Annotated in this window: 33 protein-coding genes and 6 pseudogenes (2 of these 39 cut by a window edge); 21 read left to right on the top strand and 18 right to left on the bottom strand. The window is 70.3% G+C overall.

All coding sequences use genetic code 11. From position 1 onward, the window contains the following. The 4 genes and pseudogenes from AC07FY_RS19420 to AC07FY_RS19435 form a co-directional block, all read left to right on the top strand. Positions 1-2,592, top strand: a pseudogene (locus AC07FY_RS19420) (amino acid adenylation domain-containing protein); its annotated part reaches 20,943 nt to the left of the window's first position; the annotation flags it as partial. A 299-nt stretch (positions 2,593-2,891) separates the two neighbouring features. Further along, positions 2,892-3,395: pseudogene (locus AC07FY_RS19425) on the top strand (immunity 21 family protein); the annotation flags it as partial. 637 nt (positions 3,396-4,032) lie between these two features. Then, the gene (locus tag AC07FY_RS19430) at positions 4,033-6,135 is read left to right on the top strand and encodes a hypothetical protein (protein WP_479007760.1); all 2,103 of its coding nucleotides are present in this window, start codon (positions 4,033-4,035) and stop codon (positions 6,133-6,135) included. Next, entirely contained in the window at positions 6,132-7,670 is a 1,539-nt protein-coding gene (locus tag AC07FY_RS19435) for an ABC transporter substrate-binding protein (protein WP_479007762.1), read from the top strand. Before AC07FY_RS19430 ends, AC07FY_RS19435 begins: the two co-directional genes overlap by 4 nt. 76 nt (positions 7,671-7,746) lie before the next feature. On the opposite strand, the gene AC07FY_RS19440 is transcribed toward AC07FY_RS19435, so the two are convergent. Next, positions 7,747-8,466: a TetR/AcrR family transcriptional regulator C-terminal domain-containing protein gene (locus AC07FY_RS19440; RefSeq protein WP_479007764.1), complete on the bottom strand. Its 720-nt coding sequence runs from the start codon at positions 8,464-8,466 to the stop codon at positions 7,747-7,749. A 173-nt stretch (positions 8,467-8,639) separates the two neighbouring features. Here AC07FY_RS19440 and AC07FY_RS19445 point away from each other — a divergent pair, with 173 nt between their 5' ends. Continuing rightward, complete coding sequence (locus tag AC07FY_RS19445; RefSeq protein WP_479007766.1) at positions 8,640-10,268, top strand: CocE/NonD family hydrolase; 1,629 nt, start codon at positions 8,640-8,642, stop codon at positions 10,266-10,268. Positions 10,269-10,343: 75 nt separating this feature from the next. Here AC07FY_RS19445 and AC07FY_RS19450 read toward each other — a convergent pair. Then, a pseudogene (locus AC07FY_RS19450) lies at positions 10,344-10,560 on the bottom strand (Tn3 family transposase); the annotation flags it as partial. A gap of 301 nt (positions 10,561-10,861) precedes the next feature. Continuing rightward, the gene (locus tag AC07FY_RS19455; protein ID WP_479007768.1) at positions 10,862-11,623 is read right to left on the bottom strand and encodes an ArsR/SmtB family transcription factor; all 762 of its coding nucleotides are present in this window, start codon (positions 11,621-11,623) and stop codon (positions 10,862-10,864) included. Between the two features lie 27 nt (positions 11,624-11,650). On the opposite strand from AC07FY_RS19455, the gene AC07FY_RS19460 reads away from it, so the two are divergent. After that, positions 11,651-12,034, top strand: a complete 384-nt coding sequence (locus AC07FY_RS19460; protein WP_479007770.1) for a hypothetical protein — start codon at positions 11,651-11,653, stop codon at positions 12,032-12,034. A 238-nt stretch (positions 12,035-12,272) separates the two neighbouring features. Here AC07FY_RS19460 and AC07FY_RS19465 read toward each other — a convergent pair. Beyond that, positions 12,273-12,702, bottom strand: a pseudogene (locus AC07FY_RS19465) (MBL fold metallo-hydrolase); the annotation flags it as partial. 22 nt (positions 12,703-12,724) lie between these two features. Here AC07FY_RS19465 and AC07FY_RS19470 point away from each other — a divergent pair. Next, positions 12,725-14,779 (top strand): pectinesterase family protein, encoded by a 2,055-nt coding sequence (locus AC07FY_RS19470; RefSeq protein WP_479007772.1) that lies wholly within the window; start codon positions 12,725-12,727, stop codon positions 14,777-14,779. Positions 14,780-15,683: 904 nt separating this feature from the next. After that, on the top strand, positions 15,684-16,250 hold the full coding sequence (locus tag AC07FY_RS19475) for a hypothetical protein (protein WP_479007774.1): 567 nt from the start codon (positions 15,684-15,686) through the stop codon (positions 16,248-16,250). A gap of 128 nt (positions 16,251-16,378) precedes the next feature. Here the strand turns inward: AC07FY_RS19475 and AC07FY_RS19480 are convergent, their stop codons facing one another. Together AC07FY_RS19480 and AC07FY_RS19485 are read right to left on the bottom strand one after the other, a co-directional pair. After that, positions 16,379-16,651 (bottom strand): hypothetical protein, encoded by a 273-nt coding sequence (locus AC07FY_RS19480; RefSeq protein WP_479007776.1) that lies wholly within the window; start codon positions 16,649-16,651, stop codon positions 16,379-16,381. Then, positions 16,642-23,625, bottom strand: a complete 6,984-nt coding sequence (locus AC07FY_RS19485) for a polymorphic toxin-type HINT domain-containing protein (RefSeq protein ID WP_479007778.1) — start codon at positions 23,623-23,625, stop codon at positions 16,642-16,644. The genes AC07FY_RS19480 and AC07FY_RS19485 overlap by 10 nt, the downstream gene beginning before the upstream one ends. A gap of 522 nt (positions 23,626-24,147) precedes the next feature. Between AC07FY_RS19485 and AC07FY_RS19490 the strand changes: the two genes are divergently transcribed. Continuing rightward, complete coding sequence (locus AC07FY_RS19490; protein WP_479007780.1) at positions 24,148-29,028, top strand: FG-GAP-like repeat-containing protein; 4,881 nt, start codon at positions 24,148-24,150, stop codon at positions 29,026-29,028. Between the two features lie 832 nt (positions 29,029-29,860). On the opposite strand, the gene AC07FY_RS19495 is transcribed toward AC07FY_RS19490, so the two are convergent. Continuing rightward, complete coding sequence (locus tag AC07FY_RS19495; RefSeq protein WP_479007782.1) at positions 29,861-30,391, bottom strand: MarR family winged helix-turn-helix transcriptional regulator; 531 nt, start codon at positions 30,389-30,391, stop codon at positions 29,861-29,863. Between the two features lie 96 nt (positions 30,392-30,487). Between AC07FY_RS19495 and AC07FY_RS19500 the strand changes: the two genes are divergently transcribed. After that, entirely contained in the window at positions 30,488-31,798 is a 1,311-nt protein-coding gene (locus AC07FY_RS19500; protein WP_479007784.1) for an SgcJ/EcaC family oxidoreductase, read from the top strand. Between the two features lie 56 nt (positions 31,799-31,854). Continuing rightward, the gene (locus AC07FY_RS19505; RefSeq protein WP_479007786.1) at positions 31,855-32,322 is read left to right on the top strand and encodes a MarR family transcriptional regulator; all 468 of its coding nucleotides are present in this window, start codon (positions 31,855-31,857) and stop codon (positions 32,320-32,322) included. Positions 32,323-32,720: 398 nt separating this feature from the next. On the opposite strand, the gene AC07FY_RS19510 is transcribed toward AC07FY_RS19505, so the two are convergent. Further along, positions 32,721-33,440, bottom strand: coding sequence for a hypothetical protein (locus tag AC07FY_RS19510; protein ID WP_479007788.1), 720 nt, complete (start codon positions 33,438-33,440; stop codon positions 32,721-32,723). A 312-nt stretch (positions 33,441-33,752) separates the two neighbouring features. Between AC07FY_RS19510 and AC07FY_RS19515 the strand changes: the two genes are divergently transcribed. Next, a complete protein-coding gene (locus AC07FY_RS19515) occupies positions 33,753-33,884 on the top strand; it encodes a hypothetical protein (RefSeq protein ID WP_479007790.1) in 132 nt (43 codons plus the stop codon). A 70-nt stretch (positions 33,885-33,954) separates the two neighbouring features. Then, positions 33,955-34,476 (top strand): P-loop nucleotide/nucleoside kinase family protein, encoded by a 522-nt coding sequence (locus AC07FY_RS19520; RefSeq protein ID WP_479007792.1) that lies wholly within the window; start codon positions 33,955-33,957, stop codon positions 34,474-34,476. Between the two features lie 261 nt (positions 34,477-34,737). Here the strand turns inward: AC07FY_RS19520 and AC07FY_RS19525 are convergent, their stop codons facing one another. Further along, positions 34,738-35,616 (bottom strand): alpha/beta hydrolase, encoded by an 879-nt coding sequence (locus tag AC07FY_RS19525; protein WP_479007794.1) that lies wholly within the window; start codon positions 35,614-35,616, stop codon positions 34,738-34,740. A 218-nt stretch (positions 35,617-35,834) separates the two neighbouring features. On the opposite strand from AC07FY_RS19525, the pseudogene AC07FY_RS19530 reads away from it, so the two are divergent. Together AC07FY_RS19530 and AC07FY_RS19535 are read left to right on the top strand one after the other, a co-directional pair. After that, positions 35,835-36,430 (top strand): annotated as a pseudogene (locus tag AC07FY_RS19530) (AfsR/SARP family transcriptional regulator); the annotation flags it as partial. Positions 36,431-36,439: 9 nt separating this feature from the next. Next, positions 36,440-37,738, top strand: coding sequence for a hypothetical protein (locus AC07FY_RS19535; protein ID WP_479008018.1), 1,299 nt, complete (start codon positions 36,440-36,442; stop codon positions 37,736-37,738). Between the two features lie 469 nt (positions 37,739-38,207). On the opposite strand, the gene AC07FY_RS19540 is transcribed toward AC07FY_RS19535, so the two are convergent. The 5 genes from AC07FY_RS19540 to AC07FY_RS19560 are packed head-to-tail and all read right to left on the bottom strand — an operon-like array spanning position 38,208 to position 45,260. Then, positions 38,208-39,527, bottom strand: a complete 1,320-nt coding sequence (locus AC07FY_RS19540; protein ID WP_479007796.1) for a lysine N(6)-hydroxylase/L-ornithine N(5)-oxygenase family protein — start codon at positions 39,525-39,527, stop codon at positions 38,208-38,210. After that, positions 39,524-40,111 (bottom strand): GNAT family N-acetyltransferase, encoded by a 588-nt coding sequence (locus AC07FY_RS19545; RefSeq protein WP_479007798.1) that lies wholly within the window; start codon positions 40,109-40,111, stop codon positions 39,524-39,526. The genes AC07FY_RS19540 and AC07FY_RS19545 overlap by 4 nt, the downstream gene beginning before the upstream one ends. Continuing rightward, entirely contained in the window at positions 40,108-41,901 is a 1,794-nt protein-coding gene (locus AC07FY_RS19550; RefSeq protein WP_479007800.1) for an IucA/IucC family protein, read from the bottom strand. The genes AC07FY_RS19545 and AC07FY_RS19550 overlap by 4 nt, the downstream gene beginning before the upstream one ends. Further along, complete coding sequence (locus AC07FY_RS19555; protein WP_479007802.1) at positions 41,898-43,436, bottom strand: pyridoxal phosphate-dependent decarboxylase family protein; 1,539 nt, start codon at positions 43,434-43,436, stop codon at positions 41,898-41,900. Before AC07FY_RS19555 ends, AC07FY_RS19550 begins: the two co-directional genes overlap by 4 nt. Positions 43,437-43,448: 12 nt before the next feature. Then, complete coding sequence (locus AC07FY_RS19560) at positions 43,449-45,260, bottom strand: IucA/IucC family protein (protein WP_479007804.1); 1,812 nt, start codon at positions 45,258-45,260, stop codon at positions 43,449-43,451. Between the two features lie 190 nt (positions 45,261-45,450). On the opposite strand from AC07FY_RS19560, the gene AC07FY_RS19565 reads away from it, so the two are divergent. Next, on the top strand, positions 45,451-46,968 hold the full coding sequence (locus AC07FY_RS19565) for an MFS transporter (protein ID WP_479007805.1): 1,518 nt from the start codon (positions 45,451-45,453) through the stop codon (positions 46,966-46,968). Between the two features lie 15 nt (positions 46,969-46,983). On the opposite strand, the gene AC07FY_RS19570 is transcribed toward AC07FY_RS19565, so the two are convergent. From AC07FY_RS19570 to AC07FY_RS19580, 3 genes are all read right to left on the bottom strand, one after another. Then, positions 46,984-48,996: an iron ABC transporter permease gene (locus tag AC07FY_RS19570; RefSeq protein WP_479007807.1), complete on the bottom strand. Its 2,013-nt coding sequence runs from the start codon at positions 48,994-48,996 to the stop codon at positions 46,984-46,986. Between the two features lie 65 nt (positions 48,997-49,061). Then, complete coding sequence (locus tag AC07FY_RS19575; protein WP_479007809.1) at positions 49,062-50,057, bottom strand: ABC transporter substrate-binding protein; 996 nt, start codon at positions 50,055-50,057, stop codon at positions 49,062-49,064. A gap of 60 nt (positions 50,058-50,117) precedes the next feature. After that, on the bottom strand, positions 50,118-50,921 hold the full coding sequence (locus AC07FY_RS19580; protein ID WP_479007811.1) for an ABC transporter ATP-binding protein: 804 nt from the start codon (positions 50,919-50,921) through the stop codon (positions 50,118-50,120). Between the two features lie 342 nt (positions 50,922-51,263). On the opposite strand from AC07FY_RS19580, the gene AC07FY_RS19585 reads away from it, so the two are divergent. Together AC07FY_RS19585 and AC07FY_RS19590 are read left to right on the top strand one after the other, a co-directional pair. After that, on the top strand, positions 51,264-51,995 hold the full coding sequence (locus tag AC07FY_RS19585) for a DUF2470 domain-containing protein (RefSeq protein WP_479007813.1): 732 nt from the start codon (positions 51,264-51,266) through the stop codon (positions 51,993-51,995). A gap of 304 nt (positions 51,996-52,299) precedes the next feature. Further along, complete coding sequence (locus AC07FY_RS19590; protein ID WP_479007815.1) at positions 52,300-52,761, top strand: hypothetical protein; 462 nt, start codon at positions 52,300-52,302, stop codon at positions 52,759-52,761. 140 nt (positions 52,762-52,901) lie between these two features. Here AC07FY_RS19590 and AC07FY_RS19595 read toward each other — a convergent pair. Next, positions 52,902-53,093 (bottom strand): annotated as a pseudogene (locus AC07FY_RS19595) (LysR family transcriptional regulator); the annotation flags it as partial. A gap of 578 nt (positions 53,094-53,671) precedes the next feature. Between AC07FY_RS19595 and AC07FY_RS19600 the strand changes: the two are divergent. From AC07FY_RS19600 to AC07FY_RS19610, 3 genes are all read left to right on the top strand, one after another. Next, positions 53,672-55,513 carry a glycoside hydrolase family 15 protein gene (locus AC07FY_RS19600; RefSeq protein ID WP_479007817.1) on the top strand — a complete coding sequence of 614 codons (1,842 nt, stop codon included), beginning with the start codon at positions 53,672-53,674 and terminating at the stop codon, positions 55,511-55,513. Next, positions 55,506-56,909 carry an MFS transporter gene (locus AC07FY_RS19605; RefSeq protein WP_479007819.1) on the top strand — a complete coding sequence of 468 codons (1,404 nt, stop codon included), beginning with the start codon at positions 55,506-55,508 and terminating at the stop codon, positions 56,907-56,909. The genes AC07FY_RS19600 and AC07FY_RS19605 overlap by 8 nt, the downstream gene beginning before the upstream one ends. A gap of 320 nt (positions 56,910-57,229) precedes the next feature. Next, positions 57,230-57,671 carry the beginning of a cation:proton antiporter gene (locus tag AC07FY_RS19610; RefSeq protein WP_479007821.1) on the top strand. It continues 842 nt past the right edge of the window, so 442 of the gene's 1,284 nt are visible here — the first part of the coding sequence; the start codon lies at positions 57,230-57,232; the stop codon falls past the right edge of the window.

Here is a 57,671-nt window from a genome sequence, read left to right on the forward strand (position 1 = left end):
CGGTTCTGGGATGCCGTGGGTGCGGGCGAGGTGGACCGGCTCGCCGAGCTGCTCGGCGCGTCCGAGCAGGACAAGGACAGCGTCGCGGGCCTGCTTCCGTTGCTTCGGCGCTGGCACGAGGGCCGCGACGACCACGCCGAGATCGCCGACTGGCTGTACGAGGAGGTCTGGCAGCTCGCCGAGCCCCACCCGGCACCGGCAGCCGGAGTCTGGGCCGTCCTCGGGGACGCGAACGCCTCGTCACCCGCCACGGAGCTGGTGACGGCCCTGCGCGAGGCAGGGGCCGGCAGGCACCGGGCCGGCATCGATCCGGGCGACCTGGCCTCCCTGCCGGCGGCGCTGCAGGGCGTGATCGTCCTGGCGCCCCTGGACGAGGACGGCACGCGGCAGGGCTTCCTCCGAACCGTACGACTGCTGCAGGGACTCGGAACAAGCCACCCGAGGACCCCGGTGTGGCTGGTCACCAGGGGCGCCGTCGGCGTTCACGAAGCCGATCCGGTCACCCGTCCCGAGCAGGCGCTGATCAGCGGACTGGGCCGGGTCGCGGCACTGGAACGCCCCGAAGGCTGGGGCGGTACCGCGGACCTGCCCGAACAGCCGCACCCGGACTGGGCCGGGCAGCTCGTCCGGGCCGTTCTCGCCGGTGACGACGAGGACCAGATCGCGCTCCGCGCCGCCGGCCGGTACGTGCGGAGGCTGCGTCGCACCGCGCCCGCACCGCGGTCGCCGTGGACGACCAGCGGCACCGCCCTGATCACCGGCGGCACGGGAGCCCTCGGCCGACGACTCGCCCGCTGGCTGGTGGAACGCGGGACGCGACGCGTCGTGCTCGCCTCCCGCTCCGGTGAGGTGCCCCCGCCGTACCGCGAGGAACTCGAGGCGACCGGGGCGGAGGTCGTGACCGCCGCCTGCGACGTCGGTGACAGGAGGCAGGTCGCCGAACTGATCGACCGGATCGACGCCGACGGTCCGCCGCTGACGGTCGTCGCGCATCTCGCGGGGGTCGCCGGGATGACGCTCCTGGCAGAGCTCGACGGGGCCCGGGCCGCCGCGGAACTCTCCGCGAAGGTGTCCGGCGCCTGGCACCTGGACGAACTGCTCGGCGACCGGCCCTTGGACGCGTTCCTCCTCTACGGCAGTGGTGCCGGTCTGTGGGGGGCGGGCGGCGGGACGACCTACGCGGCCGGCAACGCCGCGCTGGACGCCCTCGCCCGGCACCGGGTGGCGGGCGGCCGCACGGCCACCGTGGTGCACTGGGGTGGCTGGGCCGACGGAGGCATGGTGACGGAGGAGGTCGAGGAGCAGCTGCGGCTGCGGGGTCTGCGCATGATGGCCCCCGACCGTGCACTGAGCGCACTGGACCTGGTGCTCGGAACGGACCGGGTGGCGCTGGGAGTTGCCGACATCGACTGGTCCCGCTTCGCCCCCGCGTTCTGCGTGGCCCGGCGGCGTCCGCTGCTGCTGGGCGTCCCGGAGGCGCGCGCCGCGATGACCGGTGAGCGCCGGGAGAGCGGACTGGGGGAGTCGCTGGCGGGCATGGGCCGGGACGAACAGCTCCGTACGGTGCTCGAACTGGTCCGCGTCGAGGCCGCGGCTGCTCTCGGGGTGGCGCAGGTCCCCGCCGAACAGCCGCTCCAGCAGCTCGGGATGGACTCGCTGATGGCGGTGGGCCTGCGTGCCAGGCTCGCCAGGCGAAGCGCCCTGCCGCTCGGCACGGACGTGCTGTTCCGGCACGGCAGTTGTGCGGGCATCGCGGAACACCTGGTCGACGAACTCACCGGGCGCCGGCCCGTCACCGAGGCCGTGCAGGACCAGTGGGTACGGGTGCTCAAGCCGGCGCGACAGCCCAGGGCACGGATCCTGTGCATGGCGGGGATGGGGGGCACGACCACCGCCCACGTCCCGCTCATCGCGCACCTTCCCGAGGACGTGGAACTGCTCGCCATCCGGGTTCCCGGCCGTGAGGGACGCGGCGGGGAGGCACCGGTGGGCGATGTGAACGTCCTCGTCGACCGGGTCGTGGCGGAGATGTCGGACCGTCTCGACGTGCCGACCGTCCTGTACGGGCACAGCCAGGGCGCATGCGGAGCATGGGAGATCGCCCACCGGCTGGGCAGCAGGGCGGGGGGACCGGAACTGTCCCTCGTCGTCGCCTGTGCGCTGCCGCCGTTCAGCGAGGCGCCGGAAGCGCTCAAGCGGTTCCAGGAGGTGTCGACTCTGTGGGATACCGCGGCGCCGCACAGCCTGGTCGAGATGTTCCGGGGTGTGCTGCCCGACGAGATCCTCGCCCAGGACGAGGTCTTCGCCGACTACCTGGAGAACCTGCGGAACGATTCCGCGATGTGGACCCGGTACCAGCTGATGCTGGACGCCGACCGCAGGGCTCCGCTGGACATCCCGATCACGGCGGTGTCGGCCACGGCCGACCCGGTGCTGCCCGAGGGCACGATGGACGGCTGGTCCGCACTGACCAGGGGCACGTTCGTGACCCGGAGCATCGAGGGCGCGCACTCGGCGCCACTCGAAAACCCGCAGGCCATGGCCCAGCAGCTGACGGCGGCCATCCGCACCGAGCTCACGCTCGACGCCTGACCCACGTGGCGTCCGTCGCCCCATGTCCGGACCCGTCGGGCGACGGTCGGCCTGGGGCCGGCGGTGCGGCGAGCCGGGGATCGGTGAAGTCGCGATCCCAGGAACGGCGTAGGGCTCGGAAGCAGTTCGAGAGGCACTGCCGGTCTGGCTGTCCCTTGCTGGTCACGTTGGTCCGTTGCGGTGTCCTGACCTGGGAGTGACTGGGTTGGATGTCAAACGATCAGGCCCGTGCGTGTGCCGGGACACGCAGGTGTCGCCGGGCCATGACCGTTGTCACCGACGGCCTGTAGCTTCCTCGCATGGCGAGGTATGCAGATCCAGGTGCGGTCGAGTGGGTGGAGTCCGGTGGTGGGCCGTTGATCGTCGTGCCCGAAGTGGTCCTGTCTTCGTGGTCCGGCGCAGACAGCGACGAGTCTGAAACGGACTACGACAGAGCCTGCGGCGTCGGCGGGTATGCCGGCCTCTTGACGGTCGGGCAGTCGCAGGCCCTGATCCTCGGTGATGACCCCGCCTCGACGTCTTTCCTTCCGGAGCACGGCCTCTTCGTGCGGTGGTGCGCCGCCGAATCGGAGGAGGAACTTCTCGGCAGCGTTGCTGCCGCGCTCGCTGATGCCGCCTGGGAGCCTGAGCAACTTTGGGACGTGCCGGGGCCAGCGGTCTTGTTCGACTCGGCTTGGCCTGGTGCCGAGGTGGAGCCAGAGAACCATCTGCGGGTGGAACTGGAGCCAGGGCGGTATTCGGTTCGTGCCGCGTCCGTGGAGCCGAATCCGGAGACCTGGCTCAACCTGGTTCAGCTTCGGCGTCGGGCCCCCTGGGGGCCGGAGGGCAGCTCCGACCAGCTCCGATCAGGCGTTCATCCTCGATCCTTGCAACTTGCGGTCCCCTCCCAGCGACGCAACACCTAGGTCGGCGGCTACTACGGCCTGTGGCCCTACCAGTCGGGCCCGCTGACACTGCAGCGCACGACATGACACCGGTTCACTTCCGGAGCGGGGCAACGTGCTGGACCGGCGCGATGATTGCGGTGACCTCGGCTCGCACACTGTCGTGTGCGGCTCCGATGTCCAGGCCGTGCCACGTACCGAGGGCGCCTTGGTGGTGCCGGTGTGCTGTGCCTGCCTAGAGCTCGTCGAGATGCGCTTCGGCTTCGTCAATCCGACGCTGAAAGGCCCGGACCGCTGCGCTGCACCGCTGTCCCTGCGCCCGCCACACCTGTCGCCAGATGGCCCGTGCCTGGGTCTCCGGCTCTGTACGGGGGTCCCCCAGGGCTCGCAGAGGCGACACAAGGGACCAAAGGCGTGTTCCGCCGACTGGGGGTCACGAAACCGTAACCGAGAGGTGCGGCTTCGTGGAATGTCGGTGGCGACGTGTAGCCGTCCCCTTACGCTCCTTTCCATGTGGCGGCGGTGCACCATTGAGCCGCATGACTGGGGGGTCACGGTGACGCTGTACGGACGGGCGGCGGTGCTCGATGCCGTCGTGCCTTCATTGGTGGGGCTCGAGTCGCAGGGGGCCGCCCGGCTGCGCATACCGAGCGGGCGTCCACTGCTGATCGAGTGCGGCGGCGGGCGGCTCACCGGCAAGACGGCGCTGCTGAAGGAGCTCTCGAACCGGTACGCGCAGCGCATACCGCAGGCGTACGCCGACCTCGGGGCGGCTGACTTCGGCCAGCCGGGGCTCGCCTCCCTGGCCGACGAGACCACGGCGAACGCCTCGCGCACCTCGGATCTGCTCTTCTACCTGATGGACGGGTTGAGCCGGAAGCCGAACGGGTTCGCCGGGAAGTTGTCCTTCCCCCGGCTCACCCAGGGGCTGCTCGCGGTCACCAGCTGGCAGTCCGAGGACGTCCAGCCCGCCGAGTTGCAGGCCGCCCGTCGCCGCCTCGCGGGGCTGTTACGGGAGAGCCAGCCCGACCTCCAGGCGCGCAACCAGCGGGTGTCGGGTTGGATCCGCCAGGCCACCCAGGGCGTCACCGCCGCAGCGGGGCTCGGCCCCGGGGTGAGCGAACTCGTCGGGCCGCTCACCGACATCGTCACCACCGAACTGCTCGGCCCGCGCGCCAACAGGCAGGGCCTGGGCTGGTGGGCCGGCCGTCGGGTGGGCCCCCAGGGGGACGGACACGCCCAGTTGACCGATCTCGCCATGTGTTTCCGCGGTGACGGGGGTGACCGGCGGCGGGCGGAGCACCACTTGGTGGCCGCCCTCCTGGAGGACATGGCCGACCACTACACCTGGATGCGCCTGAAGAACCGGGTGCCGCGCCCGCTGCTGCTCCTGGACAACGTCCACACTCCGCTGGGCGTGACGGTCCTGGACGCCCTGACCCGCGCATGGCACGACGAGCCCACGCGGACGCACCCCGGCGTCGTCGCGGCGGCCCTCGCCCAGGAGCCCGCCGTGCTCGACCCCGAGGGCACCGCCCCGTCGACGAGGAGTGCCGGGGGACCGTACTGGCGGCAGGACCGGCCGCAGACGGCGGCCGGCTGGGTGCTGAAACTGCCGATGGCACAGCTCGACCTCGACGAGGTCAAGGAGATGTTCGGTGACGACCGGCCGGAGCCCGGCACCGCCCACGTGATCCACCGGCTCGGCGCCGGGCGCGCCGGGATAACCCACGCCCTGGTGCTGTCCGTCCGGCAGAAGCTCGGCCTCCATCAACCCTTCGACCACGACGCGCTGCTCGACCTGCCGCTCGAGCTCCCGCTCGACGACGGGCCGACGCTACCCGTCTACGAACGGCTGCTCCGGCTCCTGGTCCCCGACGGGGAGGCCAGAGCCCGCCTCGCCTCCTACACCCCGGCGCTCGACGACGCGGCTGCCCACGCGCTCGACGCCTACCACGTGCCGCACGACGCCGACGGACAGCCCGTGGGGGCGACCGCCAGAGTGCCGGTGGCGGAGACCAAGCGCCTGTTGCGGAGGGAGTGCTGGAGGCATCACCCCTGGCCGGGCACCGGTGGGCCCTTCGTCGGTGATCCCACCCTGCGGGCCTTGCTCGTGCACGACCTCCGCACCCGCACCGGCGCGGCGCCCGGGGGCGGGAACTGGCGGGACAGCCACCGGCGGCTGCGCCTCCTGTACGCGCCGGGCGCCGCCGACCCGCGCAATGCCTGCTACCTGCACCACTCGCTTGCGATCGGCGACACCGGTGTCGTCGTGCGCGCCCTGCACCACGGCCTGGCCGAGCAGGACGCGCCGGGGTGGCTCGCCACCCTCAACCTGGTCTGCGCCGCACCGCATCCGCCGCAGCACCCGGCCGTCCCGGCGGGGGACCGCAGGGAAGACCGGGTAACGGCCGACAACGACCCGGTGCGCCAGGCCGTACAGCTCCTCGTCCTCAACCTGTGGCGGCAGTCGCACCCCCTCGCGCAGCCCGACCCGAGGAAGGTCAACACGGTCCGGCTGCAGCTGCTCACCCTGGCCCAGAACAGCAACGTCGGCCCCCAGGAGGTCTTCTACCAGGCATACGAGGAGTGGCCCCACCTGCTGAACCGCTGGATCCAGGCACCCGATCTGCCGACCTACGGAGAACCCCGCCCATGACACTCTGGCCCGCCGGACCGCTGAACCGCGCCCTGCTGATCGCCGCCGTCGCCGTCGTCCTGGGAACCGGCGGCTACGTTTCCTACGACCGGTGGCTGGCCGAGGACCAGGCCTGCGCCCCCGGCGTGGCGAAGCGAGGCCCCCGGCACGAGTGCGTCGGCGTCACCGACGGCGGCTACGTGTTCACCCCGTCGCTGAAGCAGGTCACCGACCGCATCAAGGCGGAGAACGACAGCGTCGCCGGGAAGTCGCCCGCCACGATCGCCCTGATGATCCCCATGATCTCCGACAATCAAGCGGAGCAGCGGGAGTACGCCGAGCAGGTGCAGGGTGCCTATCTGGCGCAATACCGCGCCAACCACCAGGCCAACGGCAAGCAGCCGCCCATCCGGTTGGTGCTCGCCAACCCCGGCCGGAATTACAAGGAGTGGCGTACCGTCGCCGACCAGCTCGCGCGGGCCGCGGCCGACACGAAGCAGAACCTGCGCGCCGTCGCCGGCATCAACATCAGCATCACCGAGACCGAAGAGGCCGTCCGCTACCTCACGAAGGACAAGGGGATCCCGGTCGTCGCGGGCCCCATGACGGCGGACGACATCAAGAACACCGCAGCCGACCCGCACCGCTACCCGGGCCTGGCCCGGATAGCCCCCGGCAACACCGACCAGGCCGACGCCCTGGCCTCGTACGGGTCGGACACAAAGCCCTCAGAGGCGCTGGTGGTCGAGGACATCCGCCAGGGCGACAACTACCTGGCCAGCCTGCGCCGAACCTTCGAGGAACTGGCCAAGGGCGCGCCCAACGCCCCGGAGACCTTCCGCTCGCCACCCGACTTCAACGACGAGGGCAACCTCGCCAACGACTTCCACCAGATGGTTCCGGACATCTGCTCCTCCGACGCGAAGACCATCTACTTCGCCGGTCGTCCGGTGCAGCTGCGCCTTTTCCTTGTGGAGTTGAGCAAGCGCAACTGCAACAAGCCCTACACCGTCATCAGTGGCTCGCACGCCTCCACCCTGACGGTCGACGAGAAGTTCGCCGACCACTGGGGCGCCCTCACCAATGGCGCCGGCATCACCCTGCGCTACCCGGGTCTGGCCCATCCCGAAGCCTGGGGAGAACGAAGCACGACGCTGACCGGCGGCTCCAAGGCGGCCATGAAGGAGCTGACCGAACTGGTCCAGAAGCTCGGCACCAAGGAGCCCGACTCGATCGGCCCCGCCGACCTCTCCGACGGCCGCGTCATCATCACCTACGACGCGGTCTCCACCGCCATCGCGGGCATCCGCAACGACGCCGTGGGCGACGTGAAAATGCCGTCCCTCTCCGAGGTCGCCGACAGCTGGCTGCGGCTGCACGGCAACAACCGGGTCGAGGGCGCCAGCGGCTGGATCTGCCTCGACCAGTACGGCAACCCGTACAACAAGCCCGTCTCCATCGTCCACCTCGACGCGACGACCAAGTCCGCCGTCTTCGACGGCATCGCCTGGCCCGCGGGCCGCGCCCCCGACCCCAACTGCACCATCCCCAACTGAGGCCGACGACAAGCCCCCGCCCCCGCCCGGGCCCGCGGCTGCGCGTCCTGCCCGCAGGGGTGGATCCGGGCGAACCTCAGTGGTCGGTGTCGAGGCCGTCGATCAGGCGGTTGAGGAACCGGGTGAAGGTGGCTTCGGGTGTGAGGGGGCGCCCGGGGGCGGCGAGGGCTTCGGCGAGTTCCGGGTGGCGGCCGTCCGAGGCGAGAGTGGCGAGGTAACGGGCTTCGGCTGCGGCTCGGTCGGGGCACTGCGCGGCCGCGGCCTGCGTGATTTCGTGGGCGACGTGCCCGGCCACGAATGCTGTGAGTTGGGCGAAGATCTCCAGCTTCGCCGTACCGTCCAGTCCAGTAGGCCGCAGGGCGGCGAGCGCGTGTTCCAGGAAGGCCAGGGTGTTGGGTCCGGGGATGCGTCGAGCAGACAAGGCGGCGGGCAGCCAGGGGTGTCGCAGCATGTGCGTGCGCTGGAGGTGGGCGATGGCCTTCATGTCGGCGCGCCAGTCGCCGGTGGGAGTGTTCGTGGTCGGCAGTTCGCCGCTGACGTGGTCGACCATCAGGTTGAGCAGCGTCTCTTTGTCGGGGGCGTAGCTGTAGAGCGACATGACGCCGGCTCCGACCTGTGCGGCGACTCTCCGCATGGTGACCGCTTCGAGTCCCTCGGCGTCCGCCAGCGCGACGGCCGCCGCGGTGATCGCCTCCCGGCTGTAGGCAGGCTTGCGACCCCTCCGCGGCTGGTCAGTGGTCAGCCAGAGCCGTTGAGGGTCGACACCTGGGGCGCCGGCCTCTCTGTCACGCGGCATGGTCATGCTCCTTTCCTTGATCGGTTGCCCTTGCGGATCTCAGTCAAGCATCCTCTATTCTGGTACATCGTACGGAAATAGAGGAGGGGACGATGACGTCACGCACGCACGGTTCTGCATCGAGGCCGACCTGGGCACGGCCTTCCGGTAAACCGCCACTGGCCGCACGGCTCATGAGGGCGACCTGGCGCGGCCTCCCGGCCAAACAGCACGATGTCGGGTGGGAGCCGGGGCTGCCGGTGCCGGCCGGCGACGGCAGCCCGCTGATCACGGACCACTACTTTCCGCGCGCCGAGGGCGACTTCCCCACCCTCCTGGTGCGCTCGCCGTACGGAAGGGGCCTGCCGTGGTCCCCCATGTACGGCCTGCTCTTCGCCGAGCAGGGCTTTCACGTCGTCGTGCAGAGCTGCCGCGGCACCGGCGGTTCCGGGGGTGCGTTCGACCTGTGGCGCAACGAGGCCGCCGACGGCCAGGCCACGGTGTCCTGGCTGCGCGAGCAGCCCTGGTTCAACGGCACACTGGGCACCCTCGGCCCGAGCTATCTGGGGTACGTGCAATGGGCCCTCGCCGTGGACCCGCCGTCGGAACTGAAGGCAATGGTGGTGCAGGTGGGCCTGCACGATCCCCACGCCCTGTTCCACGCGCATGGTGCACTACACCTGGAGACCGCCCTCGCCGTCGGCGTAGGCATGACCCACCAGCACCAGGGCACGGCACCGTTCCTGAGGGCGACTCTGCGCCTGCGACGCCGCCTTCGTGATGTCACCACCGCGCAGCCGCTGCGCGGGGCGTACGCCTCGGCTCTCGGGGGCGAAGTCCCCTGGCTGGACGACGTGATGACACACCCGGATGCCACGGACGCGTACTGGCACGGCGCGTCCCTGGCGCGGGCGGCGGAGCGGCTCAGCGTGCCCACGAGCCTGATCACCGGATGGCACGACGTGCTGGCCGACCAGACCTTCGAGCAGTACGACCGGTTGCGTCAGGCCGGATGCGACACCGCCCTGCTCGTCGGCCCCTGGACCCACACATCCGCCCTGCAACAGGGATGGCCGGAGGTCTTTACCGAGAGCCTCGCCTGGCTGCGCGCCCACCTGTACGCCGACCGCTCCAGCATGCGTCCCACAAGGGTGCGCGTGCACATCGGCGGCGAAAACACCTGGCGGGACCTCGACGACTGGCCGCCGACCACTGCCGTCGGCCCCTGGTTCCCCACCAAGCAGGGGCATCTCACCCGGCAGGCTCCCACGGACTCCGCACCACTGGCGTCGTTCCGCTACGACCCGGGAGAGCCCACCCCGTCCCTCGGCGGTCCTCTGCTCTCCCGTACCGCCGGTCCTCGCGACAACAGCAGCCTGGAGGCCCGGGAAGACGTCCTGACGTTCACCGGCCCCCCGCTGACCGAGCCCGTGAACATCCTCGGGCCGGTCTCGGCACGGTTGAGTATCTCCACGGACACCGGTCATGCCGACGTCTTCACCCGCCTGTGCGACGTGGACCCACAAGGCCGCTCCGTCAACATCTGTGACGGGCTGGGCCGACTGCGGACGGACGGGCAGGAGCCGTCGCAGATCACCGTGCCGATGAGCTCGAGCGCCCACAGATTTGCCGTCGGCCACCGGATACGCTGGCAGATCAGCGGAGGCGCCCATCCGCGCTATGCCCGCAATCCCGGCAACGGGGAGTCGCCGGTGGACGCCACCACCTTCACACCGGTGCGCATCACGATCCACGCCGACTCGGCGCTGATGCTTCCGATGCACGCCCCCGGTTCCGGGCTCAGCCCTGCGGTGAACGGCTGACCAGCCGGCTCGACGGCCCGGCCCACTCCTCGGCGCCGTGTTCTTCGTCCACCCACCCCGACCGCTCCGGGTTGTGGCGTCGAGATAGCGGGTCGTCCAGAGCGCGGCGGCGTTGAGGACAGGCCGATGCGCCGAGCTGGTCCTCCTGCCCCGTCCGATACGCCCGCAGGATCCGCCCGCGCTCGCCGTATCAGGTTTCCAGGGCGAGCTTGTGGCGGGACTCCTGGACGGTGAGCTGCCGGTTCACCTTCCGCCGGTAGGTGGCGTCGACCGGGTCGACCACGCGCAGCAGGCATCCACCGCGAAACCGCATCGTCCTACGTGGTTGGCGCGCACTGCACGGAACGAACCTGCGGGGGCCCGGGTGGGGGCCAGGGAGGGGTGGGCGGGTCTGTTGCAGCCCGCGCCGATATGGCGTGCGCGGGTGAGGCCCGGTGCCGCAGTACCACCGGGCCGCCACGACATTCCGTGTCCCCGCGCCCAAGGGGCTGCCGGGGTCTCGATGCGGCGGTGGTGGTGTTCGCTGCCGAGCTATGGCAGCTCCAGGCGCTGCCGCGGCGGCGCCGGTGTAGGGCGGTCAGTGGCGCCACGTGTCATCGGTCAACCGGCGTGGCGGCTGTCTCGGTGCTGGTGAGCAGGTCCCCCAAGGGGGTGCGGCGGTACAGCACTGACCGTCCTGATCGGGCACGGCTGAGCAGGCCCGCTTTGTGCAGCACGGCGAGGTGGTCGCCGACCGCGCCGGTTGCCAGGCCGAGTTCGCGTGCCAGCTGGCTGGTGCTGGCGGGAGTGTGCAGGGCGACGAGCAGTCGGGCGCGGGTGCGGCCGAGCAGTGCGCCAAGGGCGGCGCCCTCGTCAGGGGCTTCTGCTGTTTCCCACAGTGCGGCGGTGCCCCGGGCGGGGTAGATCAGCGTCTTGGGCCAGGGGGCATCGGTGTGTGCGGCCACGTTCGGCCAGACGAAGACCGAGGGGATGAGCAGCAGACCTTCTCCGGCCAGCCCTACGGCACCGCCGCTGGTGGCGCTGAGCTCGATCGCGCCGTCACGCCAGTCAACGCTGGGGTGCAGTTCTGCGATCGCTGCCTCCCAGCCGCGTTCGCCGATCACGCCGACGCGGTGGATGACGTCCCTTTCGCAGATGGCGCGCAGCTGCGGCCAGTCGGAGGCCAGCAGCTCGTGCCAGGCGCGGTCCAGCGTGGCAGCGATGCGCTCGACGGCATCCGGCGCGGCCAGTACCAGGGGGTCGGCAGACTGCTGCGCGCCCGCGGTCGGCGGCGGCTCCTTCTGGCGCAGTGGCTGCCGGTGGCGCTCACGGCGGGCGTCGAGGGGCTGCTCATCACCTATGCCGGCCAACGCCACTTTGCTCCCGGTGCCTACGCCCTGCTCATGGCCTGCTTGCCCATCGGCATGCTGCTGGGCGACCTGGCCGGCGGCCGGTTGCTTCAACCACCGATCCGGGAACGGCTCGTGGCACCGCTGATCGCGGTGATGGGCCTGCCCCTGGTGGCCTTCGCCACCGCGCCCGGGGCACCGGCGAGCGCAGTCCTGCTGCTGGTTGCGGGCATCGGATTCGCCCATGGCCTGGGTCTGCAAAGGGCCTTCCTGGACTCGCTGCCCGAACAGACCCAGGGCCAGGCGTTCGGCCTGCTCCACTCCGGCAGCATGACTTTGCAGGGCGTGGGGGCCGTCTGCCTCGGCACGATCGCAACGGCGGCCGGAACCGGTACCGCCATGGCCACCGCTGGAGTGGCCATCCTGCTCACCGCCTGATGGGTCGCCGGCTGGCACCACGTCGCCCCCCGCTCTCCCGAACCGTGTGACCGGAAGGACGAGTGAACGTTTTGAGAGGAGCCGGCGCGGACGACATACGGGTGGCCTACGCTCTTGCCAGGAAGCCTGGAGGGTGACAGCGCAGGCCTCGCAAGTGCCGGCGTGGTGCAGACGGCGCCAGGTGGAGAGGGAGACGCCGGCGCGTGCGGCAACGCCGTACCGGTCGAGGTCCTCGCGTGCCCCCCGGGCCGTGCAGGGCGGGGAGACCGGTGACGGTGATCGTGCCGCCACCGGGACGGTCCAAGCCGCTGGTCTCCCGGTCCTTCAGCGGGCGTGCGGCACCGCCCGGCCTGCCCGCGCCACGGGGCGTGGTCAGGGTCAGAAGGGGGACATCGGCGAGCAGGGGGCTGCCCGAGGCGTCGAGGGCGTCGAGGGCGTCGGGGGGCGTCGTCATGCTCGTCGTGCGACAGCAGCACCACATCCATACGGCCCAGATCGGTGGGCGCAGCGGAGTCGGGTGCGGTCTTGGCCAGCCCCACGGGGTAGGGGCCGGGACAGATCCGTGCGGGCGGCCGGCGCCGTGCGGGCGGTAGCAGGCGTCGGGCTCCGGACACGCGGCAACCTTTCCACCTGCGGTGGCAACTGGTTGGTGTACACCGCACATCCATCCCCCCCCAAGGACAGTGAACAATGGAAACCACGCAGCCCAAGGCACGGCACCGCAGGCGCAGACTCGGCCTGATAACCGGCATCCCGTTGGCCACGGTCACCGCAGTGGGCATGTCGTACGGCGGAGCCTTCGGAATGTTCGGCGAGGCCGCCCGGCCGAAGGCCGCGGCCGCCACCACGGGCCCGGCCTGGGCCCGTGAGGTCGCGGACGGCTTCGCCTCGGTCAACGCGCTGGGACAGAACGGCACCTACGGCGGGCGGGACGGCGCGATTGTCAGCGTGAAGACCCTGGCCGACCTGGAGAAGTACGCGACCGCCCCGCAGCCGTACGTCATCGTCGTGGCGGGCACGATCACCATGAACCCCAAGGGCAAGGAGATCATGGTCGCCTCGGACAAGACCATCGTGGGCGCAGGCACCTCGGGACACATCGTCGGCGGAGGGTTCTTCCTGGGCCAGGGCGTCCACAACGTGATCATCAGAAACCTGACGATCCGTGACTCGTACGCCGGCACGTGGAACGACAAGGACCACGACTGGGACGCCATCCAGATGGACGGTGCCCACCACGTGTGGATCGACCACAACAACCTGCGCAACATGGCCGACGGACTGATCGACAGCCGCAAGGACACCACCTACCTGACGGTGTCCTGGAACCAGTTGAAGAACGAGAACAAGGCCTTCGGCATCGGCTGGACGGACCATGTCACCGCCGACATCACGATCCACCACAACTGGTTCCACGAGACCGAACAGCGCAACCCGTCGACGGACAACGTGGCGCACGCACACCTCTACAACAACTTCCTGCAGGACGACCCTGACTCGGCCATCACCTCCTCCTACGGCAACTACGCGCGCGGCGGGACGAAAATGGTGCTGGAGAACAGCTACTTCGAGGGGATGAACAACCCGGTCATCAAGGACGACACGGCCGCCCTCGTGCAGCGCGGCAACGTCTTCGCGGACACCACCGGCCGCAACGAGAGCGGTGGCACGGCCTTCGACCCCACGGCCTACTACCGCTACACCCTCGACGCGGCCGCCGACGTCCCCTCGAAGGTGAAGTCCGGCGCCGGCCCGCGCCCCGCCATCGGCAGGGCGACGACCTCCTCCGCCGCCGCGACCACCCTCACCGTGGCCAAGGACGGATCCGGCACGTACAAGACGGTCCAGGCCGCGGTGGACGCCGTACCCGTCGGGAATCCCTCCCGGGTGGTCATCTCGGTCAAGCCGGGCACGTATCGCGAGACGGTGGACATTCCGGCGAGCAAGCCGCACATCACCATCCAGGGCTCGGGCGCCAGCCGCAAGGACACGGTGATCGTGTACGGCAACGCGGCCGGCATGCGCAAGCCGGACGGTTCGGGCACGTACGGCACACCGGGCAGCGCCACCGTCGCCGTCCGCTCGGACGACTCCCAGCTCCGCAACCTCAGCGTCTCCAACGACTTCGACGAGGCCGCGAACCAGTCCCTGAACGGCCACCAGGCAGTCGCCCTGCTCACGGCCGCGGACAAGATCGTGCTGGACGGCGTCATCGTGACCGGCGACCAGGACACCCTGGAGATGGAAACGGCGGCGCCGGACAAGCCCGGACGCGTCTACGTCACCAACTCCTACGTCGTCGGCAACGTCGACTTCATCTTCGGCCGTGCCACCGCCGTGATCGACCAGTCGGTCATCACCCTCAAGAAGCGCTGGAACGGTACCTCGGCCGGCTACATCACCGCCCCGAGCACCGCGGCCGGCCGCAACGGCATCCTCATCAACCGCTCCACGATCAACGGCGATGTGGCCGCGTCCTCCTTCCACCTCGGCCGGAACTGGCATCCCGGTGGCGACAAGACGGCCGATCCCCAGGCCACCGTCCGCAATTCCGACCTCAGCGCCGCGATCAAGCGCACGCCCTGGACCGACATGGGCGGCTTCTCCTGGAAGGCCGACCGTTTCGCCGAGTACATGAACACCGGCCCGGGCGCCGGCCCGAAGAGCACCGACCGGCCCCACCTGACGGACACCCAAGCCGCATCCCAGGAGGTCTCGGACTGGCTGGGCGGCTGGACCCCGTAGATCGGCGGGAGAAGGGACCGGGGGAGACGTCATCGTCATCGCGTAGCTCCCGGCCCCGGATCCGCAGGCACCCTGTCATCCGCTCGAGCGACAGCAGGTGCGCCGCCGCAGGGTCTCGGACGTCGTACCGCTCGCCCTATTGCGTGCACCCGTTGCCCCGGCTTCCACCGACTGGGCCCGATGTGACGGCGAGCGCAGCCGCCGGAGAAGAGAATTGACCGGCCTGTCCTTTCCCGCTGCCCTTCCCCGCTTCCCGCGGAACCTGTTCCCGGGCATCGTCGATGCGGGCGCCGTGCTGCCGTGCTGCCCTGGAATTCGGCGAGGAGGCGAGCCGGCGGCATTCACGGAAGACCGGAAGGCCGGAGAACCGGACGGTCGGAAGACCGGAAGGCCGGCTGCTGTGGTCACGTGAACCGGCATTTCCCGTGCGCCGCCGCTGCACGTGCCGGTCCCGGGGCCGACCGGCCCGGAACGCGTTGATCAACCCGATTCGTGCGACGACTTGTTGCGAAGACCCCGGCCCAGCCAGGGGGAGTGGCGCCGTGCGCAGGACAGGGCCTGACGGTGTACTCGTCTGAAAGTCGCCGTCGAGCCTTACACCTCGACGCAGACCCCTCAGTGTGCGTTCTCCCAGCTCACACGCTCACACCGAGCGGGCCAGGTCTGCGGCACGCGAGTTTTTCCCAACGTACTGGCGTGCCGCCCTGTGTGTTTCAGGTCAAGTTTTATCTTTTCAGTATTTGCACCTTTTCTTCACGCGGCGAACAACTAGTGTGACCCTCGTCCCGTTGCCAGGTCCTCTTGGCCGCGAGATAAATCAATGTGGCGCCCATAAGGATGGTGTGAATTGAACCGGGTATTTCACCGCGTGCACAGTTCGTGGAACTCCGCGACGATGACGGCCTTGAAGGCATTCCGAAACAGGGTCACCGCAATTGCAGGAGCGGTCGCGCTCGTTGTGACCGTCGTCCTCGCCGGGACCGTCGCCGGTACGGCAAGCGCCGCGGCCAGCGAGTCGCAGGCCGCAGCAGGCGGCTGGACCTGCCCCGGAACACCCGTTCCGGACGGCTACGTCATCAGCGCCTTCGACCGCAGCGGCTGTAACGGCGCGGGCTCCTGGCTCCAGGTCCCCGTCCGCGACGGAATTTGGACCTGCGCGGGCTCGCCGATCGTGACCGGGTACGTCATCACCAGCTACGACCGAACCGGCTGCAGCGGCATCGGGGCGTGGTTCCACCGACTCGCGCGTGACGGAATCTGGACCTGCGCGGGCTCGCCGGTCGTCGCGGGGTACGTGACCACCGGCTACGACCGAACCGGCTGCAGCGGCATCGGTGCCTGGTTCCACCAGCTCGTCCGCCACGGCATCTGGACCTGCCCCTACTCGCCCATCCCGGCCGGCTACCGCAGCACCACCTATGACGCACGCGGATGCAATGGTCTCGGCGCTTGGTACACGGTGCGCGTCTGATCCTCTCGTCACGTCGTCGAGGGCGCCGCTGTCTCAGCGGTGCCCTCGCAGCGGGCCGGCGCTCGATGCAGGAGCCCTGCCGGACGGTGTCCGGCAGGGCTCCTGTTCGTATCAGCCTGCCTCGGCTCCTACCAGGGCGGCAGCGGCAGGCCCGCTGCTCTTCTGGGCTCCAGGAACTCCTCCCGGAAGATCTCCACGGCGGCCCGCAGGAGCGGGATGGGGACCTCCGGAGCGGCGTAGCTCAGCCGGGCTGAGCTGTCGTCCATCCGGAACTCCAGCAGAAGTCCGGCGCGCCTGCCGTCGGCCAGCTCCACCACTTCCATGGCGTCGAACTCGTCGCTGCCCAGCACGATGAGCGCAGCGTACTCCCGTCCTCCGACGGTGAAACCTCTCATAGCCATCCCTCGAACTTGAGTCTGCCGCCCTGCATGCTCCAGCGCCCGCCGCGTCCGGTGGACTTCTCGACGATGTCGAGAACTTCCCCACCGTAGTGGGCGGTGGACGGCTCGTAGGTCCTGGTGGCCGTAGGGCTTCCCAGGATTTCCTCCAGCAGGACCTCGCCTCCGTCGTTGAGGGCGCGCTTGTCGGTGAGGCGGTTGGCTCCCTTGAGGAAAGGCACGTACTTCTTGATGTGGTCGGCGGTGCGCTTCACCGGATCGGTGTGCTTCTGCAGCGCTCGTCCCGCTTCGGTCATGTGATAGTCGTACTGGAAGGGCTTGCCGTTCTTCGGCGGGATCTCCTTGAGCGCCGCGGCCCGCAGATCGTCGTCGTTGTAGTCCTTCAGCCCACCGCAGTTGTGCACGAGCACCGAGGCGGCGCCCGCGCGCACGTAGTAGGTGTGCGTGTCGGTCACGGTCAGGTTGTGGACCCGCTGCTGCTGCGTCCACGCCTTGACGGCGGTGACCTGGACCCAGGTGCCCGCGGCCGTGTGGAGCCACTGGCCGGCCTTGAGATCGCCGGCGTTGACCCACCGGCCCGCGTCCGGCACCCAGAACGGGTGCAGGTCGGTGGCGGTGATGACCTCCGACGCCTCGCCCCGGTCCCCGTCGGTGTCGACGGTGATCCGGACCAGGTTCTTCTCGCCGTCGCCGGTGATCCGGGCCGAGACCGGCTCGGCCTCGGTGACCCCGGTCTGGGGGTCGGTCGCGAGGACCTCCTCACCGATCTCGACGTCCTCGATCGGCTTGGTGGAGCCGTCGGCCATCACGACCTCGGTGCCGGGCGTGAAGCTGTTGCGGACCTTGCAGGAGCCCGCGCCGCCGCTGGTCTCCTTCTTGGCCGCCTTCTTCGGCGCCGCGGCCTTGGATGCCTTGCCGTGCTTGTCCGCCTTCTTCGCGCGGGACGCGGCTTCCTTCGCCTGCCGAGCGGCGGTCGCCTTGGCCTCCTCCGCCTTTCTGGCCGCGGCGGCCCGCTCCTGTGCCGCTCTGCGGGCCGCGGCCGCCTCCTCCTCCAGTTTTCGGGCCCGTTCGGCCGCCTCCTCGATCTGGCGCTTCCATTCGGCCAGATCCTCGGCGTACTTCGCCATCGCCCGCTGGTAGCGCTCGGCCCGCGCGATGATGTCCCTCGCCAGGGACAGCTTGCTCATCCAGCTGTTGAAGGCGTCCCATGCCCGGTTGAGGGCGCTGAGGATGCGCTTGGCCTTTCCGGCGAAAGGCAGTGCCGCTTCGAAGGCGAGACCGGCGCAGGCACCCCAGTCCCCGCCGAGGCAGGCCTTGATGTCGTTGTATCCGGAGGCGTCCTTCAGAATGCCCACGGCGACGTCCAGCGCGACGTCGAGCGCGCTGCGGCCCTTCGCCCAGTTCGCCCAGGCCAGCTCGGCGTCGGTGAAGTCCTTGATCGGCATCACCGGCGGCGCGATGGCCATGCCGGAGGGGTCCGAGAAGGTGACCGGCGAGTTGTTGGCGTAGGCGTACGGGTTCTGCTGCTTCGCCTCGCTGTAGTCGACGATCGGGTCGACCGACAGGAACCGCCCGTTGGCCGGGTCGTATTCCCGGGCCCCCAGGTGCACGAGGCCGGTGGACTCGTCCGTCTCCCCGCCGACGTAACCCTTCTTGCCGGGCCACACCGCCGGGGCCGCGCCGCGCGCCTCACCGAAGGGAGTGAACTTGCGGCGGGTCACCGCCTGGGTGGCTGCGTCCACGGCGGTGGTCGCCGTGCCGTTGTTGTCGGCCATCAGGTAGGACGTCGAGACCGCACCGTCTTTGGCGGTGCGCACCATCGTCGGCCCGCTGGTGTGAGCGTAGTAGCGGGTGGCCTCCACTGCCCCGGAGGCCTTCTCCTTGACCTCGGTGCCGGGCAGGTAGAGCGTCGTACCCGACGGGTCGCGCTTGATCAGCCGGTTGCCGTTGACGTCGTAGACGAACTCGGTGGTCTTCGAGCCCTCGGTCACCTTGGCCAGGTGGCCTTCGGTGTCCCACTCCAGCTGCTGAGTGCTGCCCTGGACGGTCCGGGTCCGGGTGTTGCCGACCTCGTCGTACGTGAAGGAGTCGCTGCGGCTGCCGCCCGGTCCCGCGGTGTCCACCCTCTGGAGTCGGTTCGCGCCGGGCTTGCCCGGGGTGCCGTAGGCGTAGGTGCGGATGACGTCCTTGGTGAGGTCACCCGTGGCCGAGTGCTGCACCTCCCTCGTGCGGTTGCCGGCCACGTCGTAGCCGTAGGAGGTCCAGTACGGAACCGGACCGCCGACCTTCGGCGCGGAGCCGGGGCCCGCGGCGTCCGGTTTGGCTGCGCAGTCGTCCGTCGACGTCCAGGCGTCGCTCATGCGGCGCATGTAGTCGTAGGCGAAGCACTGGGTGTCGGTGACCGCCGAGGCCTCCGGACCCTCCTTGTCCTTGATCTTGAGGATGTTGCCGGCCTGGTCGTACTCGTACGAGGTGTCGTTGATCCGCCCCGGTGCCTTCTCCCGGTCGTTGACCGTACGGACCAGACGCCGGGTCTGCTCGTCGAAGAAGTTGGTGGTGTACAGCTGGGAGCCGGCGGCGCCGGTCTCCGTCCGCAGCACATCGCCCATCGGTGAGTAGTCGACCTTGCCCACGAACGTCTTGCCCGCCACACCCATAACGGTGGGGAGCTCGAAGTGGTTGTAGGCCATGGTCACGCGCTCGGCGGGCAGACCGCCCACCGCGGGCTGCTGGGTCCATGCGGTCAGCCCGGTGTTGGGCCGGTAGCCGGTGGAGAACTCGTACGTACCGGCCAGCGCCCCCTCGGACTTGGGGATGGTCACCTTCGAACCGGTGGGCCGGTAGCCCTGGTCGTAGCCGGTCACCGCGTGGGTGTAGGCGTTGCCCTTGTCGTAGCGCGTCGAGGACACGGGCAGGCCGACGGCTCCGGGCAGGGTGTCGTACACGACCTCGCTGAGCTTGGCGCCTGCAAGGGAGCCCTCGTGCGTGGAGGTGACGCGGCCCAGCTCGTCGTACGCGAACGCGACGCCCTTGCCGCGCGCGTCCTTGACCGACTCCAGCCGGTCGCCCTTGCCGAAGACCTTGGTGGTCGTGCCCTTCTCGGGGTCCGAGACCGTGGTCTGGCGGCCGCGGATGTCGTACCCGAAGGACCAGGTGTCCCCAGCCGCGTTGACCACGCTCTCCAGCTGGCCACGCCGGTCGTAGGCGTAGCGGGTCGCGTCGTACGCGCCGGTCGGCGAGTCGGAGCGGAAGTGGCGCAGCTCGGTCTTGCGGCCCTGGCCGTCGAGGAAGGCCTCGGTCGGGGTCTCGCCCGTCGGCGGATCGACGGTGATGGAGTCGCCGCCGTAGCGGGTCGTCGTGCGCGAGGTCTCCTGACCGAACTTGCGGGAGATCTGCGCGGTCGGACGGCCGGAGCCGTCGTACTCGGTCAGGGTAGAGGCGGGGACCTCGTTGTCCTTGGGGGCCCACTGGGCGCCCGAGGCGGTTCCGCCGGTGTAGTAGCCGCCGTTGGACTTCCACACCTGGCCGAGGCTGTTGTAGAAGGTGTCGGAGACGATCCGGCCGCCGCCGAGCGCCTCCATCTGCGTCTGGCGGATCCGCAGACTGCTGTCGAAGATCTCGTAGCTGCCGCGGTACGTGCCGTCGTCGAGCAGGCTCTTCGTCCAGACGACGACCGGCCCGTCGGTGCGGACGTCGTAACCGAACTCGGCGTTCGGCGACTTGGTGGCGGGATCGCGGTCGGGCGACCATGCCTTGGTCAGCCGGCCCAGGGCGTCGTACTGCATGACGCTGCGGCGGCCGTTGGTGTCCTCCTTGGCCAGGATCGAACCGCGGCCGAGGTCGGTCTCCGTGGTGTCGGTGTGACCGAGGGGGTTGGTGGTGACGACCTTGGTGACGATCCGGCCCGAGGCCGGCGAGTAGTCGATCTTGTTGACCTTGCCGAACACGTCGGTGGTCGTCTTGGGGCGTCCGTAGGCGTCGAAGGTGAGCGAGCCGTCGACGGTGTAGACCGGCTGCCCGTTCGTGTAGCCCGACAGTGACTCGGAACGCGTCACGTTGCCGAGGGCGTCGTAGAAGAGCCGGGCGTCTGCCATGACGTCTTCCGGACGCTTCACGTCCTTGGCGTCACACGCCTTGCCGACCGTCTCGATCCGCTTCTCGCGACCGATGATCCACAGCGATTCGTCCGACTCGTACTCGTACCGTGTGCAGCTGTCGTCCTTGGGATCGGCGATGTCGCCGCGGTCGGACACCGTCTGCGGCATGCCGCGGGCGTCGAGGACGGTCTCCTGCGAGGTGCGGCGCCAGCCGCGGCCGTCCGACAGCAGGATCCGGGAGGAGACGTTCGTCGTACCCCGGACGTGCGCCTCCAGCGGTTCGATCCCCGGCCGCGCGCGGGTCGCGGTCGGGCCGTGCAGCCACGGCGTGTAGGTGGTGGCTGCCTCCAGCGGGCCGCCTTCGCCGTTGTAGACGAGGACCTCACGCGTCTGGCCGGCGAAGAGCCGGCGGTCGGTCAGCTCCTTGCCCTCGGAGTCCTTGACCGTGACCGTCCGCTTGCCGCCTGCGGGCGTCGCGCGGTCGCCGTCGAGCCCACGGAAGAAGAGCGTCTCCGTCTGGGAGCGCTTGTCGGGGGCCGCGCCGATGAGCGTGCGGACCCGCTCGTATCCGCGCCACTGCGACCAGGTGCGGGTGCCCGGCCGCATCAGTTCGGTCTCGTCGTCGTACGCCCACGCCGGCTTGCCCAGGTACTGGTACTCGGTGACCCGCGGCGGCGAGTTGCCGTTGCGGTCCTCCTCCTGCACCTGGTCCACGACGTGCTTGTGGAACCAGTCCGTGACGTAGATCTTCTTCTCGCGCTTGGGGTCGGCAGGGTCCGGCAGTTCGGAGATCACCGGGAAGCAGCGCAGCGTGTTGGACTCGGGGGCGTTGGGCAGGACCTTCGGATCCTTGGCCTTGCATTCCGTGTCGCGGTAGTGCACGTTCACGGTCGAACCGGTCTCGGTGTCGATCGCCTCGATGCGGTAGCGGTAGAACGGCGGCTTGCCGTCACCCATGCCGTCGACACGGTTGGGCAGCTGCTTGCCACGGAAGGTGACCGGCGGAAGCGTGATCTCCTTGCCGGTCTTGTCGTTGCGGCCGGTGTGCTGGATCGCCGCGAGCCACAGCGGGTAGTCGGTGCCGTCACCGGTCTGCGGGAAGTCCTGGGTCAGCTTCCAGGTGTCGACCGGCTTGTGTCCGGTGCCGTCCCACACGGAGGTGGTGACCTCGGTCAGCCGCTTGCGGGAGAAGAAGGTAGGCGTGAACCGGGCCTTGCACTCCTCTTTGGCGGCGCACAGCTGGTCGCCCGGGGTGTCCGGCCACATCTTGGCGATGTTCCAGTCCACCTCCGGCTTCAACTTGCCCTCGGCGCAGTCGAAGTCCTTGGTCTTCAGGCAGCGCTCGGCGACGGTGAAGTCGACCCGGGCCGGGGCCTCGGCGAAGAGGTCGTCCTTGCGCAGGCCGTAGGAGATGTGGTCGAGCCAGCCGGCGCGGTCGTAGGCGCGGTTGGTGGAACCACCGGCGATCTTGTAGTTGGAGCCGTAGTGGTTGACCTCCTTGTTGTACCAGTAGGTCATCGCGTTGCCGCGCGGGTCCACGACGTAGTCGAGGTTCCACCGGTAGGCCTGATCGCAGACGGAGTTCGCGAAGTCCCCGGCCTTGAAGCAGTCCTCGCCGGGCTGGTTGCCGTACACCGGCACTAGCAGGGCGGAGTTGGTCAGCGGCTTGCCCGCCGCCCAGCCGGGCACCTTGTTCAGGCCGAAGTGGAACTGGACGCCCTGGGGGGTGGTGACGATCCAGTGCTCGCCCTTCTTGTCACCGTTGTCGGCGCCGGTCCGCAGTTCCACGCGGGAGCCGTCGTCCTCCGCCGGGCGCCAGACCCCGTCCTTGTCGTTGCGCACGAGCAGCGTGGAGCCGCCGTTGAGGGACATGGTGACCGTGGAGACGCCGTGGCAGAGGTCGCCGGTGTCGTCCTTGGGGTTGTTGAACCCCGAGCCTGCCTTCTTGTCCTGGCTGCAGGGCGTGTAGGAGCGCTCGATGTAGTTGGAGGCCAGGTCCCATCCGTCACCGACCCAGGAGGTCTGCTGTGCGGAGGCGGAGGTCCGGCCGTCGACGGCGGCGCTGGAGTAGCCGAGCGCCAGCGAGGGGCTCGGACCGCCGAGGGAGGCCGGGATGTCCAGCGGGTACGACCAGGAGAAGTCGCCGGCGGAGCCGCCGGCCTGCCAGGAACCGGTCGGGCTGAGCGACGTCGCCTTGAAGGTGCCGTTGGCGCCATCCGCGCTCGGCGCGGCCGCCAGCACCGTAGCGGACCCGGTGGGTCCGGCGGCGGGCGCGGCCATGGCCGCCGCGCCGGAGCGGGTCTGCTGCGCCGGGGCGGCCGCCGGTGCCTCGAACGTCGCCGTCAGCGTGCCCGTACGGGGGTCGTTGGCGGCGGTGACGGGGGTGCCGGTGCGGCACTCCGGCCGGTCGGGCGTGGTCAGGGCGCAGGCGGGCAGCGCGGTGAAACGCAGCCGGGAACCCCAGCTGCCGCCGTAGGCGTTTTTGAAGGCGTTGTAGTCCAGCTCGACGGAGACCGGGGCGCCGGCCGGGCCGGGGTCGGTGCGCTTGACCGACAGCAGCAGGCCGCCGGGGACGCCGGCCTTGCTCGCCGCGGCGCGTCCGTGCAGGTCGACCTTGACCTTGACCCTGTCTCCGGAGCCGGCCGCCGGAGCCTGCGGCGCGTCCGCCGAGGGCGCGCTCAGTGCCGAGCGGCGCTGCGCTCCGGCCTGCGGCCCGGCGCCGTCGCCGGAGGCGACGCGTACCGGCAGTGAGCCGGCGCGCGCCTTGGCGATCGTCGGGGCGAACGGGCCGTCCGGGAGCGCGGCGAACATCCGGCCCGCCGGGGCCGGGGGCGCCGCGGGTATCTCGACCTCGGCCGAACCGGCCGCGGGCCAGGCCACCTCGGGCGGGGCGGTCCACTTGTTGCGCTGGGATTCACCTGGTGCGGGCGCGGGCTTGCCGGTGACCGGCTTGCCCCCGACCTTGGTGAGCCGCTGAAGGCCGGGCTTCGCCGTCTGTGCCGCGGAGGCGGGCGGTGAGGACAGACCGGTGGCCAGAAGGGTGATGCCGAGAAGGGGTATCGGCCAGCGCCATGCGCGTCTGCGACGCGCAGCCCTAGCGGATCGATGGATATTTCGCAAATTGTATCCCGCGACAGATCGTGCGTGCCTCAATATACACGCTTTCGAGCAACTCCCCTGAAAGTAACAGTTTCGGTTTTCGCGACGCTGGCACAGTTGGAGTCTTCCTTATTCGGCCGTATGAAAAAGGTCGAAAATCGGGCATAAGTGTACACTGAAACGGAATGCTGAATTCCAGATATTCCACGGCTCCGCCTTTCTCGTGAGAAACTCTGGCGACCGAAAAAGCGCGTGCGGCGGAGTCGTTCCCCGGACGCACGGATCGACCTCCAAGGAACATTCGTGAGAACACCTCTGGCGCGCCTGCGCGCCACCGATCCGCCACCCCGCCACAAGGCGTCGGCGCTGGTCACGACGCTGGCCCTGGCCGTGGGTCTGATCGGGGTCGCCCCGGTCGCGGCCGCGGCGGGGGACAGCGGGAAAACCGCCGGATCGGAAACGCCGGCGACCGCGAACGAGGCGATGAAGGCGGCCGACGCCGCCAAGCGCACCGGGAAGCCGGTCGAGATCGTCGGACAGCGCACCGAGACCGACGAGGTCTGGGCGAATCCCGACGGAACGATGACGGCGGAACGCGCACTGGTGCCCGTACGTGTACGGCAGGCCGGAAAGCTGGTTAACGCCGACGCCACCTTGCAGCGCGGGAAGAACGGCACGCTGACGCCGAAGGCGACCAATATCGGCCTGGCCTTCTCGGGCGGTGGTGACGCGCCTCTCGCTGTGATGACCAAAAACGGAAGAAACGTTTCTCTTTCCTGGCCGAAGCCGCTCCCCGAGCCCGTGATCGCGGGGAACAGCGCCGTCTACCCCGAGGTGCTCCCAGGCGTCGACCTGCGCGTCACCGCGCACGTCGACAGCTTCGCGCACGCCCTGGTCGTCAAGACCCGCGAGGCGGCGGCCAACCCGGCGCTCGCCTCCCTCGACTTCGGGATAAAGGCCGAGGGCCTCACCGTACGCGCCGAGTCCGACGGCCAGTTGCGCGCCGTGGACCCCGCCGGGCAGACCGTCTTCGGGGCAGCCAAGCCGCAGATGTGGGACGCCGGCGGCGAGAACCCGGCGGCGGCCCCCGCCGCCCCCGGCACGCAGTTCCTGCGCTCCGCCCGCTCCGCCTCCTCCAGCGGCGCGCCCGCGGACCCCGTCGACGGCATCACCAACGGCAGCAAGCAGGCGGACCTGGGTGTCAGGCTCGACGGCGAGAAGCTGACACTGACGCCGGACCGCAAGCTGCTGACCGCGCCCGGCACCGCCTACCCGGTGGTCATCGACCCGACGTGGGACGCCTGGAAGCAGGCATGGACAGTCGCGTACAAGCACAACGCCTTCCCGTCCTCGGCGGGCACGAACTACTGGAACGGCGGCACCCTCAGCAAGGACGCCCGCGTCGGCTGCGCCAAGGACGCCGCCAACGGAAACGCCGTCATCTGCGCCAAGACCTTCTTCCAGGTCGGCATGAAGGACTACTGGGACAAGCAGATTCTGGAGTCCACGCTGCGCATCAAGCAGAAGTCGGCCGGCTCCTGGAGCTGCAAGTCCGGTGACATCCAGGTGTGGGACACCGGCACCATCTCCAAGGCCACCACCTGGAACAACCAGCCCGACTGGTCCCGGCTCGTGGACGCCACGGGCCAGTCCTACGGCGGACGCAACTGCCCCGGGGACGGGGACCTCGTCGAGCTGAACGTCAAGTCGGCCGTGGAGGCCGCCGCCAAGAGGCACTGGCCGACCTGGACCTTCGGCCTGAAGGCCGCCAAGGACACCGTCGACGTCTCCTGGCGCAAGCTGGACCCGAACAGCGCCCGCATCTCGATCAAGTTCAACACCCAGCCCCCGGCGCCGCGCGAGCTCTCCACGGACCCCTCCGTCCCCTGCGCCGGAGGCGTCATCGGAATCACCGACCGCGTCGTCCTGCGCGCCCGGGCAACGGACAAGGAGGACAACACCCTCTACGCCGAGTTCCACTACTGGAAGGACGGCGCCGCCCCGGTTGTGACCAAGATCAAGGTCACCAACGGCAACATCGCGCAGCTGGCGATCCCGGCCGCCAACCTCGATGGCGTCTACCGCTGGAAGGTCCGCACCCTCGACAACGTCGGGGTGCCCGGTCCCTTTGCCGCCCAGTGCCAGTTCACCCTGGACCGCACCCGTCCCGACCGGCGCCCGAGTGTGACTTCGGCCCAGTTCCCCGAGAACGTCGACGACTTCGACAAGGTGCCCTTCGTACGGGTCCCCGGCACGTTCACGTTGGGCGCCAACGGAGTGAAGGACGTCGTCGCCTACCGCTGGTGGACCGATTCCGACCCCAAGGTCAACGAGAAGCGGGCGGCCACAGCCGGCGCCTCCGTCGAAATCCCGTACACGCCGAGCACGACAGGTCCGCAGCGCCTGTTCGTACGGAGCGTCGACGCCTCGAACAATCCCTCGGACCTCAAGGAGTACCTGTTCTACGCCAAGCGCCTGCCGACGCGTGACAAGCCGGGCGACCTCAACGGTGACGGCAGTGTCGACATGTACAGCGTCGACCCCGGCTCCGGCCAGCTGTGGATGCACCCGGGCAAGGGCGACGGTTCGTTCGCGCTGTCCAAGCAACTGGAACGCGGCTCCTTCGCCGACGTCACCTCGCTGACCCACCGCGGAAGCTGGAACTCGGACTACTACGAGGACCTCATCGCCCTGCGTCCGAGCCCGGACAACTCCCGCAAGAACCTGTACGTCTACCCCAACCGGTCCGACGGGGACCTTGAGGATGCCGACAGCGACCGGCTGGAGCTGCAGGTGGGCAACCCCGAGCAGGACGACCACTGGTCGCAGGCCGACCAGGTCCTCTCCATTGGCAGCGTCAACGACGACGACGGCGACGGCAAGGTAACCGAGGCCGACCAGGCGGACCTGCTGGTGCGTGCCGGTGACCAGCTGTGGCTGTACCTCGGCTCCCAAGTCGGCTTCCTGGACGCGGTCAGCGAGCCCATCCTGCTCGGCGGCGCCGACTGGAAGAACATGACCCTGCTGGCTCCGGGAGACCTCAACGCCGACACGCTTCCCGAGATCTGGGCCCGCGACACCGTGTCCGGCAAGATCCACCAGTACACAAGCCGGAAGACCACCGATCCGACGTCGCCCACGGTGACGGACCTGACCGTCTACGCCGATCCGGCGGTGCGCGCCTCCTCCATCGGCAGCGGTTTCACCGGCGCCGCGTACGCCCACCTCGCGTCCAACGGTGACTTCGAGAGCGACGGCTTCGCCGACCTGTGGTCGCGTGACGGCGACGGCCGGATCACCGAGTTCCCGGGCCGGGCCGTGACCGGCGGCTCCGCCTTCGGCGCCGGCCGGCAGCTGGTCGTGGGCGGCACCTCCTGGTCGGAGTGCCAGCAGTTCAGCTCCACGGCCACCGGCACGCGCTCCCTGTGCGGTCCGATCCTGGCGAAGTTCCTCGCCAAGGGCGGCACCACCGGGCTCGGCCACCCGTCCACCGACGTCCTGGTTGCCCCGGACGGAGTGGGCCGCTACATCAACATCCGCGGCATCGGCCAGACCACCGACAACGGCTCCATCTACTGGCACCCGAGCACGGGCGCCTGGGTTCTGTGGGGCTCCATCCGTGCGAAGTGGATCGCCATGGGCGCGGAGAAGGGCATCCTCGGCTACCCGACCTCGGACGAGACGAAGACCTTCGACGACGGCCGGTTCAGCACCTTCTACTCCGCCTCCGGGGGCAAGGGCGGCATCTTCTACTCGAAGGACACCGGCTCATGGTCGGTACACGGCTCCGTCTACGCCAAGTACGTCTCCCTCGGCGGCCCGGCCAGCCACCTCGGCTACCCGGTGACGGACGAGAAGACAGCGGCCGACAAGGCGGGCCGTTACAACCACTTCCGCCAGCGCTCCCAGACGGGCGAGACGGGCTCCATCTTCTGGCACAAGAACACCGGTGCCTGGTCGGTCCACGGCTCGATCCGCACCAAGTGGCTGGCTCTGGAGGCCGAGAGGGGCACCCTCGGCTACCCGACGTCCGATGAGTACGACGTCGCGGGCGGTCCCCGCGCGGACTTCGAGAAGGGCTACATCCGCCACAACAGCGTCACCGGCGCCACCGTCGAGCACCAGCCCGGCGACCGCACCGCCCACCTGCGCACGGACCTCTCCGGCGACTTCAACGGAGACGGTCGCACCGACCTCGCCACCGCCTACGACTACGGCGACAACACCACCGCGCTGTGGGTGCTCGAGGCCCGCCCCGACGGGGGCTTCGAGGAGCCGACGGTCCGCTGGACCAGCACCAAGGGCGGCTTCGGCTACGCACGCTCCAAGTGGGTCACCGGCGACTTCAACGGAGACGGCCGCACCGACATAGCCGCCGCCTACGGCTACAGCGACGGCAGCATCACGCTGTGGACCTTCACGTCCAACACGACCGGGACCTTCACCGCGGCCAAGGGCGTGACGGTGCCCGCGAAGACCTTCGACTGGTCGCTGGGCATCTTCCTCGCCGGCGACTTCAACGGTGACAAGCGCTCCGACATCGCCATGGTCTACGACTACGGCAGCGGCTCGGCGGGACTGCACACCTGGACGGCCAAGGCCGACGGGACGTTCAATCCGGCCGCCCCCAGCTGGAAGGTGGCTGCCGGCAACTGGTGGATCTTCCACGCCACCTTCCGCGTGGGTGACACCAACGGCGACGGCCGCGACGACATCCTCGCGCTGTACGGCTATACGGCCGGCGGCGTGGCGATGTTCACCTTCCAGGCGCAGGCGGCCGGCGGCTTCGCCGCTCCGGTCAAGTCCTGGACGCGGACCAAGGAGCAGTGGACGTACGCGAGCACCAAGTTCACCACGGGTGACTACAACGGGGACGGCCGCGCCGACGCCGCCCTGATGTACGACCACGGCAACGGCCGCGGCTCGCTGTCCACGCTGCTCGGCAAACCGGACGGCACGGTCGACAGCGCGCTCCTCAGCTGGGACACCCAGGAGGGGAACTGGTACGCCGGCAACGCGGGTTATCCGGTCTCGGGCGACTCCGACGGGGACGGCCGTGACGACATCTTGTCCATGTACAACTACTACAACGGCGCCACGGGGGCGTTCACCTTCAAGGGCCGCGCCGACGGAGGCTTCGAGAACGGCTTCCTGAGCTGGCAGACCCTGCCCGGCACCTGGTGATCCCGCGCCGGCGGACCTGATCTGCCGGAGCCGGTGAGCCGAGGGCCCCGCACCGTGACCGGTGCGGGGCCCTCCGCGTTCCGCCGCGTCGCAGGATCCGCTCCGTTCGGGGCGGGACCGGAGGCCTCCGCTCGTCCCGGCCGTTGGGGTGCTCGAGCACCGGGCGGCGCGCGTAGGCTGCGAGGCGTAGACGCACCGCAGCAGGTCCTCCGGGAAGGAGAGCTGCGACTTCTCGATCGTCTGCTCATGGCGGGCGCTGGCCGCCTTCGACCTCCGGCCTTGCGCGTCACCCTCCGCTGCACCTCAACTGAGGACACACCCAGCAGACCAGCCACTCGCCGGGTCGAGCCCCCGACCACGAAGTCCCTTGGGCGGGCGGCGCCATCAGGAGGGCAGGTGTGGGGTCTTGAGAGTGGATCCTGGCCCGGGTTCCACGTGGAAATGCCGGCTGTGCAAGACCTCCGGCTCACCCGGTGAGGGCGGAGGGACGTGCAGGGATGGACGACCTGGGGTCTGGCTCGCGTACTCCGCGATCGTTTCAGTCGCCAAGGGCGTCCTGCCGGTGACGCAGGCGGTCTTCTGGTCGGCCCCCGCCAGAGGCCTCTGCTGGCCACCGCGCGGACCAGACCCGCGACCACGGGGGCACCGGTCTCCTCGCCGCGCGCCTGACCCCAGCCGGGCGAGAACAGCACGTGGAAGGGCGGTCCGTCCTCCACGACAAGTGGGGCGTCGGGTGGAGGCGGCTCGCTCCTTGAAGACGCCGCCTTCAGCACCGGCCGCACCCGTGCTCTCCCGAACGGCCGCCGATGCCGAACCGTTCCGTACCGGGTGGTTATCGGGGGGCGGGTTCGTCGGCGTGGTCGCCGAGGGTGAGCAGGAAGCGGCGTAGCAGGCTGGTGAGTTGGTCGCGTTCGGCGGCGGTGAGCCCGGCGAGCTGGCGCTCCTCGCCGGCGAGGTGGTGTTCGACGAGGCGGTTGGTCAGCTCCCGGCCCTTGTCGGTCAAGGAGATCAGCACCCGGCGGCGGTGGGCGGGGTCGACGGCCCGTTCGACCAAACCCTTCTTCACGAGGTGGTCGATGCGGTTGGTGAGCGCCGCGGAGCTGACCATCGCGGCGGAGCTGAGCTGGCCGGCGGTCAGGACGTGAGGCGGGCCCGAACGCAGCAGGGTGGCCAGGACGTCGAACTCCCAGGGTTCGACGCCGTGGCTGCCCAGGTTCTCCTTGATCCCGCGCTCCAGCAGGCGCGAGGCGCGGGAGAGGCGGCCGATCACGGCCATGGGGGAGGTGTCCAGGTCGGGGCGGACCGCGCGCCACTGTGCAGTGATGCGGTCGACGCCGTCGCGTTCAGCCTGTTGTTCCGTCATGGCCCGAGCCTAACATTTTGACGTGGAAATATTTGACACCACCTGAGTGGCCCTTTATAGTTTCGACATCGAAATGTTCGACATGGGAGGGACATCGTGAAGGTTCTGCTCACCGGTGCCACCGGCTACATCGGTTCCACCGTCACCGACCACCTCGTCGCCGCCGGCCACCAGGTGGTAGCGCTCACCCGTGGCGCCGAGCCGCAGCCCGGCCGCGCCTGGCACGCCCAGTTGGTCGGTGATACCGCCGACCCGGCCTCGCTGGCCGGTGCGGTGACCCCGGAGATCGAGGCCGTGATCCACCTGGCTCCACCGAGCGGTGATGCCGACATCGACACCGAGGTCATCGAGGCGCTCGCCACTCCGCTGCGCGGCACCGGCCGTCCCTTCGTCTACACCAGCGGCGTCTGGGTTCTCGGTGCCACCGGCGATGCCCAAGAGGTGGGCGAGGAGGCTCCGACCAACCCGATCGACATCGTCGGCTACCGGCCGCGGATCGAGCAGCGGGTGCTGGCCGAGGCCGCCGAGGGCGTGCGTGCGGTCGTCGTCCGGCCCGGCATCGTGTACGGCAGAGGCGGCGGCATTCCCGCCATCTTGGTCGACCGGGCCCGCCTGCAGGGGGTGCCCGAGTACTACGGCAAGGAGGGCGTGCGCTGGCCGACCGTCCACGTGGACGACCTCGCCGAGCTGTTCGTGGCCGCCGTGGAGCGGGCGGAGGCCGGCACCATGTGGCACGGCGTCGCGGATGCGGCCACTCCGGTCCGTGACCTCGCCCGGGCCGCCGGCCGCGCTGCCGGAGTGCTCGCCGCCCCGCACGCGGTGCCGCTGGAGCAGGCCGCCGAGACCTTCGGCCCGCTCTTCGCGGACGCGCTCGCCCTCGACCAAAGCGTCAGCGGCGCCGCCGCCCGTACCGCACTCGGCTGGCGGCCGGACCGCCCGGGCGCGGTGGCGGAGCTGGTGACGGGCTCGTACCGGCCGGTCGAGGTGTTCGGCGCCCCCGACGGACCGGACACCGACGCCGAGGTGGCCGCGATCCGCCGACTGGTGGCGGAGGTGGAGCATGCCCAGCAGAACGAGCTGGTCGACCGCTTCCTGAGCGTCTTCCGCCAGGAGAACCCGGTGTGGACCACCGGCCACGGCAAGCGACTGTCGGGCTTCGAGGAGATCGCGACCTTCACCCGCACGGTGCTGCCCGGTGCGACGGCCGAGTCCACCGCCGTCTACGACGTCGAGCGCGTGCTGTTCCTGCGACCCGACATCGCCGCGGTGAACGTCCGCCAGCAGCCGGTCCGCCATGACGGCACTCGGCTCACCGACCGTCCCGAGGGCCGCCCGTTCTACATCCTGGTCAAAGAGGACGGCACTTGGCGCATCGGCGCCGCCCAGAACACCGTCGCGGTCGACTGACAACACACGGCTTGCAGTCGCAGGCTTCACCTGCGCAGCAGGAGGAGGAACCGTCCATGACGACCCAGAAGATCTCTGACGCCCAACTCGCCGGACAGCCCGCCGCATACTGGACCGGTCTCGCCTACGAGGCGCTCATTGCGTACACCCGAGCCCAGCAGGCCCAAAAGGGCTATACCCAACCGCAGTTCTGGCTGCTGCGCAACCTTTCCCAGAACGACATCTCACCCGACGGCAAGGGGATGACGCTCCCAGAGCTGTACGAGGCCATGACCTCCTACATCCGTCCCGAGGACGATCTGGCCGCCGAGGCCGAGGTGCTCCTGGAACGCGGCTGGCTGACCCGCGACCCCGAAGACCGGTTGTGGCTCACCGAGGAGGGCGAACAGGCCCGCGTCGACCTCGGACGCGATGCCCCCGCAATCCGCGCCGTCCTCCACGAAGGCATCGACGACGCGGACTACGTCACCACGCTCAAGGTGCTCCGGCAACTGATCCGCAACGCGGGCGGGACGACCGCCTGACCCTGTGGCTGCCAGGCCGGAGCATCGATGAGCGAGTCGCCTGGAGCAGCCGAAGAAGAGGCCCAACGCGGGCAACGTGCCGGCTTCGGAGGCCTGGGCATCGTCATCGCCCTGTCGCAGTGGGCTTTGCCGAGGGGCCAGCGGCTCGGTGAGGGGCCCTTGTCGTAGGCGGGGATCTGCGACTGGATGGTGCAGGTAATCGATCCCTCCTACTCGCACCGTCGGCCCCTGTTACGGGGCTTGCCACGGTCCAACGGGTGGATGTCGCTCCCCATTGCCCGGGCTTTTTACGGTTCGCCCTGCGCGCCTGCAGCTGCTGGGAGCAGCGGTGGGCAAAGAGCAGGCCTCGTCAAGGGCAGCGCGGTCACTCTCCACCAACGCGTTCCTGCGTCTGGTCCTCAGCGTTCTCGAAGCTCAGCAGTCTTCCGCGGATCGTCCGCAAGAACGCGGGCCGCGAGCTGCCGTACCTGCTGCTCCACGGATTGATCGTGGGTGACGAAGAACTCGTACCCGTAGGAACATGTACGTGTCCCCGGCGCCTGGACCTGGTGGAACTCGACATCGACGCCCTGGAGGCTGGTGAGCTCCTCGGGGACGCCGGGCTCCTCGCGTCGTGGCCAGACACCCGTGAGAACGCAGCCCCACTGCTCGAACCAGCCGCTGCCCGCAAGGGTCTGCTCGAGCAACCGGGCAACGGTGTCCACCGGCTCTTCCCAGCTGCGGTCCGCTGCGGCCCGCACGAGTTCGGCTTCGTACTGGGCAGCATCGAAGTGAATGTCCGCAGGCAAGGCAGTGCTATCGCTGGTGTTTTCCCAGGCGTCCCAGATCACCCGGTCGCCCTCGCGGCGCATGGTGACGTGAAGGGCGCCGCAGCAGCCGGCGGTGCAGGGTGGCTCTGTGATCATGACCCTGCGCGGTTCCTCCGTGACCGCCAGCGGCCAGCTCTCGGCCGGGCCTGTCCAGTGTCGGCAACTGAGTGCCACCCCTTCCGGGTGGACTTCCCTCAGAACGTCTACGCCGTCGATCAAAGGCCGCACCTCGGCCCAGGGGTCCGCCGCCCAGTTGTCCGGGATCCCATGCCGCAAAGTCAAGGTGCTGATCATCAGCTGATTGGTCATGCATACATGATCGGTTGACGCTGCGCAGCCGCGTACTCGTTTCCTGGGTGTGATCAGCCACGGCGGGGCGTGCCAGGGCGGCCACCGCGATGACTTTGGTGTGGCTGGTGTGATCACGGCATGCCGGGCAGGGGCACCAGTACACGGGCGAGGGAGCGCGGTGTACGGCGTGAACTGCCCGGGCCTGGGTGCTCAGGTCGAAGCAAGAACGGTTGTCGGTGGGTTCGGAGAACGACCGCGGGTCATCTCGGCATCTCGGGTCCGGGAGAGGCCGAGCTGTCCGTTGTGCTGTTCCGGGGTGGTTGGGCCGACGTGGACTTCATCGCCGGCCTCGCCCACGCGGGTTCCCTCCCGGCCACGGGCATCGCCTCACCAGCGGACTTCGAAACCCGGATGAACCAGTGGGTCGCTCATGTCTTCGAACTCGGCGGCGGCGGTCGCTGAGCGCCCCGTCCGGCAAGCACGAAGACGCCACCGGCCCACCAGGTCCGGGCACGGCGCTAGCGTTGGTTCCATGATCGTATGGCTCAACGGTACCCACGGCGCTGGCAAGACGACGACCAGTGCACTCGTGCAGCGGCTGATCCCGGATTCACGGGTGTTCGATGCCGAAAAGGTCGGCGAGACGCTCATGGACATCAAGCCGGGGCTGCCCTGGACGGGCAACTTCCAGGACTGGTCGCCGTGGCGGCCGCTCGTGGTCGAGACCGCCCGCCGCGTGCTCGACTACACCGGTGGCACTCTGGTGATGCCCATGACCGTCCTGGTCGAGCAGTACTGGCGCGAGATCAGCTCGGGCCTCGCCCGGCATGCGATTCCGGTACGGCACTTCTGTCTGCATGCTGACCAGGACACCCTCCGCGGGCGCATCGAGGGGGACCCGGACCTCGGTCCTTCCCCCTTTCGTCTCGCATACCTCGAGCCCTACGCCGAGGCGGCCCGCACATGGCTGCACGATGAGGCCGAGGTCGTCGACACCACGCACCTCACGCCCGCCCAGACCGCCCTGCGGATCGCGGAGGCGGTCAAGAGTTGAGGTCCGCCGTGGATCTTCGCTCCTGGTGACGCATGGGTTGCCGAATCAGCAGGGGAGGGCCGACTCGTCTGACCCGCTAGGGTCGGCCGGGCGGGGTGGGTCACCCGCGGTCGGGATCTGCACCGACCGCCCGCGCCCCACCAGCCGGGGCCCTCGCACCGCCCGGACCGTCCGAGGCTCGACGCCCCCGCTGGCCCGTGCGGGGCGCCCAGGGCGGTGCCGGACCCGCAGGCCAGGCACGGCACCGCCCCCCTTCACCGGTCAACGCGTCAGCAGTTCCCCGAACGCCTCCACGATGTCCGCCGGGGCTTCCTCGGCCATGAAGTGGCCGGAGGAAACCGTGAGGTGCTTCAGGTCACCGGACCAAGCACCCCACAGCGCGGCCGCCTCGTAGCCGAGCGCGGCGCCCCAGTCCTGCTGGAGCACGGTCAGGGGCATCCTCAGCTGACGGCCGGCGGCCCGGTCGGCCCGGTCGTGCTCCACGTCGATGCCTGCGGAGGCCCGGTAGTCCGCGACGATCGACGGGACGGCGTTGCGGCAGGCCGCGAGGTAGGCGCCGCGGATGTCGGCGGGAATGGCCTCGGGCCGGTTGGCCCACACGTCGAGGAAGTAGCCGAAGAACTCGTCTGCACTGGCCCGGATCATCTTCTCCGGCAGGCCGGGCGGCTGTGCCATGAGGTAGAGGTGGAAGCCGACGGCCGCGGTGAGGCCGTGGAGCGCCTCCCACATGTCGAGGGTGGGCAGGACGTCCAGGCAGGCCAGGTGGCTGACGGCCTCTGGGTGGTCCAGCCCGGCCCGGAAGGCCACCAGAGCGCCGCGGTCGTGACCCGCCAGAGCGAAGCGGTCGTGCCCCAGCTCCTTGGCGAGCGTGACGATGTCCTGCGCCATGGTCCGCTTGGAATAGGTGTCCGGGCCGTCCTCGGCCGGCTTCTCGCTGTCGCCGTAGCCGCGCAGGTCGGGGCAGATCACCGTGTGGTCCCGGGCCAGTTCGGGGGCCACACCCCGCCACATGAGGTGGGTCTGCGGAAAGCCGTGGAGGAGCACGACGGGGGTGCCCGAACCGCCGACCGCGACGTTCAGGGCGACGCCGTCGGCGACCCGCACACGCTGGTAGGTGAAACCCGGGATGGTGGGTGACATGGCAGGACTCGTTCCGTTCGAAGAGGAAGCGGCGCCACCGGGCGGCCGCCCTTGATGTCTCCACTCTCGGCGCGGTGGATGAGCAACCGATGAGCACGCTGTACGTTGGGCTCTGGATCTCGGTGGAGCGGACGACGAACATGCATGTGGACCTGGGAGTCCTGGGGCCGGTCGCGGCCTGGGACCCGGAGGGTGAGCCCGTCCGTCTCAAAGGCCCGATGCACCGGGCGGTCCTGGCGCGATTGCTGGTCGCCCGCCGCCGCGTCGTGCCGGTCGGCCGCCTGGTCGAGGACCTGTGGGACGAGCCGCCGACCGAAGCCGTCAGCACCCTGCGCACCTTCGTGGCCGCGCTGCGCCGCGCACTGGAACCCGACCGCCCCCCGCGCGCCCGCCCCCGGCTGCTGGTCACCGAGGGCCCGGGTTACGCCCTGAAGGCCGCGGACGAGGACGTGGACGCCTGGCGTTTCGAGCACGCGGTCCACTCGGCCGCGGACCTGCCACCGACCGAGACCGTGCGCCGGCTCACCGAGGCGCTGGGTTGGTGGCGCGGCCCCGCCTACGCCGATGTGGCGGACGCACCCTGGGCACGCGCCGAGCGCTCCCGGCTGACCGACCTGGAATGCCGGGCCGTCGAGATACGGGCCGAGGCCCGGCTGGCCCTGGGCGGTGCGGCCCGGGCCGTTCCCGAGCTGGACACGTACATCAGAGAGCACCCCTGGCGCGAGAAGGCTGGCACCTGCTCGCCCTGGCCCTGTACCGGTCGGGCCGCCAAGCCGACGCGCTGTCCGTCGTGCGGCGCGCCCGCAGCACGCTGAGCGACCGTATGGGCATCGAACCCGGGCCCAGGCTGCGCCGTCTGGAGACCGACCTCCTGCGGCAGGCGGACCATCTCGACCCGGGTCCGGGCGGCCCAGCCGCCCAGGTCTGGGCGCAGGCCGCGGCCGATTACGAGCGGGCGGTGCCCGCATCGGCGCCCGCGAGACTGGAATCCACCGCGGGACTGATGCGCGACCTGGCCGTGACCGGTGGGACAGGACTCGAAGCGGCCCGGCGCCACCGGGTGGCAGCCGTGGCCGCGGCCGAACAGCTCGGTGACCCGGAGATCACCGCCCGAGTCATCGGCATCTACGACGTCCCCGCCGTGTGGACCCGCTCCGACGACCCCGAACAAGCCGACTGGCTGGTGGCCGCGGCCGAGCGAACGCTGCGGACCCTGCCGCCGGACGGCCACGACGCGGCCCGCTGCCGACTCCTGGCCACCATCGCCGTGGAGTCCCGGGGAACCCTGCCGCCCGACCGGGCGGCCACCGAGGAGCGGGCCCGCGCCTTCCAGGCAGCAGGACAGGCCGAGCAACTCGCGCGCCGACTGGACAGCACTCCACTCCTGGCCTTCGCCCTCAACGGGGTCTTCATGCAGACCTTCCAACGTGCCGGTCTCTCGGCACGCCGGGATGCCATCGGCGCCGAGATGATCGCGATCTCCCAGCAGCGTGACCTGGTCACCTACGAGATCCTCGGCCACCTCATCCGCCTCCAGTCCCGCTGCGCCGTATCCGACTTCGCGGGCGCCGACCGGCACGCGAGCGCCGCCGACAAGCTCGCCGAACGCCACGACCTCCCTCTGGTGAACGTCTTCACCACCTGGTACCGGGCCCTGCGCACAGCCGTGACGCAACCCCTGGCCGAGGCGGAGACGGCCTACCGGCGAGCCGGCGACACCCTGGACGGTGCGGGGATGCCGGGGCTCCAACGCGGACTGCTCCCGCTGGCCCAGCTGAGTCTGCGCCTACGCCACGGGCTTCCACCGCTGACGAACACCGAGGACGACTGGGGGCCCTACGAGACGTGGGTGCGCCCCTTGCTGCTGGCAGCCGAGGGGGACACCGGGGCTGCGAGCGCCTGTCTGGAGGGCATCGCCTCACCGCCGCGCGACCTGATGTTCGAAGCCATGTGGGCTCTCACCGCCAGGGCGGCCACGGCGGTCGGCGACCGGGAGGTCATGCGACGCGCCGCACGGCAACTGCGGCCGGCGGCGGCGGAACGGGCGGGGGCGCAGAGCGGACTGCTCGACTTCGGCCACGTCGCGCGGATCCTCGACGACATGCCCGTGGCGAACGACTGAGCCGGTGCCGCTCCCGGAAATGCCTCCAGGGCGCTGCCTGCGCGCGTACGCTCTGCGCACCGATGGTGCCGTCGGGTCGTTGAAGGACCGGGTGCACACCGCCCGGGGGATGGCGCCCCCGAGCCCCGCGGGCGGTTCCCAGTCCTGGTACCTGCACGTCCGTCGGGGGCCCTACCAGGGTCTGTTCCAGCCGGCGGGCGTGCGCGGGTGAGGCCCGGTGTCGCAATACCACCGGGCCGCCCATGCCGGACGGACGGAACACAACCCGGCCGGACAGCGGTCACCAACCCCCACCCCAGGATGACCCCCGCGCCACGGTCTGCGGCCTCTGCCCAGGAAGAGGGCCAGGCCCAGGGCCAGGCCGCCCCTCCGGGACGACACGGAGAGGGGCCGCAGGTGCACACGGCCACGGCTCGGAACGCGAGAGCGAGGGCCGTCCGGCGGACCACCTCCGCCGGACGGCCGTCGCTTACGAAACCCGTCGTGGCACGTCGAAGCTGGTGAACGCGCTCCGCTTCGGCAGGCGGTAGGTCTCCCGGCCGGTGATCGCGTTCAGGATCGTGGCGTTGCGTACGGCTCCGATGTCCAGGTTCGGTGACGAGACGCCGTGGGAGTGGACCTCGGCGTTGGCCACGAAGACCCTGCCGGTGATCCCTTCGGCGAGTTCGACGGAATGGTCCAGGCGCACCCGGGGACGGCCCTGGCCGTCACGCAGCAGCATCTCCTCGATCGGTTTCAGGAACGCGGGCGTGCGGTTGCGGTAGCCGGTGGCCGCCACGACGAGGTCGGTGGTGTGCTCGAAGCTCTCCTCCGTGTCGCGGTGCCGGCACGTCAGTACCGCCTGCCCGGCCGGGTCGACGGTCGCCGACTCCACAGTGATGCCGAAGCGGAGTTCCACGTCGGCCAGTCCGTGCTCCAGCTGGCGCCGGTAGAGGAGTTCGTGGACGGCTTCAAGGGTGTCGGTGGAGATGCCCTTGTAGAACTGCCACTGCTCGCCGACGAGCCGGTCGCGCACGTCCTCCGGAAGGGAGTGGAAGTACTGCATGTATGCCGGAGTGGTCAGTTCCAGGTTCATCTTGGTGTAGTCGAGCGGCGCGAACGACGAGGTACGGGTCAGCCAGCCCACGGCGGGCCCGCCCTCGATGTTGCGGCCGAGCAGGTCCACCGCCACCTCGGCACCCGACTGCCCGGAGCCGACCACCGTGACCTTGCCCGCGGCCGCCACATCGGAGGCCCGGTACAGGTAGTCGCTCGTGTGCAGCAGCTTCTCGGCCGGCAGGGCCGCGAGGGCGTCCGGGACGTGCGGCGCGGTGCCGATGCCCAGGACCAGGTTGCGGGCGCGCAGCCGCAGCCGGGTGCCGTCGCCGCCTACCGCGTCCACGGTGAAACGTTCGGCCGTAGGGTCCCACTGCACCTCCTCGGCGCGGTGCGAGAAGCGGACGGACGGGAGTCTGGCCGCCGCCCAGCGCAGGTAGTCCTCGTACTCGCGGCGGGAGGGGAAGAAGTTCTCCCGGACGGTGAAGGTGTAGAGCCGGTCCATGTCGTGGAGGTACTCCAGGAACGACAGGGGGTGGCGGGGCGAGACGAGGGTGACGAGGTCGGCGAGGAAGTTGACCTGCATCGAGGCGTCGCCGAACATCATGCCGCGGTGCCAGGTGAGCTCGGGCTGTTCTTCCAGAACGATCAGGTCGAGGTCGTCCACGGTGGAGGCCAGGGCGGCCAGGCCCAGGTTGAAGGGACCGCAGCCGATGGCCACCACGTCGTGATCGCTGATGACGGCGTCGCTCATCGCGGCATGTCCTCCTCCGTGCGCGGGTGGATGAGCAGGGCGCCGGTCTTGTCGGGGAAGACCACCTTCCCGGCGGGTCGGAAGCCCGCGGCTTCGAAGGCCCGGAGCGAGGGCGCGTTGGTCACGTCCGGTTCGGCGACCACCCTGGTGCAGGCCGGGTCGGCCGCGAGCAGGCCCTCGGCCAGGGCGCGCAGCAGGGCGCGGCCCAGGCCCTTTCCGGTCCGACCGGCCTCACCGATGGCGATGTGGACGCCCAGGTCGTGGGGGAGATCCGGGTAGTGCCCGGCGAGGCGGTCACGCATCACCCGGTACACCTCGATGTACGCCAGCGGCCGGCCGTCGAGGTCGATCAGGACGGGCAGGATGGCGTCCCCGGCGAGGTGCCCGGCGATCTCCTCGTACCAGCGTTCGCGCGGCCATGCCTGGTGCCAGAAGGCGTCGATGTGCGGTGACTGCATCCAGCCGTGTACGAGGTCCAGGTCTGCGCCCTCGGCCTGGGCCACCCGCGCCGACCAGGGGGCGGTCAGAAGCGGAAGCGGCGGCCCCGGGATCGTGGCGGTCGGCTCCTGATGTACCGAGGTCATGCGGTGGCCTCCTGGAGGGGATTGGAAGCGTCGAGGTAGACGGACTGGGCGTCGAGCGGCGCGAGGACCTCGTCGATGCCGTGCAGACGAGTCAGCAGGTTCCCCTTGCAGGGCAGGGTGTCGGCCTCCAGCCAGCGGCGGGCCAGCCGGTCGCCGTCGGGGCCGGCCTCGGCGAGAGCCGGGAGGGCTGCCCGCAGCCGGGCGGCGAGTACGCCGAGGAGGTCGCGCTCGTCCGCGAGGCCGTCGACGGCCAGGCAGCCGATGACCGAGAGGGCCTGGTTGCGCAGCAGGTAGTACGAGAGCCGGTCGTCGACGAGGTCGTCGTCGACGACGGCGAGCGTGGAGGAGTCCGCGCCGAGCCGCTTGAGCAGTCCGGGCAGGTGCGAGGTGGCGAGGTAGTAGCCCTGGTTGTCGCGGAACGCGCTGCCGGTGACCTGGCCCTGCGCGTCCAGCCGCACGAGGGTGTTCTGTTGGTGGGCCTCCAGGCCGATGCCGGTGGTGGCGTACAGGTGCAGCATGGGCACCAGCACCTTGTCGGTGTAGTCGGCCGTCCACTGCTCGGCGGCTCCGGTACCGAGGCCGGTGACCAGTTCGCCGAGCACGCTGCGGCCGAGACCGGGCCGTGGTGCCACCAGGCCGACCAGGCAGCGCAGGTCGGCGATACCGTCGGGCACTTCGCGCACGGCGACATCGAGCCCGGTCACGTCCGGGCCTTCGGGACGCCCCGGCTCGTCCACGGCGAGCCAGGCGGGATCCCGGGTGACGGCAAAGCCCGGGTGGGCCTGGAAGGTGCTGTCGGCGTACCCGGCGTCGAGGAGCCGGTTGATCTCCAGGCCGCGGCGCAGCTCGGTGCGGGTGGACTCGCGGCGGGAGTTGGTCAGCCTGAGGCCGAGGGAGAGTTTCAGCATCACGTCGGCGTCCGGCCGGTACACGGTGCGCACGCTGGAGGTCGGCCACCACTCGGGCCCCAGCTCGCCGAGCGGCTTCAGTGCGCCGGAGGCGATCAGGGCCTTGATACGGGGGCGGTGCAGCAGGTCGCGGGCCTGCCAGGGGTGGGCGGGGACCAGCACCCGGCCGTCGTCCAGGCGGCGTTCGGCCAGGTCGGCGAGGAGCGCCACCGTGTCCCGGCCCGCCAGGGACGGTGCTCCGGCCACCGCATCGTGCGAGACGAGCGACTCGTCGGCGGCGAACCAGTGCAGCCGGAAGGAGCCGCGCAGCTCGGGCGAGAACGCGGCCGCGTCGTTGTCCGAGATGCCGTCGCGACTCTTGGGCGCCGGGTGGTTCAAGTGGCCGAGCAGCAGAGCCTGTTCCGCGTCGAGGAAGCCGTCGACCTCGGACGGCGGCTTCGGGCGCGCACGGCGGTCGGAGATGAACGTGGCGACCCGGCGTACGGACTCGGCGGTGCGCTCCACCAGGTCGGCGACTTCCCCGGCGGGGACGCCGCCGGGGCGGCCACCGCCGCGTATGGCTGCCTCGGTGGACAGGAGGGCGACGGCGGTGACGGGATCGGCCCTCTCGCCGAGCGGGCCTCCGGGCCCCTCCAGACGGACGGGGGCGAACCGGTGCCAGCCGGTGGGCGAGCAGTGCGTCACCTCGGTGACCAGGGCGAGTCCGGCGGTGGGCAGCTCGACGCGGAGCGGGCCGGGGGTGACCGGTGTGCCGGTTTCGAGCAGCCAGCAGCGCAGCAGCGCCTCGATGTGGGCGTGTTCGGCGGCGCCCCGGGCATCCAGTTCGTGCAGCGGGTCGGCAGCGGTACGTGCGGGGGTCGTGGCCGCGGTGGTGATGCTCATGCGGCGCCCTCCTCGATCAGTCGTTCGCAGGTGCGGCCCGCGTCGAGGACCAGGTCCACGAGGCCGTCGATGTCGTCGGTGGTGGCGGTGGGGTTGAGCAGGGTGAACTTCAGGCACACGCGCTTGGGCGAGCCCGGTCCGGCGGTGCGGACCTCGGTACGCCCGATGAGCGCGCTGCCGGATTCCAGCAGCCGTCGGCGCAGGGCGCCGTTGAGTTCGTCGCAGACCGACGGGTCGGCGCCGCGGTAGCGGAACAGCACCGTGGTCAGCTCGGCCGGCGCGACCAGCTCCAGCTCCGGCTCGTCGAGGATGCGGCGCTCGGCGTGCCGGGCGAGGTCGTGGCAGGCGTCGACCATGCGCCCCATGCCGCTGCGGCCGTATGAGAGCAGGGTGGCGACGGCCTTGACGGCGTCGGGGCGGCGGGTGGTCTGCAGGCTTCGGCCGAGCAGGCCGTCGTATCCGGCTTCGGAGTCGTCGGCCGGGTTGAGGTAGGCCACTTCACGGTCGAGGGCGGTGAAGGCGGTGGTGTCCGAGACCAGGAGCACGCTGGTGGCCGCGGGCTGCCAGCCGATCTTGTGCAGGTCGAGGGTGATGGAGTCGGCGAGTTCCAGGCCCGCGAGCCGGTCCGCGAGCCGCCGGGAGAACAGCGCGCCGAAACCGTAGGCGGCGTCGACGTGCATCCAAAGGCCGTGTCCGGCGGCGATCTCGGCGATCTGCGGGAGCGGGTCGATGGAGCCGAAGTCCGTGGTGCCGGCGGTGGCGACCACCGCGATCGGCGTCCGGTCGGGACCGAGGGAGTCCAGGGCGGCGGCCAGCGCCTCCGGCCGCATGCGCCGGTGCTCGTCCACCGGCACCGGATGGACGGCCGACTCGCCCAGCCCGAGGGCGGCGCAGGCGCGGTGGGTGGAGAAGTGGGCGAGTTCGGAGCAGAACACCACCGGTCCCGGCAGCGCCGCCACGCCGTGCTCGCGGGCGTTGATGCCCCGCCGGAGGGCGGCGGCGTCCCGGGCGAGCAGCAGGCCCATCAGGTTCGACAGGGAGCCGCCGGGGGTGAGGACGCCGTCGGCGCGTTCCCCGAGTCCGGCCAGGGAGGTCAGTGCGCCGATGAGCCAGCGCTCGACGGCGAGAGCCGAGGCGCCGGAGTCATACGTGTCCAGCGAGGCATTGCCGGCGCTCGCGAGGGCGTCCGCGGCGACCGCGACCGCCAGCGACGGCGGTTGCAGATGGGCGGCGGCCCGGGGGTGGGAGAGGTCGATGCCGTGCTCGACCAGGACGGTGGCCAGCAGGTGGAGAGCGGCCTTGGTGCCGAGCCCCTCAGCGGGGAGCTCGGCCGGTCCCAGCGCGCGGGAGGAGGCGGCGAGCACCTCGGCCGGGGTTCCCGCCGGGAGGGGCCCGTTCGGGCGGGGTGCGGTCGACGCGGCGTCGACCGCCTCGGCGAGGGTGGCGAGGACCTCGGCGAGGCCGTCGTGGGAGCCGGCGAGCAGGGAGGGGGAGAACTCGGGCTGGGGGGGACGTGTTCGGGTCAGCGGTGTCACGGCCGGTCCTCCTCAGCCTTCGGCGAGCGGGTTGGGGTGCGTGCCGTTCGGGTAGAGCGCGTGGCGCAGGGCGCGGTCGCCGTAGCGGGTCACCACGATCCGGTCGCGGTTGAGGCCGTACCGGGGGATCTCGGGCGTGAGCAGGTCGTACTCGGTGAACCGCTCGGCGAGCTCGGGGAACTTCTTCTGGAAGTCGAGGATCGTCTGCCGCACCAGCCGCCAGAAGGTCTTCTCCGGTACGCCGAGCTGGTCGGCGCACAGCGGTGCCAGGTAGCGGAAGTGGCCGACGAAGACCTGGTCGACGACGTGCTGCTTGATGATCGAGGGGTGCTTGCGGGGCAGGACGTGGTCGTGTCCGTCCGGTTCCGGGCCGCGCTCGGGGACGTCGGTGAAGGAGACGCAGACGTCGTCGACGAAGTCCTTCAGGTACAGGCGCGTCGGCACGTCGTTCTCGTCGTAGCCGATGAGCGTGTTCTGGCCGTGCGGGTTGAAGGTGACTCCGTACCGGTACAGCACGTGCATGATCGGCACGAGGAGGGTGTCGAAGAGACGCCGCAGCCACTCCTGCGGGTCCAGGCCGGAGGCGCGGACGAGCTCGGCGACGAAGGCGTCACCGGCGTTGTCGACGTGCAGGAGAGAGGCGAACGTACGGACCCGCTCGTCCGGGTCCTTGCGCGCCGACACCGAGTCGCGCCAGATGCAGCCCAGGGTCTCCAGGTGCTGGTACGGGGCGCCGTCGAGCTGGGAGAGGTAGGGGTGGTGGACGGTGACCGAGGCGACCTCGCCGAGGAAGACCGTCCGGCATTCCTCGGTCAGGAACGCATCGCGCTCGACCAGACCGCGCAGCCACTGGGTGACGACGGGCGCTCCCATGGTGCAATGCGGGGGTATGCCGCGCCAGACCAGGGTGTTGAGGATCTTCAGCGGGAGTTTGACGTCGTACCGCTCGGGGCTCGTGATGTTGGCCATCGTACGGATGGACTGTCCGGGCAGGTACGCGTCCGGGCTTTCGCCCAGCGGGATGATGCGGCGCTGCGCCACATCGGCGGCGTGCAGGATCTGGACGGCGTGGTCCCACTGCCAGGGGTGCACCGGCATCCACACGTAGCCCTGCGGGTCGACCCCGGCGTCCTGGAGGACCGCGGTGAAGCGGGCCCTGGTCACCTCGTCCAATTCGGCTGCCAGGATGTTCTGTTCGGACAGTTCCGAGGTGCCGCGGAACTCGGCGAGGCCCCGGTGCACGGCAACCCACTGGAGCTTCAGCGCCTGCTCCGACTCGGGGGCGTACCGGCTCACGTCGGTGGCCGAGAAGCCGATCCGGCCCTTGTTGGCGACGAGCAGGTTGTGCCCGGTCATGCGGCACTCCAGCTCCGTGTGGCCCAGGGCGCGCATCTCGGCCACGGTCTCGCCTCCGTGGGTGATGCGGGCGGCGTCAACGGCAAGGGTGGCGGAGAGTTCGGTGAAGTACGTGGCGATGGTCGACGGGTCGCTGCCGATCGTCGAGGCCGCTTCCATGAGGAACTGCTGGGCATCCCAGGCCGGCTGGGCAATGGAGTTGCCGAGCATGCTGGTGGCGGTGCGGGTGATCGAGTCCGGGTCGACGCGCAGCCAGCCGAACGCGCCGGGCATGGCGCTGAACGCGTAGGTCGTACCGCTGTCGAGGTCGAGGCGGTAGCCGCCGTCTCCGGCTTCGACCACCTTGAGCATGTCCTCGAAACACCACTCGCCTATCGCTTTGGCGAGAAGGCGTCGGTTGGCTTCGCGCCAGGCCGCAGGAGCCACGTCGGGCAGTGCGGGCACGGGATGGTCGGCGAGGTTGAGCATCAGGCAGCTCCGATGTCTGTCCGGATCAGTGCGCTCGGACGCCTGGACGCCCGAGCGGACGTTAGATTAGGTTAGGCTTACCTAATGATCAAGGTCAACTTTCGGCCAGCTGGCCCGAGTTGCTCCTGATGACTGCCCTATGAGGCACGGAGCTGGCCCCGACCCTGGACTTGAATGGAGGTGATCAGCGATGCCTTCCCCCCGTAACAACCCCCGATGGACGTTCGCCCTGGTCAGCGCCGGTGGCGTGATGATGACCCTGGACGTGACCGTCGTGAACGTCGCCCTGTCCGACATCGCACGGGACTTGGAGGCCGGGCTGGGCCGGGTGCAGTGGACCGTTTCGGCGTACTCCCTCGCGTTCGGGGCGCTACTGCTCACAGCGGGCGCGCTCTCCGACCGAATGGGCCGCCGGACCGTATTCATGGCCGGAATGGCCCTGTTCACCCTCGCTTCAGCCGCATGTGGTCTGGCGCCCGACGCCGGCACTCTCATCGGCGCCCGCGCTGCCCAGGGCCTGGGCGGGGCCATGGTGTTCGCGCCGACGCTCGCCCTGATCGCCGCCGCCTACGAAGGCGCCCGCCGCCAGGCCGCGATAGCCGGCTTCGCCGCGATCGCCTCCGCGGCCGGCGCGCTCGGCCCCATCGTCGGAGGACTGTTCGTCCAGCTGCTCGGGTGGCGGTGGATCTTCCTGGTCAACGTGCCCATCGGGATCCTGGTCGTGGCCGGTGCACTGGCCCGTATGCCCGAATCGGCGGCGTCGCCGGAGACCCGGCGGCGTATCGATCCGCTGGGTGCGGTGCTGGGCATTGGCGCGCTCCTGGCGCTGCACTATCCACTGGTCACCGGCCCGGAAGTCGGGTGGGCGGCGCCGGAGGTGCTGGTCTCGGCGGCCGTGGGCGTCGTACTTTCCGTGGCCCTGGTGGTCGGCCAGCGCCGCGGCGACGGCCTGATCGACATGTCACTGCTGCGGATCCGGGCGTTCTCGGGCGCCGCGGTGCTGGGGTTCCTCGCCCGGCTGTCCAGCCTGGGCGTGCTCGCCTTCACCACCCTGTGGTTGCAGAGCACACACGCGTATTCGCCACTGGAAGTCGGAGTCCGCCTGTTGCCTCTGACGGGCAGTCTGCTGCTGGTCGGGTTGTTCGTCGCCCGGCTGCAACGGGTGTTCCCGCCCGAGGTGCTGGTGGCCGGCGGCTTCGCGGCTCAGGGGCTGGGGCTGGCCGGCCTGGCCGCCGCCGGCGGGGGCTACGGTGGCCAGGCGGCCACCGTCACCGGACTGGTCCTGCTCGGCGCTGGAGGGGCCGTCATCTTCCCGCCGTTGATGGGCGTGGCGGTGAGCGCCGTGCCCGCCGACCGGGCCGGGATGGCCTCAGGGTTGACCAATGCCTGCTACCCGCTCGGCACCGCGACCGGAGTCGCCGCGTTCGGAGCTCTGTTCTCCGCCCGCTTGGACGGCGGCCTCGGGGATGGCCCCACTGCCGCCGCGCCGCTGCGGGAGGCCGTCGAGACGGGGCGGTTCGAGCTCCTGGACGCCACGCTCCAGCCGCTCGCCCGGTCGGCGTTCTCCGGTGCCTTCAGCGCCGTGTGCCTGGCCTCCGCTCTCGTCTGCCTGGTCGGCGTGCTGGCCGCACGCACGCTCAGGGCCGAGCCTGAGCACGTAGCCGGCGCCGCGAAGCGCCCCCGGTCCCGCGTTGCCCAGACCTCCTGACGCGCAACTGCCGGATCAAACCTCCCGGGTGCGGCGCAGCAACCACACCAGGTAGGGCGCGCCCACCAGGGCGGTGACGATTCCCACCGGGATCTCGGTCGGGGCGAGCAGCGAGCGGCCGAGGGCGTCCGAGGAGACGACCAGTACCGCCCCCAGCACCGCGGCCATCGGCATCATGCGGGCGGTGCTGTTGCCGACGATGCGGCGGGCCAGGTGCGGGGCGACCAGGCCGACGAAGCCGACCGCGCCGACGGCCGCGGCCGTACCGGCCGCCAGGACGGCGCCCGCGCCGAGGACGAGCAGCCGGGCGCGGCCCAGTTCGAGCCCGAGCGCGCGGGGCAGTTCCTCGCCGAGGGCGAGCAGGTTCACCGGCCGGGCGGCGACCACGAGCAGCACGGCGACCAGGGCGGGCAGGGCGAGCCAGCCCAGCGCGGAGAAGTCACGGCCGTAGGTGCTGCCGGCGAGCCAACCGAGCGCGGCCGAGATGTTCATCTGAGCGCCGACCACCATGATGTTGACCAGGGCCATCGAGGTGGCGGCCGCGCCGAGGCCGACCAGGACCACCCGGGTCGGATCGAGCGCGGTCCGGCCGCCGTTCCGGGTGCCTCTGGCCACGAGCACCACCAGCACCAGCATCAGCACGCCGCCGATGCCCGCCGCGGCCGGCAGGGCTGCCAGCGGCGCCGAGGGGACGAGCAGGATGACGGTGATCGCGCCCAGCGAGGCTCCGCCGGTCACACCGACGAGCCCCGGTTCGGCCAGCGGGTTGCGTACGACCGCCTGCACCGTGGCCCCGGCGACCGCCAGGCAGGCCCCGGCCAGGGCCGCCACCAAGATGCGCGGCAGCCGGAAGGACACCACCGCTTCGGTGATCTGCTCCGCGGAACCGAACACCGCCGCGCCGATCTGGCTCCAGCTGACGTGGACGTCGCCGACGCGAAGCGAGACGGCCATCGCGAGGGCCAGGGCGATCAGCCCGCCGCCGATCGCGACGGCGTACGTGGGTGCGCGGCGCTGGTCGGAGACCACGACCGCCGCACCGGTGTCGGCGTCGCCGGTGCTCACCCGGCGGGCCAGCGCCATGAAGACCGGACCGCCGATCAGCGCCGTGACCACACCCACCGGGATCTCCGCAGGCTGCGTGGCGGACGGCGTCACGATCAACTGGGCGGCCGCGTCGGCGCCGAGCACGAGCGCGCAGGACAGCAGCGCCGCCATGGGGATGAGCAGCACGTGCCTGCGCATGCCCAACTGCCGGACGATGACCGGGCCGATCAGTCCGACGAACCCGATCGGCCCGGCGAGCGAGACGGCCGCGGCGGACAGCAGGACCGCGACCAGGAAGGCGGCGGGGCGGACGCGTTCGACCCGTACACCCATGGCCTGGGCCGTCTCGTCGCCGAGCGCGAGCAGGTCCAGCGGGCGCGCCAGGAACGGGGCGATCAGCGCACCGGCGACGACGACCGCGCCGAGGGTGAGCGGCCGTTCCAGACCGGACTGCATCAGGGTTCCGTTGCCCCAGAAGAACAGCCCGCGGGTGGCCTGCACGTCGAGCATCTGCAGGAACTCTGCCGCCGAGGTGGCGGCCAGGGCGACCGTCGCCCCGGCGAGCAGCACCCGTCCGGGCGTCAGGACACCACCGCTGGTGAGCAGGTAGACCAGACCGACCGCGAGGATCCCGCCGAGGAAGGCGGCGCCGCCGGCGGGAACCGGGCCCAGGCTCACACCGGTGAAGGCCACGAGCACCACGGCGAAGTACGCTCCGGCGTTCACCCCGAGGGTGTCGGGGGCGGCCAGGGGATTGCGGGTCGCTCCCTGGACGAGCACCCCGGAGACGCCGAGTGCGATGCCGACGACCAGCCCGGTCAGGGTGCGAGGCAGCCGGCTGCCGAGCAGGACGTCCTCGGTGCGGGCCTCGCCGTGGCCCATGAGCAGGTCGACGATGTCGCCGATCCCGACCCCGGACGCGCCGAGACCGAGGTGGACCACGCCGACCAGGCACAGGACGAGGGACAGGCCACCGCCCACGAGCACAGTTCGTGGGCGGCGGCCGAGCGGACGGACCGGAGCGGCCGTCAATTCTTCCGAGACCATCAGACCTTCAGGGCCTTGCCGGTCTCGTCCAGGATGTGCATCGCCGACAGCGGACCACCGAAGAGCCAGGTGCCCGGGTCGAGCGGCAGCGCCTTGTCGTTCTTGACGAAGTCCAGCCCCTTCCACACCGCGTTGCCCGCGAGGTCACCGGTGAACGGGTTGTCCTTCTCCGCGGCGACGTACAGGAACGTCGCGTCCGTCTCGACCTGGGTGAGGCCCTCGACGCCGACCGTGGTCATGCCCCACGCGTCGGGCTGGCCCTTCCAGCCGTTCTTCAACCCGGCGAGGTTCAGCAGCTGGGGGGCGATGGCGTCGTCGGTGAGCATGCGGATCGAGGCCGCGCCGTTGGCGGTGAAGCCCTGGGCGAGGGCGTACTTCATGCCGCCCTTGCCCGCCGTGTCCAGCCGGCCCTTGAGGTCGGCGGCCTTGGCGTCGATCTGCTTGTTCACCTCGGCGGCCTTGTCCTCCTTGCCGACCGCCTTCGCCAGCTCGGTGAAGTTCTTCTTCATCGTGTCCAGCTGGGGCTTGGTGGTGTACGTGAAGGACACGACGGGCGCGATGTCCTGGAGCTGCTTGAGATTCGCCTTGGACCGGTCGTTGTCGATGACGATGAGGTCCGGCTGCAGGGCCTTGATCTTCTCCAGGCTCGGCTCGTTACGAGTGCCCACATCGGTGACCTGGTCCGGCAGCGCCGCCCCCTTCGCGGTGATCCAGGTGCCGTAGCCCTTGTTGTCGGCGTTGCCCGCCGGAGTGACACCGAGGGCCACCAATTCCTCGGCATACGTCCACTCCAGCGTCACCACCTTCGTGGCGGGCTTGTCCAGGGTGACCTTGCCCTGAGCGGTGTCGACGGTGATCTTGCCGCTCGCCGCCTTGTCCCCGCCCGACTTCTTGTCCGCGGTCTCACCGACCGTCCCGGACCCGCAGCCGACAGCGGTCAGCGCGAGTGCCACAACGGAACCGCCCGTCGCCAGGGCGCGCAGCATTTTCTGCATGGCAAATCTCTCCTTGTGTACTGGTGATGCGGCGAACCGTCGTGAGGGGTAAGCCGTGGATCAGGTCGTGGCAGGGGCCCCGGACCGCTGGGGGAAGCAGGCGAGGTATCCGGTCGCCGGATCACGAACGACGTTGACGCGCAGGCCGAAGGCCCGGTCGATGACATCGGGGTTGAGCACGTCGTCCGGGGTGCCGGAAGCCGCAATCCCGCCGTCGGCGACCACCACGACCTCGTCGGCGTAGGCGGCTGCCTGCATCAGGTCGTGCAGCACCACGCCACAGGCGATCTCGTGCTCGCGGGCCAGCCGCCGCACGACATCGAGCACGTCGAACTGATGACGCATGTCGAGGTACGTCGTGGGCTCGTCGAGCAGGAGCACTCCCGCCCGCTGCGCCAGCACCATGGCGAGCCAGGCCCGTTGCCGCTCTCCTCCCGACAGCTCATCGAGACGGCGCTCAACCAGGGGAGCGGCGTCCGTGACGTCAAGCGCCCAGTCGATCGCCTCCGTGTCCTCGGCGGTGTGCCGTGCGAGGGCGCCCCGATGGGCGTACCGACCGTGCCGTACCAGCTCACGAACGGTGACCCCGGCCGGCGCCTGCGACGTCTGGGGAAGGAACGCCAGGCGCTGCGACAGCGCGCGGCGACCGAACGAACCAAGTGGCGCGCCATCGATGCGTACCTCACCACCGATCGGGGGCAGAAGGCCGGCCACCGTACGCAACAGTGTGGATTTCCCACAGCCGTTGGGGCCAACGAGAACGCTGATCTCACCGGCCCGCAGCGACAGCTCCACCTGCTTCAACACCGGGCGGCCCGCGTGCCCGACGTCCAGATCCTTCGCCACCAGGCGGACGTCACCCATGGACATCACGTTCCTTCCCCGCCATCGAACTGTCGGCGCCACCATATGACTTAGGTAAGGCACACCTTATAGATCTAGCACCGAACGTCCACCTTGTGACCATGTCGAGACCTCACGCACCACCACGCGCCCCTCCGGCGCACTCGCAACCCCCTTGCCGGGCATGGAACTTCGAGCTAGGTGCGCGATTCGGCACCCTATCGTTCCGCCGAGTGCGGGCAGCCGCAGGCACGTGAAACGGGCTCGACAGACCTTGCCGACTTCACGCCAAGGCTCGCCGCGCGCTGGCGCCGGACCCCGGGATTCGTCTAACTTAGGCAAGCCTAACTTTGTGGAGGTGTGATGAACGCTGCCGACGCCCCTGCGGCCGGGCCGACGAACGCGGAGCAGATCCTTTCCGTGCTGAGCCGGGCTGATTCGCTGACCCTCACCACGGACGGAAGCAGCTACGCCCTCGTCGGCCTGCACACCCTCGACGGGAGAGGCCGGCTGAGGCTGAGGCTGCCGGCGGACAGTCCACTGGCGGCACAGGCCGCATGTGCCCCACGCGGCATCCTGGCCGCCCTGCTGGAGTTCACCGACATCGCCCCGACCGCTGTCCGTGACCGGGTACGAGCCCGAGTGACCCTCTCCGGGTGGCTCACGCCCTGGGGTTCCGAGCAGAAGACGAACGCCCTGGAATTCCGGCTCGACACCGCCCGCGCCACCCTTGTGACAACGGCGGGCACTGTCGTTGTCGGCCTCGATGAACTCATCCTTGCCGAAGCGGATCCCCTGGCCGCTGCAGAATCCCCCACGCTCGCCCACCTGGCCGGCGCGCACGACGATGTGGTGACACGGCTGACCACGCTGGCCGACCCGCGGCTGCTGCACGGCGTCATCCGGGTTCACCCCCTTGCCCTTGACCAGTACGGCATCACACTGCGCTATGAGTACGCACGCGGCCAGCGCGACGTCCGCATGGTCTTCCCGTCGCGAGTGCGGGAGCCCGCGCAGGCGGGAGAGCAGATCCAGCAACTCCTCGCCGCCGCCCGCGCATGCCCCAACCGGCGACGGGTGGTCTCTGGGTCATGACACCGCATCACACACCACCACCGAGCGTCGAGCAGTCGGCGTACGACCACCTGGCAGCGATCATCCGCTCGGCACCGCTTGCAGCCGCCCTCTGCACACCACCGGAGCCGGGACTCTCTGCCCCGCCACCACCCGGCCATGGTGCCGGCGCCGCCCGGTGGCCGCTCACCGGCGCAGGCGGCGGGACCAGCGTTCACGACCGGTTGGGCCGCCTGACATGACCACACCTCACTCCGGTCCTCGTACCCGAGCGCAGGCGGCCATCCAGCAGCGTGCCGACGTCCTGCGAGGTGTGGCGACAGGCATGACCCTCACCGACGCCGCGCGGGTAGCAGGCTTATCCGTAGGCGCAGTGCATACGTGGAAGGCGGAAGACCAGCTCTTTCGCGCCGCGCTCGACGCGGTGCGCACCATGGCCGATGCCCAGGCGGGCCGGCCACGGTCGCCCATGACCGCCGCCCAGATCGAGGCGTTCCTCGAGGCTCTGCGGAACGGTGAGACCCTCAAGCAAGCTGCTGCGCGAGCCGGATCCTCACCCTCGGTCGCCTACCGGCACAGACAACGCGACCAGCAGTTCGCCGAATTGGTCCAGCAGGCTCAGAAGGCGGGGATGCAAGCCCGAGCCGAACGACGGCAGCGCAAGCGAGCACCATTCCGGGCCATGCGTTACAGGCTGGTCCGAAGAGGTCACGACGGGCTGCCTGGTCCCCGCGTCGATGAGGCCGGAGACGGAGAAGCCGCAAGGAGGACAGAGCGCTCCTGCTGACTACGAGTCCCGGGGCGCGTCTTCCGGCGACCCGGCATAGGCGATGGAGGCAGCCTGCACGTCCACGACACCACCGGCGCTGTCCACCAGCGGACGCGCGGCTCCCGGGGAACGGTCCCGCCGGGGCCGAGCACCATCTAATCTCGTAGGCGCTGACCCAGCAGCGTCAGCGCGACGGTACGGGTAGTGCGGTCGAACAGAGCACCACCCAGACGGCGTTCCTGTTGCCTGACCGATTGGCTGGCACGCGCCTGCGAGACGTGTAACCGCTGGGCCGTCCGGCCGAAGTGCAACGCCCCTGCGCGGTCGCCCGTACGGTCCGCTCCTGAGATACGGCAGAGCGGCCGCAGGGGTCGGTTCCATGCGGCCGCGCCGCGTACAGCGGTGACCAGCCAGGAACTGCTCCCCAGCCACACCGCGCCGCCCGTCTCGTGGCGCTGAGGGGCGTCCGTCAGCGCCTGGCGCGCCTCGGCCTGAGCGGGCGGGGGCACCTGCTCGAGCAGGTGGCGTCCCGGGCCGGAGTCCAGCAGAAACGCCGCGGCATCTGCGGCGTCGACGCCCCCACTTCCCCGGTACCTCGATGCGTGCCTCGCGGGGATGGCCGTGATCATGTAAGCCCCACGCGGACACTGACCCAGGCGCCGGCAGAGTCACCCCGTGCCGTCTCGGTCTCCGCGCGTCGTCCGAATGTGGCGGAAATCTGACGGCAGAATGCGCCTGAGGGCCTTGGTGTAGGCGCTGGCGGAGTCGCATCTCGTTGGTCTGTGTCATCGGCCGGCCGAACAGGCAGGGCCCGTGTCGGGTCGCGGGTCCGGGTCTCTCGGGCCGGACGTTCCCCGAGGGCGCACCCTGATGTTCCCCGTCCGGGCGTCGGACGCCGTGACGGCCGCAACGACGACGGGAGATTTCTGTGAGCGCCTACCCGGCGATTGCCGACCACGGGATGGTCGGTGACCTCCAGACGGCCGCGTTGGTGTCCTCCGACGGGACGGTCGACTGGTGGTGCACGCCCCGATTCGATTCCCCCAGCGTGTTCGCCTCGCTGCTCGACAGCGAACGCGGCGGTTACTGCCGGCTGGCCGCGCACCTTCCGGACGGGCAGGAGCCGGTGGTTCGCCAGCTCTACCTTTCCGATACCGCTGTCCTGGTCACGCGGTTCATGGCGCCGGGCGGCGTCGGTGAGGTCGCCGACTTCATGACCCCCCTGACCGCCGGGACCCCGACGGATCGGCACCGCCTGGTCAGAGTGGTCAGGGTGGTGAGAGGCAGCATGGACTTCCGCCTGACCTGCCGTCCGCGGTTCGACTACGGCCGTGCCCCGCACACCCTGGAGCGGACCGGCGAGGCGGCCGCGGTCTTCCACGGCCCCGGCACCGACCTGCACCTGCAGGTCACCGGCCCCTTCGTGCTCCACCCCGATGACGACGACCTCACCGCCCGCTGCACCCTCACCTCCGGGCAGACCGCCGCCGTGATCCTGACCTCTGACGCGAGCGGCGCCGCCGCCCCGGCGGAGCTGGTCTCCGAGGACCTCCGGGCGGAACTGGAGGCGTGCCGGACGTTCTGGCACGGATGGTTGCGCTCTTGCACCTACCGCGGCCGGTGGCGCGACATGGTCAACCGCTCGGCGATCACTCTCAAGCTGCTGACCTACGCCCCCAGCGGCGCTCCGATCGCCGCCGCCACGATGGGGCTGCCCGAGCAGATCGGCGGCGAACGCAACTGGGACTACCGCTACACGTGGGTCCGTGACTCCTCCCTGGCCGTCGGAGCGCTGGCCGACCTCGGGTTCACCAAGGAGGCCGCGGCCTTCCGCGGCTGGCTGCGCGAGCGCCTGGAGGCAGGCGGCAGCGCCTCGGGGGAGCCGCTTCAGATCATGTACCGCATCGACGGGAACCCCCACCTGACCGAGGAGGTCCTGGACCACCTGGAGGGCTACGAGGGCTCGGCCCCCGTACGGGCGGGCAACGCGGCCGCCGACCAGGTCCAGCTCGACATCTACGGCGAGGCCGCCGACGCCCTGGCCCAGGCCGGCGAGATGGGAGGAATCCGCGGCTGGAAGGCGTTCGCCGACGTGCTGGACTGGCTCGCCGACCACTGGGACCGGCCCGACGAGGGCATCTGGGAGACCCGCGGCGGGCAGCAGGAATTCACCTACAGCCGCCTCATGACCTGGGTCGCTTTCGACCGCGGCATCAAACTCGCGACCCTTCACTCCCGGCCCGCCGACACCGCCCGCTGGGCGCAGGCACGTGACGCCGTGTTCCGGCAGATCGTCGAACGCGGTTGGAACGAGCAGCGCCAGGCGTTCGTCCAGCACTACGCCACGGACGTCTTGGACGCCTCCCTGCTGCTGATGCCCCGCGTCGGATTCCTCTCTCCCACCGACCCGGCCTGGCTCAGCACCCTGGACGCCATGGAACAGGAGCTCGTCAGCGACAGCCTCGTCTACCGGTACAACCCCGAGGCGTCTCCGGACGGACTGCGCGGCTCCGAAGGCACCTTCAACCTCTGCAGCTTCCTCTACGTCGAGGCGCTGGCCCGCTCGGGCCGCCTCCACCAGGCCCGCTACGCCTTCGACAAGATGCTGACCTACGCCAACCACGTCGGCCTGTTCGCCGAGGAGATCGGCCCGTCCGGCGAACAGATCGGCAACTTCCCCCAGGCGTTCACACACCTCGCCCTGGTGGCCGCGGCCATGGCGCTCGACGAGCAGCTCGACAAGGCGGAACGCGGCGGCACCGGTGGCTGACCCCTCTCCGGCCACACCAGCCGCCCTGCGGCGGGTCATCGCCCCCCTCGCCCTCGCCCAGTTCATCTGCAGCTTCGCCGGCTCCAACATGAACGTGATGATCAACGACATCAGCGAGGACCTCGACACCACCGTGCAGGGCGTCCAGGTCGCCATCACGATCTTCCTTCTGGTGATGGCCGCCCTGATGATCCCCGGCGGCAAACTGACCGACCGCTACGGCCGCAAACGCTGCATGCTCACCGGGCTCGTCATCTACGGCGTCGGTGCACTGCTCAGCGCCGCCGCACCGAACCTGGGCGTCCTCATCCTGGGCAACTCCATCCTCGAAGGCGTCGGCACGGCCCTGCTCATCCCGCCCGTCTACATCCTCACCACGCTGCTCTTCACCGAGATGACCTCACGCGCCCGCGCATTCGGGACGATCATGGCGCTCGGAGGCATCGGCGCCGCAGCCGGCCCGCTGATCGGCGGACTCATCACCTCGGCACTCAGCTGGCGCGCCGCTTTCGCCTTCCAGGCCCTGGTGATCGTCGTGATCATCGTCCTCAGCCGCCGCCTGGAGGACCCCCTCCCGCCGGACCCGACCCGACCGTTCGACACCGTCGGCACCATCCTGTCCGCCGTCGGCCTCGTCCTGGTCGTCACCGGCATCCTCGCCGCCGACGACAACGGCTGGCTGATGCTCGCCCTCCTCGCCCTCGGCGCGCTCTTCCTGTTCGCCTTCTTCCGCTGGGTCCGAGCCAGGGAACGCGCGGGCAAGGAACCGCTGCTCTCCACCAGCCTGTTCCACATCCGCACCTCCAACCTCGGACTCGTCACCCAGAACGCCCAGTGGCTGCTCCTGATGGGAGTGTCCTTCACCGTGGCCTCCTACCTCCAGGTCGTCCGCGGCTACGACGCGATCCAGACCGGCGTGATCTTCACCGCGGCCACCCTCGGTATCCTCGTGTCCTCCCTCGCAGCCGAACACCTCGCCCAGCGCCACGCCCAGCGCACCCTCATCCTCACGGGATTCGCCACCACCATCGCCGGCATCATCGTCCTGATCGTCGTGGTCGGCGGTTCCCCCAGCCCCTGGGCCTTCGCGCCCGGACTCCTCCTCATCGGCCTCGGACTCGGCGTGATGCTCACCCCCTCGGTCAACATCGTCCAATCGAGCTTCGCCGAGGACCAGCAGGGCGAGATCTCCGGCCTCTCCCGCAGCGTCTCCAACCTCGGTTCCTCCCTCGGCACCGCGATCGCCGGCACCATCCTCGTCGCCGGCCTCACCAGCCACGCCTACGCCGCCGCGATGATCACCCTCGCAGCCGTCGGACTCATCGGCCTCACCGCCGCCGTGCTCCTCCCTCACCGCCCGCCGCACACCCCCCACCGGCCGGCAAGCCAGCGCTGAAAGAGGCAGAGGTCGCCTGCGGCGACCCCGCGGTCGGTCTCCCTACCGGCCGGCCGGCCCCTCGGCCCGGTTTCCGGTCCCGCTGGTCGGCCGGTGTAAGGCCTGCGGATGGACTGGACATCGGCCGTAGGGCCGCTGGGTGCTTATCATGCTCCGGCCCTGTTCACGGGATCGAGGTGCCTCGTTCCTTTCCGTGCGGGCGCGTTGGTCCGACCGGGCCGGGCCAGGGGTGTTCGGAGCATGCTTCCCGCAAATCTGACCGGCGCCGCCCTAGGGTCGGACGTCGCCTCTCTGCGCGAGGCGGGCTGAAAGGAGTGCGGATGAACGGCTGGGCCGTCCTGATCGCCGGGGGTGCGGTCGTCGGCTACGGGGCGCTCTCACGCCGTTTGTCGACCACGGTGCTCTCGGGACCGCTGGTCTTCATGTTCGTCGGTCTGGCGATCGGCCCGCCGGGACTGGATCTGCTGGACCGGACGACGGATCCCGAGGTCACCCGAACGCTCTTGGAGAGCGCGCTGGTGCTCCTTCTGTTCGCGGACGCGGCGGGGATCAGGGCCCGGGACCTGCGCCGGGAGGAGTTCCTGCCGCTGCGGCTGCTCGTGGTCGGCCTACCGGTCACGATGGCTCTGGGCCTGCTCGTGGCCTGGCCGCTGCTGCCCGGCCTGAGCGTGTGGGAACTGGCCCTGGCCGCCGTCATCCTCGCGCCGACGGACGCCGCGCTCGGGCAGCAGGCCTTCTCCAACAAGCGGGTGCCGTCGCTGG

It is taken from the genome of Streptomyces sp. NPDC045967, assembly GCF_056430495.1.

What these genes read in the sequence shown, in the direction of transcription:
- AC07FY_RS19435 (WP_479007762.1), top strand. Translation starts at nt 6,132, where the DNA reads ATGACACTCTGGCCCGCCGGACCGCTGAACCGCGCCCTGCTGATCGCC.
- AC07FY_RS19440 (WP_479007764.1), bottom strand. Translation starts at nt 8,466, where the DNA reads ATGCCGCGTGACAGAGAGGCCGGCGCCCCAGGTGTCGACCCTCAACGG.
- AC07FY_RS19445 (WP_479007766.1), top strand. Translation starts at nt 8,640, where the DNA reads ATGAGGGCGACCTGGCGCGGCCTCCCGGCCAAACAGCACGATGTCGGG.
- AC07FY_RS19460 (WP_479007770.1), top strand. Translation starts at nt 11,651, where the DNA reads ATGGCCTGCTTGCCCATCGGCATGCTGCTGGGCGACCTGGCCGGCGGC.
- AC07FY_RS19470 (WP_479007772.1), top strand. Translation starts at nt 12,725, where the DNA reads ATGGAAACCACGCAGCCCAAGGCACGGCACCGCAGGCGCAGACTCGGC.
- AC07FY_RS19480 (WP_479007776.1), bottom strand. Translation starts at nt 16,651, where the DNA reads ATGGCTATGAGAGGTTTCACCGTCGGAGGACGGGAGTACGCTGCGCTC.
- AC07FY_RS19495 (WP_479007782.1), bottom strand. Translation starts at nt 30,391, where the DNA reads ATGACGGAACAACAGGCTGAACGCGACGGCGTCGACCGCATCACTGCA.
- AC07FY_RS19505 (WP_479007786.1), top strand. Translation starts at nt 31,855, where the DNA reads ATGACGACCCAGAAGATCTCTGACGCCCAACTCGCCGGACAGCCCGCC.
- AC07FY_RS19510 (WP_479007788.1), bottom strand. Translation starts at nt 33,440, where the DNA reads ATGACCAATCAGCTGATGATCAGCACCTTGACTTTGCGGCATGGGATC.
- AC07FY_RS19520 (WP_479007792.1), top strand. Translation starts at nt 33,955, where the DNA reads ATGATCGTATGGCTCAACGGTACCCACGGCGCTGGCAAGACGACGACC.
- AC07FY_RS19525 (WP_479007794.1), bottom strand. Translation starts at nt 35,616, where the DNA reads ATGTCACCCACCATCCCGGGTTTCACCTACCAGCGTGTGCGGGTCGCC.
- AC07FY_RS19535 (WP_479008018.1), top strand. Translation starts at nt 36,440, where the DNA reads ATGGGCATCGAACCCGGGCCCAGGCTGCGCCGTCTGGAGACCGACCTC.
- AC07FY_RS19540 (WP_479007796.1), bottom strand. Translation starts at nt 39,527, where the DNA reads ATGAGCGACGCCGTCATCAGCGATCACGACGTGGTGGCCATCGGCTGC.
- AC07FY_RS19545 (WP_479007798.1), bottom strand. Translation starts at nt 40,111, where the DNA reads ATGACCTCGGTACATCAGGAGCCGACCGCCACGATCCCGGGGCCGCCG.
- AC07FY_RS19550 (WP_479007800.1), bottom strand. Translation starts at nt 41,901, where the DNA reads ATGAGCATCACCACCGCGGCCACGACCCCCGCACGTACCGCTGCCGAC.
- AC07FY_RS19560 (WP_479007804.1), bottom strand. Translation starts at nt 45,260, where the DNA reads ATGCTCAACCTCGCCGACCATCCCGTGCCCGCACTGCCCGACGTGGCT.
- AC07FY_RS19565 (WP_479007805.1), top strand. Translation starts at nt 45,451, where the DNA reads ATGCCTTCCCCCCGTAACAACCCCCGATGGACGTTCGCCCTGGTCAGC.
- AC07FY_RS19575 (WP_479007809.1), bottom strand. Translation starts at nt 50,057, where the DNA reads ATGCAGAAAATGCTGCGCGCCCTGGCGACGGGCGGTTCCGTTGTGGCA.
- AC07FY_RS19580 (WP_479007811.1), bottom strand. Translation starts at nt 50,921, where the DNA reads ATGGGTGACGTCCGCCTGGTGGCGAAGGATCTGGACGTCGGGCACGCG.
- AC07FY_RS19585 (WP_479007813.1), top strand. Translation starts at nt 51,264, where the DNA reads ATGAACGCTGCCGACGCCCCTGCGGCCGGGCCGACGAACGCGGAGCAG.
- AC07FY_RS19590 (WP_479007815.1), top strand. Translation starts at nt 52,300, where the DNA reads ATGACCCTCACCGACGCCGCGCGGGTAGCAGGCTTATCCGTAGGCGCA.